49 protein-coding genes and 1 tRNA gene are annotated in these 49,999 nt (G+C 44.8%); 30 read left to right on the forward strand and 20 right to left on the reverse strand.

Going from position 1 to position 49,999, the window contains the following annotated elements:
- Positions 1-55 precede the first annotated feature (55 nt).
- A tRNA-Ser gene (locus MD535_RS20755) sits at positions 56-146 on the forward strand.
- Positions 147-322: 176 nt separating this feature from the next.
- Complete coding sequence (locus MD535_RS20760) at positions 323-1,318, forward strand: phosphotransferase (RefSeq protein ID WP_265676933.1); 996 nt, start codon at positions 323-325, stop codon at positions 1,316-1,318.
- A 58-nt stretch (positions 1,319-1,376) separates the two neighbouring features.
- Here the strand turns inward: MD535_RS20760 and MD535_RS20765 are convergent, their stop codons facing one another.
- From MD535_RS20765 to hemC, 4 genes are read right to left on the reverse strand one after another with little or no spacing between them, the layout of a single operon-like run.
- Complete coding sequence (locus MD535_RS20765) at positions 1,377-2,555, reverse strand: heme biosynthesis protein HemY (RefSeq protein WP_265676934.1); 1,179 nt, start codon at positions 2,553-2,555, stop codon at positions 1,377-1,379.
- The gene (locus MD535_RS20770; protein WP_265676935.1) at positions 2,555-3,742 is read right to left on the reverse strand and encodes a uroporphyrinogen-III C-methyltransferase; all 1,188 of its coding nucleotides are present in this window, start codon (positions 3,740-3,742) and stop codon (positions 2,555-2,557) included. Before MD535_RS20770 ends, MD535_RS20765 begins: the two co-directional genes overlap by 1 nt.
- Positions 3,726-4,484, reverse strand: a complete 759-nt coding sequence (locus MD535_RS20775) for a uroporphyrinogen-III synthase (RefSeq protein WP_265676936.1) — start codon at positions 4,482-4,484, stop codon at positions 3,726-3,728. The genes MD535_RS20770 and MD535_RS20775 overlap by 17 nt, the downstream gene beginning before the upstream one ends.
- A gap of 6 nt (positions 4,485-4,490) precedes the next feature.
- Positions 4,491-5,429, reverse strand: a complete 939-nt coding sequence (gene hemC / locus MD535_RS20780; protein ID WP_265676937.1) for a hydroxymethylbilane synthase — start codon at positions 5,427-5,429, stop codon at positions 4,491-4,493.
- Between the two features lie 343 nt (positions 5,430-5,772).
- Between hemC and MD535_RS20785 the strand changes: the two genes are divergently transcribed.
- Positions 5,773-8,304 carry a class I adenylate cyclase gene (locus tag MD535_RS20785; RefSeq protein WP_265676938.1) on the forward strand — a complete coding sequence of 844 codons (2,532 nt, stop codon included), beginning with the start codon at positions 5,773-5,775 and terminating at the stop codon, positions 8,302-8,304.
- Here MD535_RS20785 and cyaY read toward each other — a convergent pair.
- On the reverse strand, positions 8,301-8,615 hold the full coding sequence (gene cyaY / locus MD535_RS20790; RefSeq protein WP_265676939.1) for an iron donor protein CyaY: 315 nt from the start codon (positions 8,613-8,615) through the stop codon (positions 8,301-8,303). The two genes, MD535_RS20785 and cyaY, sit on opposite strands and share 4 nt — an antisense overlap.
- A gap of 74 nt (positions 8,616-8,689) precedes the next feature.
- Between cyaY and lptM the strand changes: the two genes are divergently transcribed.
- The 6 genes from lptM (at position 8,690) to yigB (ending at position 13,380) form a co-directional block, all read left to right on the forward strand.
- On the forward strand, positions 8,690-8,809 hold the full coding sequence (lptM, locus tag MD535_RS26435) for an LPS translocon maturation chaperone LptM (protein WP_455433340.1): 120 nt from the start codon (positions 8,690-8,692) through the stop codon (positions 8,807-8,809).
- 30 nt (positions 8,810-8,839) lie between these two features.
- Positions 8,840-10,093 carry a diaminopimelate decarboxylase gene (gene lysA, locus MD535_RS20800; RefSeq protein WP_265676940.1) on the forward strand — a complete coding sequence of 418 codons (1,254 nt, stop codon included), beginning with the start codon at positions 8,840-8,842 and terminating at the stop codon, positions 10,091-10,093.
- A 10-nt stretch (positions 10,094-10,103) separates the two neighbouring features.
- Complete coding sequence (dapF, locus tag MD535_RS20805) at positions 10,104-10,934, forward strand: diaminopimelate epimerase (RefSeq protein ID WP_265676941.1); 831 nt, start codon at positions 10,104-10,106, stop codon at positions 10,932-10,934.
- 122 nt (positions 10,935-11,056) lie between these two features.
- Positions 11,057-11,758, forward strand: coding sequence for a DUF484 family protein (locus MD535_RS20810; RefSeq protein WP_265676942.1), 702 nt, complete (start codon positions 11,057-11,059; stop codon positions 11,756-11,758).
- Positions 11,736-12,653, forward strand: coding sequence for a tyrosine recombinase XerC (gene xerC / locus MD535_RS20815; RefSeq protein ID WP_265676943.1), 918 nt, complete (start codon positions 11,736-11,738; stop codon positions 12,651-12,653). The genes MD535_RS20810 and xerC overlap by 23 nt, the downstream gene beginning before the upstream one ends.
- A gap of 10 nt (positions 12,654-12,663) precedes the next feature.
- Entirely contained in the window at positions 12,664-13,380 is a 717-nt protein-coding gene (gene yigB, locus MD535_RS20820; RefSeq protein ID WP_265676985.1) for a 5-amino-6-(5-phospho-D-ribitylamino)uracil phosphatase YigB, read from the forward strand.
- Between the two features lie 109 nt (positions 13,381-13,489).
- Here the strand turns inward: yigB and MD535_RS20825 are convergent, their stop codons facing one another.
- Both MD535_RS20825 and MD535_RS20830 read right to left on the reverse strand, forming a co-directional pair.
- Positions 13,490-14,119, reverse strand: a complete 630-nt coding sequence (locus MD535_RS20825) for a tRNA-uridine aminocarboxypropyltransferase (RefSeq protein WP_265676944.1) — start codon at positions 14,117-14,119, stop codon at positions 13,490-13,492.
- Between the two features lie 2 nt (positions 14,120-14,121).
- Complete coding sequence (locus MD535_RS20830) at positions 14,122-15,150, reverse strand: COG3650 family protein (protein ID WP_265676945.1); 1,029 nt, start codon at positions 15,148-15,150, stop codon at positions 14,122-14,124.
- A 41-nt stretch (positions 15,151-15,191) separates the two neighbouring features.
- Here MD535_RS20830 and MD535_RS20835 point away from each other — a divergent pair, with 41 nt between their 5' ends.
- Positions 15,192-15,650 carry an EVE domain-containing protein gene (locus tag MD535_RS20835; protein ID WP_265676946.1) on the forward strand — a complete coding sequence of 153 codons (459 nt, stop codon included), beginning with the start codon at positions 15,192-15,194 and terminating at the stop codon, positions 15,648-15,650.
- 178 nt (positions 15,651-15,828) lie between these two features.
- Here the strand turns inward: MD535_RS20835 and MD535_RS20840 are convergent, their stop codons facing one another.
- Together MD535_RS20840 and MD535_RS20845 are read right to left on the reverse strand one after the other, a co-directional pair.
- Positions 15,829-16,659: a Cof-type HAD-IIB family hydrolase gene (locus MD535_RS20840; RefSeq protein WP_265676947.1), complete on the reverse strand. Its 831-nt coding sequence runs from the start codon at positions 16,657-16,659 to the stop codon at positions 15,829-15,831.
- A 151-nt stretch (positions 16,660-16,810) separates the two neighbouring features.
- The gene (locus MD535_RS20845) at positions 16,811-17,812 is read right to left on the reverse strand and encodes an alpha/beta fold hydrolase (protein ID WP_265676948.1); all 1,002 of its coding nucleotides are present in this window, start codon (positions 17,810-17,812) and stop codon (positions 16,811-16,813) included.
- Positions 17,813-17,925: 113 nt separating this feature from the next.
- On the opposite strand from MD535_RS20845, the gene rhtB reads away from it, so the two are divergent.
- Both rhtB and MD535_RS20855 read left to right on the forward strand, forming a co-directional pair.
- Positions 17,926-18,543, forward strand: coding sequence for a homoserine/homoserine lactone efflux protein (gene rhtB / locus MD535_RS20850; protein WP_265676949.1), 618 nt, complete (start codon positions 17,926-17,928; stop codon positions 18,541-18,543).
- 18 nt (positions 18,544-18,561) lie between these two features.
- The gene (locus MD535_RS20855; RefSeq protein ID WP_265676986.1) at positions 18,562-19,788 is read left to right on the forward strand and encodes an EAL and HDOD domain-containing protein; all 1,227 of its coding nucleotides are present in this window, start codon (positions 18,562-18,564) and stop codon (positions 19,786-19,788) included.
- 28 nt (positions 19,789-19,816) lie between these two features.
- Here the strand turns inward: MD535_RS20855 and MD535_RS20860 are convergent, their stop codons facing one another.
- Positions 19,817-20,842, reverse strand: coding sequence for an amidohydrolase family protein (locus tag MD535_RS20860; RefSeq protein WP_265676950.1), 1,026 nt, complete (start codon positions 20,840-20,842; stop codon positions 19,817-19,819).
- Positions 20,843-20,911: 69 nt separating this feature from the next.
- Positions 20,912-21,232, reverse strand: coding sequence for a DUF2500 domain-containing protein (locus tag MD535_RS20865; RefSeq protein ID WP_265676951.1), 321 nt, complete (start codon positions 21,230-21,232; stop codon positions 20,912-20,914).
- Positions 21,233-21,492: 260 nt separating this feature from the next.
- Here MD535_RS20865 and MD535_RS20870 point away from each other — a divergent pair, with 260 nt between their 5' ends.
- The 4 genes from MD535_RS20870 to MD535_RS20885 all read left to right on the forward strand — a co-directional run bounded on the left by MD535_RS20870 (position 21,493) and on the right by MD535_RS20885 (position 24,360).
- Complete coding sequence (locus MD535_RS20870; protein ID WP_250619609.1) at positions 21,493-21,864, forward strand: DUF4145 domain-containing protein; 372 nt, start codon at positions 21,493-21,495, stop codon at positions 21,862-21,864.
- Between the two features lie 897 nt (positions 21,865-22,761).
- Positions 22,762-23,391 (forward strand): lysoplasmalogenase, encoded by a 630-nt coding sequence (locus tag MD535_RS20875; RefSeq protein WP_265676952.1) that lies wholly within the window; start codon positions 22,762-22,764, stop codon positions 23,389-23,391.
- A gap of 88 nt (positions 23,392-23,479) precedes the next feature.
- A complete protein-coding gene (locus MD535_RS20880) occupies positions 23,480-23,716 on the forward strand; it encodes a YecH family metal-binding protein (RefSeq protein ID WP_265676954.1) in 237 nt (78 codons plus the stop codon).
- Between the two features lie 59 nt (positions 23,717-23,775).
- Entirely contained in the window at positions 23,776-24,360 is a 585-nt protein-coding gene (locus MD535_RS20885) for a YhgN family NAAT transporter (RefSeq protein ID WP_265676956.1), read from the forward strand.
- 99 nt (positions 24,361-24,459) lie between these two features.
- Here MD535_RS20885 and MD535_RS20890 read toward each other — a convergent pair whose 3' ends face one another.
- Both MD535_RS20890 and rsmD read right to left on the reverse strand, forming a co-directional pair.
- Positions 24,460-24,738 carry a DUF1145 domain-containing protein gene (locus tag MD535_RS20890; protein ID WP_102470760.1) on the reverse strand — a complete coding sequence of 93 codons (279 nt, stop codon included), beginning with the start codon at positions 24,736-24,738 and terminating at the stop codon, positions 24,460-24,462.
- A complete protein-coding gene (gene rsmD, locus MD535_RS20895) occupies positions 24,735-25,334 on the reverse strand; it encodes a 16S rRNA (guanine(966)-N(2))-methyltransferase RsmD (protein WP_265676957.1) in 600 nt (199 codons plus the stop codon). Before rsmD ends, MD535_RS20890 begins: the two co-directional genes overlap by 4 nt.
- Before the next feature lie 211 nt (positions 25,335-25,545).
- On the opposite strand from rsmD, the gene ftsY reads away from it, so the two are divergent.
- The 6 genes from ftsY to glpG all read left to right on the forward strand — a co-directional run bounded on the left by ftsY (position 25,546) and on the right by glpG (position 31,248).
- Entirely contained in the window at positions 25,546-26,802 is a 1,257-nt protein-coding gene (ftsY, locus tag MD535_RS20900) for a signal recognition particle-docking protein FtsY (RefSeq protein WP_265676959.1), read from the forward strand.
- Positions 26,803-26,907: 105 nt separating this feature from the next.
- The gene (gene ftsE / locus MD535_RS20905) at positions 26,908-27,579 is read left to right on the forward strand and encodes a cell division ATP-binding protein FtsE (RefSeq protein WP_265676960.1); all 672 of its coding nucleotides are present in this window, start codon (positions 26,908-26,910) and stop codon (positions 27,577-27,579) included.
- A complete protein-coding gene (gene ftsX, locus MD535_RS20910) occupies positions 27,569-28,528 on the forward strand; it encodes a permease-like cell division protein FtsX (protein ID WP_265676963.1) in 960 nt (319 codons plus the stop codon). The genes ftsE and ftsX overlap by 11 nt, the downstream gene beginning before the upstream one ends.
- 264 nt (positions 28,529-28,792) lie before the next feature.
- Positions 28,793-29,650: an RNA polymerase sigma factor RpoH gene (gene rpoH / locus MD535_RS20915; RefSeq protein ID WP_265676965.1), complete on the forward strand. Its 858-nt coding sequence runs from the start codon at positions 28,793-28,795 to the stop codon at positions 29,648-29,650.
- 441 nt (positions 29,651-30,091) lie between these two features.
- Positions 30,092-30,418 carry a thiosulfate sulfurtransferase GlpE gene (gene glpE, locus MD535_RS20920; protein WP_265676967.1) on the forward strand — a complete coding sequence of 109 codons (327 nt, stop codon included), beginning with the start codon at positions 30,092-30,094 and terminating at the stop codon, positions 30,416-30,418.
- The gene (gene glpG / locus MD535_RS20925) at positions 30,415-31,248 is read left to right on the forward strand and encodes a rhomboid family intramembrane serine protease GlpG (RefSeq protein WP_265676969.1); all 834 of its coding nucleotides are present in this window, start codon (positions 30,415-30,417) and stop codon (positions 31,246-31,248) included. Before glpE ends, glpG begins: the two co-directional genes overlap by 4 nt.
- A gap of 45 nt (positions 31,249-31,293) precedes the next feature.
- Here the strand turns inward: glpG and MD535_RS20930 are convergent, their stop codons facing one another.
- The gene (locus MD535_RS20930; protein WP_265676970.1) at positions 31,294-31,701 is read right to left on the reverse strand and encodes a flagellar basal body-associated protein FliL; all 408 of its coding nucleotides are present in this window, start codon (positions 31,699-31,701) and stop codon (positions 31,294-31,296) included.
- Between the two features lie 160 nt (positions 31,702-31,861).
- Between MD535_RS20930 and MD535_RS20935 the strand changes: the two genes are divergently transcribed.
- Together MD535_RS20935 and ubiA are read left to right on the forward strand one after the other, a co-directional pair.
- Positions 31,862-32,401 (forward strand): chorismate lyase, encoded by a 540-nt coding sequence (locus tag MD535_RS20935; RefSeq protein ID WP_265676971.1) that lies wholly within the window; start codon positions 31,862-31,864, stop codon positions 32,399-32,401.
- Positions 32,401-33,255, forward strand: a complete 855-nt coding sequence (gene ubiA, locus MD535_RS20940) for a 4-hydroxybenzoate octaprenyltransferase (protein ID WP_265676972.1) — start codon at positions 32,401-32,403, stop codon at positions 33,253-33,255. Before MD535_RS20935 ends, ubiA begins: the two co-directional genes overlap by 1 nt.
- A 112-nt stretch (positions 33,256-33,367) precedes the next feature.
- Here ubiA and plsB read toward each other — a convergent pair whose 3' ends face one another.
- On the reverse strand, positions 33,368-35,833 hold the full coding sequence (gene plsB, locus MD535_RS20945) for a glycerol-3-phosphate 1-O-acyltransferase PlsB (protein WP_265676973.1): 2,466 nt from the start codon (positions 35,831-35,833) through the stop codon (positions 33,368-33,370).
- A gap of 283 nt (positions 35,834-36,116) precedes the next feature.
- On the opposite strand from plsB, the gene lexA reads away from it, so the two are divergent.
- From lexA to hemN, 5 genes are all read left to right on the forward strand, one after another.
- A complete protein-coding gene (gene lexA / locus MD535_RS20950; RefSeq protein ID WP_265676974.1) occupies positions 36,117-36,740 on the forward strand; it encodes a transcriptional repressor LexA in 624 nt (207 codons plus the stop codon).
- A gap of 146 nt (positions 36,741-36,886) precedes the next feature.
- A complete protein-coding gene (locus MD535_RS20955; RefSeq protein ID WP_265676975.1) occupies positions 36,887-37,525 on the forward strand; it encodes a class I SAM-dependent methyltransferase in 639 nt (212 codons plus the stop codon).
- A complete protein-coding gene (gene yihI, locus MD535_RS20960; protein ID WP_265676976.1) occupies positions 37,525-38,085 on the forward strand; it encodes a Der GTPase-activating protein YihI in 561 nt (186 codons plus the stop codon). Before MD535_RS20955 ends, yihI begins: the two co-directional genes overlap by 1 nt.
- A gap of 15 nt (positions 38,086-38,100) precedes the next feature.
- Positions 38,101-38,595, forward strand: a complete 495-nt coding sequence (locus tag MD535_RS20965; protein WP_265676977.1) for a DUF2489 domain-containing protein — start codon at positions 38,101-38,103, stop codon at positions 38,593-38,595.
- Between the two features lie 168 nt (positions 38,596-38,763).
- A complete protein-coding gene (gene hemN / locus MD535_RS20970) occupies positions 38,764-40,155 on the forward strand; it encodes an oxygen-independent coproporphyrinogen III oxidase (protein WP_265676978.1) in 1,392 nt (463 codons plus the stop codon).
- 52 nt (positions 40,156-40,207) lie between these two features.
- Here hemN and MD535_RS20975 read toward each other — a convergent pair whose 3' ends face one another.
- The 5 genes from MD535_RS20975 to glnA form a co-directional block, all read right to left on the reverse strand.
- Positions 40,208-42,742, reverse strand: coding sequence for a bifunctional diguanylate cyclase/phosphodiesterase (locus tag MD535_RS20975; protein WP_265676979.1), 2,535 nt, complete (start codon positions 42,740-42,742; stop codon positions 40,208-40,210).
- Positions 42,743-42,915: 173 nt separating this feature from the next.
- The gene (gene glnG, locus MD535_RS20980; RefSeq protein ID WP_265676980.1) at positions 42,916-44,319 is read right to left on the reverse strand and encodes a nitrogen regulation protein NR(I); all 1,404 of its coding nucleotides are present in this window, start codon (positions 44,317-44,319) and stop codon (positions 42,916-42,918) included.
- Positions 44,320-44,354: 35 nt separating this feature from the next.
- Complete coding sequence (glnL, locus tag MD535_RS20985; RefSeq protein WP_265676981.1) at positions 44,355-45,404, reverse strand: nitrogen regulation protein NR(II); 1,050 nt, start codon at positions 45,402-45,404, stop codon at positions 44,355-44,357.
- A gap of 134 nt (positions 45,405-45,538) precedes the next feature.
- The gene (locus MD535_RS20990) at positions 45,539-46,075 is read right to left on the reverse strand and encodes a DUF4124 domain-containing protein (protein ID WP_265676982.1); all 537 of its coding nucleotides are present in this window, start codon (positions 46,073-46,075) and stop codon (positions 45,539-45,541) included.
- A 147-nt stretch (positions 46,076-46,222) separates the two neighbouring features.
- Positions 46,223-47,632 (reverse strand): glutamate--ammonia ligase, encoded by a 1,410-nt coding sequence (gene glnA / locus MD535_RS20995; protein ID WP_265676983.1) that lies wholly within the window; start codon positions 47,630-47,632, stop codon positions 46,223-46,225.
- Positions 47,633-48,128: 496 nt separating this feature from the next.
- Between glnA and typA the strand changes: the two genes are divergently transcribed.
- Positions 48,129-49,961: a translational GTPase TypA gene (typA, locus tag MD535_RS21000; RefSeq protein ID WP_265676984.1), complete on the forward strand. Its 1,833-nt coding sequence runs from the start codon at positions 48,129-48,131 to the stop codon at positions 49,959-49,961.
- The last annotated feature ends 38 nt before the right edge of the window (positions 49,962-49,999 follow it).

The following is a 49,999-nucleotide window of genomic DNA, read 5'->3' on the forward strand; positions in this document are numbered from 1 at the left end:
GAACAAATATCTACTAAAGCATACAAATTAAGACTTTATTTAGATAACAATTTGCGGAGGGATGGCTGAGTGGTCGAAAGCACCGGTCTTGAAAACCGGCAAGGGTTAATAGCCCTTCTAGGGTTCAAATCCCTATCCCTCCGCCACTATTAAAAAAGCCCGCTGATTTTCAGCGGGCTTTTTGCTATCTAAAATATACCTCGCAAGCATTATCTATCTTCACTCGAGACCTCGTACAAAAAGACTTCTTCGATATCGGATCTACTGCCATTACAATAAGCACTTAATAGTAATCTTGTAATTGAGGCTAGGTGATAAATGTATGGATGTTGACGTTGTATGGTTAAACCAAAAAATTTCTTCTCTTTTGGAGCCTGGCTACGCTATTGATTCAGTGCAACAAATCCATCAGCTATGGGGAGATTATGGTGGGTTGTTGCGAGTGGAGACCAAGAATACTCACCACTCTAACCACCTTATTGTTAAGCATATTCAACTACCAGAGCTCGCACCGCTTACGCACCCTAGAGGATGGAGTACGTTACTATCGCATCAGCGTAAACGACAGTCCTACCAAGTTGAGTTTCATTGGTATGCTCATTACGGTGAAAGAATGCCGATTGGCTGGATTCCTAAATGTTTAGGGAACTCAGAAGCCGAGAGTCATTATTTTTTGCTGTTACAAGATCTTCATCAGATTGGACGAGGCCGTGTGGTTACCAAACCGACTCAGGTAGAGGTGTTTTCGGTATTACATTGGCTTGCAGAGTTTCATGCATTTTGGTTAGGGGAAAATCCTCAGGGGTTGTGGGAGCAAGGTTCGTATTGGCATTTAGAGACTAGACCGGATGAACTTGCTGCAATGGCGGATAAACGCTATCAGCGGGCAGCGGCTACTTTAGATAAACTGATGGAAGCGTGTCCTTATCAAACTTTTATTCACGGTGACGCTAAACTTGCCAACTTCTGTTTTGATGACTCTGGAGAACTGGTGTCTGCTGTAGATTTTCAGTATGTTGGTGCTAGCGTGGGTGTTAAAGACGTTGTTCTATTTTTAACAAGCGTTGTTGATTTTGAAGACGAAAATCTGTCACTTGTGCCTTACTTATCTTGTTATTTCCATGCTTTAAAAGCTGCCTTGAAACGTCATCAGCCAGAAATTGATGGTGCCGTGGTATGTGATGCTTGGAGTGAACTTTTTGACGTGGCTTGGGCTGATTTTCAGCGCTTTTTACTAGGTTGGTGTCCGACTCATTGGAAGGTGAATGATTTTACCATGAGATTGACAAATCGAGCGCTAGAGCGGCATGGCTTGTGATCTATGTTAGAGACGAAAATGCCTCCACTTTTAGGAGGCATTGTATTGGTCATTAATTTTATCTTTCTATGAGCGTTAAGGCTTTGCGAGAAACTTCTCCAGCCGCTTTTGTCATGTTTTGTTTTTCTAGTGTGTCTGCTAGATACGCATAATCAGAGACATCTGGGCGTAGTGAAAGCGCTTGTTCTAAGTGGCGTTGAGAGTCAGCCCATTTTTCTTCACGGAAATAGAACTGAGCAAGCGCACTATGTGCGTTGGCACTATTTGGGTTCTTTTTCAGTGTATCCTCTAGCAACACAACAGCCGGGTATGAGTCCGGCAGGTTAAGTTCTGGTAAAAGGGTATAAAGCTCATCATGAGATTGTTTCTTTAATGCTTCTTTGATGACAGTAAACGCTTCGGTATCTGATTTTCTCGCAATGAGTTGCTTGGTAAAGCAGCCTACAAGATGGGCACTTTGCCGTGTCTTTCTTGGTAGCTTATCCCAATGAGAAATCAACCCTTCACTCCCTTGTTGGGAGGCAATATCTTCCAAAAGGCCGCACTGAGAGCGTTCTTCTAGTGCACTGAACTCAGACTCGTCGATCATTTTTGCTTTTTTAAGTTTAGGCAATAAATCAAGCAGAGCTTGCCATTCTTCTAAGGCGCGGTACGTTGTTTTAAGTAGGCCTAGCACGATGGTATTGTGCGGGTAATTCTGTTGTAAAGACTCCAATATTGGCAATGCGAGTTCATGTTCTTCTTCACGAACAGCCTGCTTTGCTTTGGTAAGGTCAACGGCAAGCTGAGAGTCTTGTTGCTTGGCTGCTAAGGCTAAATAGTAGTCTCGCTTAGCCTTGTCGCCTTGACCAAGTGCTGCCTCTGAAGCGACGAGGTAGCACAAAAGTGGCATATCATGATGATTTGCCCAGCGAGTCACTTTTTTCTCTGCTGCCTTCCAGTCCCCTTCAAGTAGTTTAATGATGCCTTCGTTAGTGTAACGGCGAGATCGGCGCATTTTTCTTACACTGAAGTAATTGAAGGTAGAAACACTGGTGTAGAAAATTTTCTTTACGATGTATTCCAGTAGAAAAAGAGCAGCTAGCGTTGCCATGACAAAAATGACCAGTGTGGTAACGCTCATCTCAATGGTCTGATTCGCTATAGATATTAAGACATAGCCCTGTTGACCGGAAAACTGCGTACCAGCAAATAGTCCCGCGCCTAAAACGGCGAAAAGAAATAGAATTCGAATCATTATTTCTCCTCCGTGATGATTGTGGTGACCTCACGACGTAGGCGATCTGTGATGACGTCAGAAAGTTGAGCTTGGGTTTCTAGCTTAACTGGGTAGTCGACTTGAATGTTTTGGGTGCTTAGCTTGCTAAGGGTGGCATCAAATTCTTTTACGGCATTATTATCTTGGTCAAAGAAAGATGTCGACCACTGTTCAGCCGCTTGTAATGATACTTTATAGATTTCACCTTGCTCTTGATAAATGGCGCGAATCGCCGTTTCAATTTTAGATTTAATATTCTCTCTCAGATAAAAGTGCTGAGATGGAGAGAGCAAAGGAATGACGTTGCCGTCACGAGAACGGAAGGTGATGAAGTTCTCAGAAAAGTCTTTTAGTGAGGTCATCAAGTTATCTTGCCAGTCGTAAATATCGCCCGAAACTTGCTGTTTCTGTACCTCTGGAGCTTCAGGCAGTATTGCATTGGCAAGAGGAAGGCTATCAACCTGTTGCTGTAAGGAAGTCAGTCGGAGTACTAGCCCATCACGATCGATGAGAGGGACCATCCTAAGTTTGGTAATATCGTTGGCCATAGATTGTCTTAAGGCGACTAGACTTGGGTCATTAAGCGCAGCAATACGTTGATCGGCAGACTCCATAAGACGAGTTGCGCTCACCACATCGTGTTCTAAAAACAGTTTACGTCCAGCGAGCTTAACCAAATAGTCAGCTTCAGCGAGTAGCCAATCATTAGGACGGCGTCCTTTTACGTCCGCAACGGCTAACTGCAGGCTTTGAATACTTTTCTGTTGCTGAGCTAAGATGACTTCGGCTTTATGGGCGACTGTTTTGGCTTGTTCTAGTGTTTGTGTTTTGATTTGTTCCATATCGCTAGAAACGTTGGTTTGAGTTGCCTTAAGTTGTGATTCTAGTTCGGCGATGCGGGTTTCATAGTTACTTGTTTGTTGTTGTATTTGATAACTGAGCCCACCACCAAAAATGACAGCAAGTACGATAGCGACAGTACCCAGTTTGACCCCGCGCTTACCTTGTTTTTCTTCAAACTCAGGCTCTTTCGATGACGGTGGTGTCTGAGGTGTTGTTATGGCGGGTTCGACTTGAGATTCTTTAGTTGAATTCTCAGGGGCTAGTGCCTTGACGTCTTGTTGATCGTTTGACGGAGATTGCTCGTCTTTATTCTTGTTCGTCATGCTTAAGTCCTGTATCTAAGCGCTGGAGAGCAGCAAGTATTGTTGAGTGTGATGCACCTTTTGTCGTTATTACGTTGCGAAATTCGTGCATCGTTGCAAACTTGGCGATTCGTTCACTCGGAACCAATAGCGTTAATTGGGTCAGCCAAGCGTAGGCTGGCTCTGGTGTTTGCGCGATCAAATAATCGAGTTGTTCACCACTTGTTACGATGATAGTTTCAAGTGATAGTGATTGCCATTTATCCAAGTTATTAGAAGAGATAGGGATAAATTGGCGTTGATAGACTTCAAGGTAGAGTACCTTAGCGCCTCTTTGAGTCAGTTGTTGATGAATCAACTCACGTCCGCCATTACCTCGAAGAATGACGATGGTTTTTCCCGAAACATCCTTTAATTCAGGTAGATTCAGCAGGTGCTCGCTATCACTTGTTGTCGGGTAGTGTACGTTTTGTTTACAAGTATTGCTTAATTCATGTGCGGTTTTTTGACCAACCCCAAGATAAATTCGGTTTGCAGGCCATGTCGAGCCAGATTCCAATAGGATGTGATGGGCATTGATGACAGCATGTTGGCTGACGGCAATAATGATGTCTGCATCTTGGATCTGACGGCTAACGTTGCCATTAGGTTTACAAGGTATGATGTCAATAAGAGGATGATGGAGGGCGAAGCCCCCCATATTTTCAATGAGTTGGCATAGTTCAAGCCCTTGCGCGCCAGGGCGTGTTACTAGCACTTTCACCAGTGATTACTCGTGGTCTTGGTAGAGTTTTTCTAAAATGTCTTTGGCTCCTTGGGCTAGTAGCTGGTTAGCTAGTTGGATACCAAGTGCTTCTGCATCTGAGCGTTTACCGTGAATCTCCCCACGCACAATTAAAGAACCGTCAGGTTCACCCACTAAGGCTCGTAGCCAGATGTTATCACCATCCAGTAGTGAGTAGCTGCCGATAGGAACTTGGCACCCACCTTCTAGTGTCAGATTCATTGCTCGCTCACACAGGACGCGATCGGCGGTATCTTTGTGGTTAAGAGGTTGCAGGAGATCGATTAACCTTTGATCATCAAGGCGACATTCAATACCAACGGCTCCTTGACCCACGGCCGGTAATGATGCCTCTGGCTCAATGAAACTACGAATTCTGGATTCTAGTTTTAGGCGCTTTAATCCTGCTGCTGCAAGGATAATCGCGTCATAGTCACCGTTGTCTAGCTTTCCTAGGCGAGTCCCTACATTGCCGCGTAGTTCTTTGATTTCGATATCAGGACGACGTTCTTTAATTTGGCACTGGCGGCGGAGGCTACAAGTACCGACAACCGCACCTTTTGGCAGTGCATCGAGATCTTGATGCGTATTGGATACAAATGCGTCGCGAGGGTCTTCTCGTTCACAAATAGTGACTAAACCAAGCCCTTCAGGAAAGTCGACAGGGACGTCTTTCATAGAATGGACCGCGAGATCTGCACGGCCCTCAAGCATGGCCACTTCAAGTTCTTTTACGAATAAGCCTTTACCGCCGACTTTCGCCAGTGGGGTATCAAGAATAATATCGCCTTTAGTGACCATAGTGACTAGCTCCACCTCAAGACCTGGGTGAGCGGCGATGAGAGCATCTTTTACATAGTGAGCTTGCCATAAGGCTAGAGGGCTTTTTCGGGTAGCAATTCGAATAGGTGTCGCTTGAGTCATGTCGTTCTCGTTTGCATTTCATCTTGGTAATGGGATTAATCCTATCACTGTCTCTATTAAATGATTAGTGATTTCCCCGCTCGCAAATTAGGGTCTTGTGTCTAATATCACAAAGATTACTAATAGTGTGAGATTAATCGCATTTGATGCGGCGACTACTGTTAGAATTGTAGGTGGTCGGCCCAGTCTCAGCACTCGTTGTAATCTGGGCTTAATGCTGGTGCTATCTAGCGGAGTATTGCTTTACCAGTCATGAGAAAAGTGTTACATTGATCACGTTTTGAGGCGGTAATTGTTTAAGATCCACGCGAATTAGCAGTTGGGTCCAACCTAGGAATAACCTTTGCAGGCTTACACTGATACTCTTATCCAAAGGCTAGATAACCTTAATCAGCAGCGTATTGAGCGCGCGCTGGCGCTTATGGATCTGCAAGGGCAGCGTGTATTCCAGCTCATCCCGGCTTTATTCCATTTTAACCATCCAATTATTCCTGGCTATTTCGAAGGCTCTACTCCTAGTGGACTTTATGGCTTTGAATCTAATTCTCTTCAGCAGCAATTTATTGACGATATTCAGCTAGCGCTGGGTCAGCCTCTTCCCCCACCAAAGCAGACGGACATCCTTGGTCTTTATACCATGGGTAGTACATCATCTATTGGTCAAAGTACATCAAGCGATCTTGATATTTGGGTGTGTATTTCCCCTGACATGTCGACGGATGCACGAGAAAAACTCAGTAATAAGTGCTTATTGATCACGGATTGGGCGCAAGGTCTAGGCGTTGAAGCGAACTTCTTTTTGATGGATGAAGAGCGTTTTCGTAGTAATGTTTCAGAAGAGATGACCGGAGATAATTGTGGTTCGTCTCAGCACCTTCTTTTATTAGATGAATTTTACCGTTCTGCTGTTCGACTGGGCGGACAACGTTTGTTGTGGCAAATCGTCCCACCAGAAATGGAAGAGTGCTACGATGAGTATGTCACACAGCTTTGTGACGGCGGCTACATCAACTGCGATGAGTGGATTGATTTTGGTAGATTGAATCGAATTCCTGCGGAAGAGTACTTTGGTTCCAGCTTATGGCAGCTTTATAAGAGTATCGACTCTCCATATAAATCCGTTTTAAAAGCGATTCTTCTTGAAGCATATTCATGGGAATACCCGCATACTCAGTTATTGAGTATTGATACTAAACGTCGATTTTTTGCCCATGAGCCTGACCTTTATGGGATGGATGCGTATTATTTAATGCTGGAAAAAGTCACGCGTTATTTAGTTCGAATTGGTGACCATACTCGCCTTGATCTCGTTCGCCGTTGTTTCTATTTGAAAACCCATGAAAAGCTTTCTAGGGAGCCGGGTGTGGGCTCTGTTCCTTGGCGTCGTGAAGCGTTGGGCTTAATGACGGCTGAATGGCAATGGCCGCAATCGGTATTAGAAGAGCTTGATAACCGACGTAATTGGAAAGTAGAGCAAGTCATGGTCGTGCATAACGCTTTGCTTGATGCGTTGATGCTGAGCTACCGAAACTTAATCCAGTTTGCTCGTCGCAACGATATTACTTCAGCGATTAGCCCCCAAGATATCAGTATTTTGGCGCGTAAGCTGTATGCCGCGTTTGAAGTGCTTCCTGGTAAAGTTACTTTATTGAATCCTCAGATCTCGCCAGATTTGCACGAGCCAGATCTCAGCTTCATTGAAGTGAAAGAAGGAAAGAATTATCAATCGGGATGGTATTTATATAAACAGCCTTTAATTGCTCATCGCTTATTAGGGCAACCTGCACTGCAGCACAATGAATATTTGAGTAAATTGGTATCGTGGGCCTTCTTTAATGGCCTTATTACGGAATCAACACACCTGAATTCAGTGGTTCGTGATGCGCACATCGATATTGATAAGTTTTATCAAATGGTGAGTGATCTGCGAAACACCTTCTCGCTTCGTAAACGTCGTCCAAGTATGCAAGCTTTGGCGAGCCCATGTGAAGTGAGTCAGCTAGCGATGTTCATCAATTTTGAAAGCGATCCAACAAGTACGTTATCGGGGAAATCATCGAAAGTTGACTTAAAAAGTGTCGATATTTTTAGTTTTGGTGAAGAGGGACAAAGCCTCGTGGGATCGGTCGATCTCGTGTACCGAAATTCATGGCATGAAGTTCGAACGCTACACTTTAAGGGCGATACAGCGATGTTGGATGCGCTAAAAACGATTTTGGGAAAAATGCACCAAGATGCGCTACCTCCAGAGTCTGTGGATGTCTTTTGTTATAGTAAGAACTTACGTGGTGTATTGCGAAATACTATTTATCAGCTGTTAGCTGAGTGTATTGAAATGCGCTTAAAGCCCGTTGACCAAGAGAAGCGTCGTCGCTTTAAAGCCATTAAATTGGCAAACCAAATGTATGGGTTGTTTTTTGAACGTCGCGGTGTCTCGGTTCAAAAACTTGAAAACTCTGTCGACTTTTACCGTAGTATTTCAACGAACAAGCTACAAGGCTCACCGTTGTTAATGCTCGACCGAGAAGATGAATTCCAATTGCCGCAAGCAGTAGATGGCTTTGCGAGTGAAGGGTTGATTCAGTTCTTTTTTGAAAATACTGATAATGGTTTCAATATCTTTGTTTTGGATGAAGCGAATCAGGTTGAGGTTTATCATCAAATGCGTGGTAGCAAAGATGAGATGATCGCCAGTGTGAATAGTTTTTATACCTCTAACGTCAATCAAAACGACGGAATGGCGAATAAGTTAATTAACTTCAACTTGCCGCAGTATTACCAGATTATTCATCCAGAAGAAGGGGAAGCATATGTCATCCCTTATCGAAATGACGCTTCACCCAACTCAAGAACATCGAAGGCTGTAAACCTTTAAACCCATTCGATCTCTTCATCTGCATGCTTTTCGCATTCAGATTTAACCATTTTCATGAGTTCTTCACCTGAGCGAGAGCAGATCCAGTTGCTCTCCACCCATTTAAAGTGAAAGCCACCCGATTTAGACGCAAGCCAGATTTCATGCATTGGCTCTTGGCGATTGATGATGATCTGGCTGCGGTTTTCAAATTCCAACGTCATTACGTTGCCTGAGACCTCATAATCAATGTCTGCACCAGAATCATCGATAGCTTCTTCAATGATTTGCATTTGAGCATCGACGAGTTGATGAAATTCCGTGTCGTTCATTTTGTTATCCTATTGCTTTTCTATTTCGTGGTGCGATTATAGGGGGCATTGAATTAATAATCACGATATGCAAAATGAAAAAGACGATCACGGCAATATTTATGCTCGTGGCAGTAATGTTAGCTGGTTGTGGGCAAACGGGTCCACTTTACATACCAGCTGATGAAGCCCCGGCAACAGAGCAGACGCAATAGTCATCGCCATATTTTAAAGGAATACTCGATTTGGATTACTTCAACTATCAGGACGATGGCCAGCTATGGGCTGAAAATACGTCACTAACACAACTTGCGCAGCAATATGGCACACCTTTGTATGTTTATTCTCGAGCGACGCTTGAACGCCACTGGAATGCGTTTGACAAATCGGTTGGTGAGCACCCACATTTGGTTTGTTATGCGGTAAAGGCTAACTCTAATTTAGGCGTGCTTAATACACTGGCCCGCCTTGGCTCTGGATTTGACATCGTTTCCGGTGGAGAGCTAGAACGTGTTGTTGCTGCTGGAGGGGATCCGGCTAAAGTGGTTTTTTCTGGTGTCGGTAAAACGGCTCAAGAAATGCGTCGTGCTTTAGAGCTGGGAATTAAGTGTTTCAATGTAGAATCAGAGCCAGAACTGGAGCGTTTAAATCAGGTGGCAAGTGAGCTGGATGTTATCGCGCCTATTTCTCTTCGAATTAACCCTGATGTTGATGCGCATACCCACCCTTACATTTCCACGGGTTTACGTGATAACAAGTTTGGTATTGCTTTTGATCGTGCTGCAGACGTGTATAAGTTTGCCCAGAGTTTAACGCACCTTTCGGTACAAGGCATTGATTGCCACATAGGCTCTCAGCTCACCGACATTGAACCTTTTATCGATGCGACGGATAGACTTTTAGCGCTCATTGACCAGCTGCGCGAAGATGGTGTCAACATTCGTCATTTAGATGTTGGTGGTGGGTTAGGGGTTGTGTATCGTGATGAACTTCCGCCACAGCCATCGGACTACGCAAAAGCCCTATTAGCCAGATTAGGAAACCATCCTGAATTGGAGCTCATCTTCGAGCCTGGACGTGCAATTGCAGCCAATGCTGGAGTGTTATTGACAAAAGTTGAATTCCTAAAGCATACCGAGCACAAGAATTTTGCTATTGTCGATGCGGCGATGAATGACTTGATGCGTCCAGCGTTGTATCAAGCGTGGCAAGATATTATCCCTGTCATCCCTCGTCAGGGTGACGCAGTAAGTTATGATTTAGTTGGTCCAATTTGTGAAACCGGTGACTTTATTGGTAAAGATCGAGCATTGGTATTGGAGCAAAATGATTTGTTAGCGGTGCGTTCTGCCGGCGCTTACGGTTTTGTGATGTCATCGAATTATAATACACGGCCTCGAGTCGCTGAAGTGATGGTGGATGGCAACCAGTCTCATCTCGTGCGTCAGCGTGAAACATTAGCGAGTCTGTGGGAACTTGAGAGCATCTTACCGGAGTAAATAAACAACTATGCATTTCCATTTTTCTAAAATGCACGGATTGGGTAATGATTTTATGGTCGTTGACTGTATTACTCAGAATGTGTTTTTCTCGCCAGATCTCATTCGCCGCTTAGCGAATAGGCATACGGGTGTGGGGTTTGATCAGCTATTAATTGTTGAAGCGCCTTATGATCCGGAAACAGATTTTCATTACCGTATTTTTAATGCCGATGGCAGTGAAGTGGAACAATGTGGTAATGGTGCGCGTTGCTTCGCTCGTTTTGTACAAATGAAAGGGCTAACCAATAAGTACAGTATCAGTGTTAGCACTAAGAAAGGGAAAATGGTACTCAAGTTAGAAGAGAATGACTTAGTCACCGTTAACATGGGTCAACCAGAGTTTGAGCCGAGTAAAATCCCATTCAAAGCGAAGCAAAGAGAGAAAACTTACATTATGCGTGCCGAGGAGCAGACTTTGTTTTGTGGTGCGGTGAGTATGGGTAACCCACATGTTGTAACGGTGGTGGATGATACCGATACCGCTAATGTTGAGAAACTGGGTCCATTACTTGAATCACATGAACGTTTTCCAGAGAAAGTGAACGCTGGCTTTATGCAAGTAGTGAACCGCAATGAGATTAAGCTTCGTGTCTACGAGCGTGGTGCGGGGGAAACCCAAGCATGTGGAAGTGGTGCGTGTGGCGCGGTTGCCGTTGGTATAGCACAAGGCTTACTAGACGAAAAAGTCACGGTTCGACTCCCTGGTGGGGATTTGAGTATTGCGTGGCAAGGTGAGGGGCATCCGTTATTTATGACCGGGAGCGCAACACACGTTTTTGATGGACAGATTTCCTGCTAAGCAAATTTCCAGTTAACCAATAACCCATTATACTAATGGCGGACCCCGTTTTCGGGTCCGCCATTTTTTCGTGTCTTCATTAATGAATGACAAGTAGAGACAAAGAATCAAAGGGAAGCATTTTGTCTGAGTTTGAAGCTGATCACCTGACTGCAGAAGTGGTAGCGCAGTACCTATCCGATCATCCGGATTTTTTCAAAGGTCGAGAAACCTTAGTAGAGAAGTTAGCGCTTCCACACCAACAACAAGGCGCCGTCTCATTGGTTGGAATTCAACTGCAGCGACACCGTGAGCGGATTGAGGCATTAGAGGAAGAAATTACCACCCTAATGTCGCTCGCAGCACGCAATGATAAGACGTTTTATGAATTTATGTCGCTGCAAGAAAGTCTGTTGAAATGCCGTGACTTGCAGAGTGTACTGAGAGCCATTACGCAAACCGCGCTTGACTTAAACCTCAAGGGTTACGTCAAGCTACTCAATACTGAAAAAGGTGGTGACTCGTTATCAATGGAAAGTTGGCAGCGTTTTACGACCAATCACCTGAACGGTAAAGATGCTTACCTTGGTCGGTTAAGAAAGGCAGATAGAGAGTTACTTTTCGGTGATGCTAGCGTTCCTGAGCTTGGTTCGTACGTAGTATTACCCCTTAAACGCCAATTTGCTCAAGGTTTTTTAATCTTTTCTAGTGAAGATGGTGGCCACTTCCAACCTGATATGGATACGTTATTCCTAAGGCATCTTGCCTTGGTGTTGTCGTATTTGTGTGAGAGTTTAGAGTGGCGTCAACTTGAGGAAGACAATGTCAGACCAAGTACTGCCTAATTGTTTACAGAAACCGTTAGAGCGCTTTTACGAATATTTGCGCAGTGAGAAAGGGCTCAGCCTTCATACCCAACGAAACTACCGTCAACAGCTGGAGACGATGGGTGGGCACCTTTATGAGATGGGGGTGAGTGATTGGACTCAGGTCGATGCTGGTTGGGTTCGGCAATTAGCGGGCAAGGGTATGCGTGAAGGGATGAAAGCGAGCAGCATTGCCACTCGCCTGTCATCACTGCGCAGCTTTTTTGATTTTCTAATTCTTCGTGGGGAGCTGAACGCTAATCCTGCCAAGGGAGTCAGCGCGCCAAGAAAGCAGCGGCCATTGCCGAAAAATCTCGATGTTGATGAAATGGCTCAATTGCTCGAAGTGAACGAAGAGGATCCGTTAGCCGTTCGTGACCGAGCGATCATGGAGATGATGTATGGTGCGGGGTTACGTTTAGCTGAACTCGTCGGCATTGACGTGAAACACCTGAATATGTCCAGTGGTGAAATTCGAGTGATTGGTAAAGGCGATAAAGAGCGCAAGGTCCCTTTCTCCGGTCAAGCCGTTGAGTGGGCAAAGAAATGGCTCAAGCTACGCGGCAGTATTGCTAAGTCAGGGGAACCCGCGTTATTTGTCTCAAAATTAGGGACGAGAATTTCCCATCGAAGTGTACAAAAAAGAATGGCGGAATGGGGACAGAAACAGTCTCTTGCTAGCCATGTTAGTCCACATAAGTTGCGCCACTCTTTTGCAACCCACATGCTAGAGTCGAGCAATAACTTGCGGGCCGTACAAGAGTTATTAGGTCATGAAAATATCTCGACGACGCAGATATATACCCACTTAGACTTTCAGCATTTGGCGCAAGCTTATGATCAGGCTCACCCTCGTGCAAAAAAGACAAACTAAGGACTGAATGATGTACTTTTACCGTAATGTGCCGACGATTAAGGCGATGACATTCGACCTTGATGATACCTTATATGACAACCACCCGGTGATCCGTAAGGTTGAGGAGCAAGCATCGCAGTGGCTGTATTCTCATCACCCTATTAGTCAGCGTTGGGATAAAACACAGTGGCAAGCCTTTAAGTTTCAGTTGCTTAAGCAAAATCCTGAGTTAAAGCATGACGTGACGCAGTGGCGTCAGCAGCAGGTTTTACAGGGATTAATGCAATTGGGTTACGATAGGCCCAATGCTCAGCACGCAGCTGATGAATTAATTCAACGGGTACTTGTTTGGCGCAGCGACTTTGATGTTCCACATGAAACACATCAAGTTTTGCAACGTTTGAGTCAAGTTATACCATTGGTGGCTATCACCAATGGTAACGTTAATGTGGAGGCCATCGGGCTAACGACATACTTTTCACAGGTGCTCAAAGCTGGTCCCGATGGACGAGCAAAGCCGTATGAAGATATGTTTGCTCAAGCCGCGGCGTACCTTAATGTCGACCGCCAACATATTTTGCATGTCGGTGATCATGTTATTACAGATGTATTGGGCGCCAAACGTCATGGCTTCAGTGCATGTTGGTTCAATGACAAAGAAAAAAGTGCGAGAGCAACGCCTCGATTGAAGAACTTACCGGATATCGAAATTAACCAGTTAGCGTCGTTGCTGTCTTTAATATAACCCCAAGCGCGTTGTATTCTTATTTGTTGCTTAGTACACGGGTTAGGCAACGAATAAGACGTTCTACTTCTTATTTCAGCCTTTTTCTTGAATGCTGCAGCTTGTTTATTTATGGCCTGTCTAAACGATGACCACAGCGTTCGGCTTGATACCTTGCTAGGTAGTCTTTAAAAAAAGCGAGCATTGTTCGCGCTGTTTTGTCGCTTTCCAATTCGTTGATCATTTGAGCGACGACCTCAAAGGTGCACAGATTGCCGCTTTGTTGGTTTCGTCTGAGTTGGTATTGCGAAGACGCCGGCGGGGTAATGCTGACTTGAGGGAGCGCTTGTAGCCACTCACTTCTGTTCAACATCTTCCTCGCTTCTTGCCAAGTGGCATCTAGCAAAATGAAGTGACTCCCGCGCGGATGCTGTGATTGCCATTGAGTCAACGGAACACTACTTTCTGAAGGAAACACCAAGACGGGCGTCGCGTTCCCTTTATGTTCGCAGATAGAGGGACGCTCTTTAGAGGCGATATATGACGGGATTGGCCCTTTTCGTTGCCATATATCAACATGAGTATTGGCCAATAACTGTTTGACGATTTGCCCTGTGTTGGTGGCTCGTGAGGTCTCATTGGGATGAGTTAATAGCGTGATGCTAAGATCACTGGTGATCGTAGGGATCGCGTCGCAGTAACAGTTGTGTTGAAAGCCACAACGTACACACGTTGTGGCGAGATGTGGGGATTGATTCATCTTCATTGGCTCTTATAGAGTCTTAGGCCACCATTACTTATTGGATAGAGGATGTTCCCTACCTTTTCTTCCGTTGCGACCAGTGAGCCTTCTTCTTGGGTAAAGATGCGCTGAGACACTAAGTACTGCTGCTGGTGGCGAGTCATCACAACTTGCACTTGTTGGTCATTGAGTTGCTGCCAAAATCCGCGCTCTTCTGTAGCAGGAGATTGGTCGGCGTAATCGTAGCGAGTAATGGCAGTGTGATCGGCATTAAGAGTCATTGAGACGGTAAAGCCAGTGTTCTCTGTTGATTGTGCCGTATAGGTGTTGACCCAGCTTAGTGTGCGATCGCGGTTGGATACGGTCGCGCATCCCTGACGAGGTTGGTCATCCATCACTAAGGCGGCGCTCCATCCATACACACTGTCACTCATGGTGTCGTTACAGAGTTTATTGCTCATCGTGAGATTGGCATCATCAAACTCATAACGACGAGTGTTTTGGGTGATCTGCTTGGATTCAAGCTCCAGTGTTTGAGGGTCATTACCCATTTGGCTAAATTGAGCCATTTTTGATGTATTGAATTTTAAATGCCAAAATGGTTCATTGCCTAACACTTGCGTTGGTCGCAATGGTTGGTCACAGCGGTTGGGATTTTCTGCCGTGATAAGGTTGACTTGTTTAACAACAAATCGACCGGTGTAATCAGAATCAAACCCGCGGTGGCTTGGTGCTTCTAAGTGGCCAATTACTTCCGCATAGAGGGCTTGATAAGGCGTGCGAGACAACTTCTCTGCCGCTTCTCGTGCCTCTTTAGGCAGTTCAAGCCAATACTGTTGGGTACTGCCACAGGGTTGAATGGTTCGAGATTCATGACCAACGATCGCTTGTCCTCTTAGGACGTAGCTTTGTGGGGTAATAGTTTCTGGACGAGAAAGTTCCGCTCTAAGTGGCGTGGTGGTCGCTTCGTTTGATGTTGTATTGAAAGATGAGCACGCTTGCAGTATTAATACCAGTGGAACGGCTAATGACAGTCGTGACATTTTCATTGGATACTTTCCTTCGTCAGTAGATTTAAGTAAGGACTATTATGGCATATTGGTTATTTAAAACAGAGCCAGATGAATTTTCTATTGATACATTGCGTGTCCAAGGCACTTCATGTTGGGAAGGCGTACGCAATTATCAGGCTCGCAACATGATACGAGACGAAATGAAGGTCGGTGATCATGTTCTTATTTACCACTCGTCTTGTAAAACGATTGGTGTCGCGGGTGTTGCCATTATTAGTAAGGCCGCTTACGTTGACCATTTTCAGTTTGATCCCGAAAGTGATTACTACGATCCTAAGTCGACTCGAGACAATCCACGCTGGTTAATGGTAGATATTGAATTTGTCGAAAAGTTCAATCGAGTGCTCACATTGAGCACTCTCAAAGCGATGGCAGAGCTAAATGATATGCCATTGGTGAAGCGGGGGAACCGATTATCAGTGATGCCAGTGTTACCGGCACAGTGGCAGGCGATTCAGCATCGAGTCTCTCGTTAACGGAAAAAATAGTGCATTACAAAACGCGGCATAAACGACGGTTTACTCGGTAAACACTTGGAAGTCGGGTTGGCGTGGTCTTGAAACACATCCATTAGCTAAAAATTGCGAGAGGAAAATACTCCTATGCTCTAAACAGGTGACCAAACCTATAGGGGGGAGCACAGGAGTAGTATTGCTAAGCGCGTGTGAGAAGGTGCTTTTTCAGGTATTCAGCGACCGCATCGTCGGCATTCGTGCCAATGATTTCATTATTTGGCAGGGCTTTTTTGACTTTTTCGTGAGCGTTTTCCATCACAAGGCCTTTACCTGCCATGGTCAGCATTTCAGCATCATTCATGCCATCACCAAAGGCGATGCAGTGTTCAAGCCCTAACCCCAGAGTTTCAGCGACCGCTTTTAGTGCTTCACCCTTGGACACTTCCTTTGCCATCACTTCTAAACACCATGGTGTAGAGAAAGCGATGTTGAGTGCATCACCAAACTTGGCGCGCAACGTATCTTCAAACTGTACTAAGTGCTCGTGATTGTTATCAGGGTGAGTCACAAAAATTTTAGCGATACCTTGTGTTGGTGCACGGTTAGCATCAAACAACTGGTAGTTAAACCCTGTTTCACTATGGAATTTAGCGAAGTACTCATCTTCTTGGCTGAGCAGCCACTGCTCATCTTGATACATATGAATAAACAGCTCACTGTCTACCTTAAACTCGTCGACAATACGTTGAACCAGCGACTCAGCAATATCTTGGCTATAGAGCAGGTTATCTTGCTTATCATGCACTCGCGCGCCGTTAGAGGTAATCATATAGGCCGGAATACCAACTGATTCACGAATACCTGCGACATCTACATGGTGACGACCTGTTGCGAAAATGAATGTGTAGCCTTTGTCGTGTAATTCTTTAAGTGTTTGCTTAGTGTTACTGCTGAGCAGGTGGTTGGGAGCAAGTAGTGTTCCATCTAGGTCAGAAGCAACAATACTGATTGAATCGTGATTAAGCGTCATAGGTCTCTCTAATAGGTTATGGTCATAGGCTAAGAAGTGAGCCTTATGGGTATTGTAGGGTAAATCATCGAATAAAAAGAGGGTAAACAGGAAGTGTAAATATTTCCTCATTTGCTAGGCAGAGAGGAAATATTATGAACACTAATTGCGCCTAGCCTGTGACGGATGGCGAGCAATCGAAAAATTGCAGAAGGGCATTCATCGCTTGATTTCGGTACTCATCTTTTTCAAATAATACTTCATGCTTAGCATGGTTTACGACGAGCATTTCCGCTTGATTGTTGGTTTTATGTAATCGGTCCATAAAACGTTGTTGCGCCTGATTACTTACAATCACATCGCTTCCTGCTTGCAATAACAGTAGGGGGATTTGTATTTGTCTTGTCTGTTGAATGCACTGTTTCGCTGCCATGAGACCTTGCCAAACCCAGCGAGTACTTGGGCCGCCAATTTTTAGCTCTGGTTTCAGTTCATACAGTTCTCTAAACCAGTGATAACGTACTTTGCTCTGTGACAAAGGGTTAATATCAAAAGGTTTTGCGACATAACCCTGATAGCCAGGTGCGTACGTTGGTGTTGGGTGTATTGCCGTCATGATTTGAGCCGCAGAGATGGCAAATGGCTTTAGGTAGGGAGGAACATTCACGCCATACATGGGCGCGCTAAGGGCGATTTTATCAAAGTTATGATTCGCTCTCGTTTGTATATATCGAGTGGCGATCGCCCCACCCATGGAGTGCGCGAGTAAATGCCGCTTCTCGTAGTGCTTGAGGTCGAATTGTTCGAGTATGAGCTGCATATCATCAAGATAATCGGAGAATTCGCCAATATGACCCATTTCAGGATTCGGAGCTAAGTGTGTCGATAGTCCCTGCCCACGGTGATCAAAAGAATAAATGTCATAGCCAAGCTGGAAAAAATCATAGAACAATTCTTGATACTTCCACGCGGACTCAATTCTGCCGTTGACAACAACCAAGGCTTTTTTATGTTCAGGTCGGGTGAGTTTACACCAGTACAGTGTCGTACCATCTTTGGCTTTCTTATGACCTTCGTGTCGGCTCGCCCAAAACGTGGCAATTTGTGAGTGAATAACTTGCTCAAAATCTTGCTCTTGAGTATAAGGAACGTTAATTAATTTGGTATCGGTCATGAATTAACCTACAAGATAGTGTTGATGCCTCTGTTGACGACCAGTTAGATTTTGCCGAAAACAGAATAAAGACTCTTTTGCTGATAAGAGTAAATCAGTCGTAAGGAAATGCAATGGATTATCATGTTTGGCTTGCTTATGTTGTCACGGCGATTGTGTTCAGTCTCGCACCTGGCTCAGGTATGGTGAACTCAATCAGTAATGGCATTAATTATGGTACTAGGAAATCGCTTACTGCGATTTTAGGTCTACAGATTGGTTTGGCTGTTCATATTATATTGGTCGGTGCGGGTATCGGAGCGCTCATTGCCAAGTCAGCAATAGCATTTACCATTATTAAATGGGTAGGCGTGGTGTATTTGATTTGGTTGGGGATCCAGAAGTGGCGGGATACCTCAAGTTTGGTGGCCGATACGAGTCATGATGCACGTAGTGCGGGAACCTTGCTACGTAGCGCGGTGTTGATTAACTTAACAAATCCTAAATCAGTTGTATTTTTGGTGGCGTTATTTCCTCAGTTTATTGACCCTGCTGGTAATCAAGTCACGCAACTTATGATTTTGGGAGCGACAACGGTTGCGATCGATGCCACCGTGATGCTTGGTTACACGTCGCTGGCTTCTCAGATGGGGCGATATATTCGCTCTGGGCGCATTATGGAAAAAATCAATAAGCTGTTTGGTTCCATGTTTATTGGGTGCGGTGCATTACTCGCCGCCGCGAAGTCGTAAGGGTTACGCATCGTGAACATGAACCCCACGTATGTCGCTCGCCAGCCGATTTTTAATGCTCGTCGTCATACATTGGGGTATGAATTGCTTTTTCGCGATGGAGAAAATAATGCATTTCCAGGGCATATTGAAGCCAATAGAGCCACGTACCGACTGATCACTGAAAACTACCTTTCTCTCGGGGTAAATCCTGAAATCGCCTCGTCACGATGTTTTATTAACTTTCCTCATCAAAGCTTAGTTCGCCGTCTTCCATTAATGCTTCCCAAAGAGAAAGTGGTGGTGGAAATATTGGAAACCTGCACACCTGATCAGGAGCTGTACGAAGCGATTCGTGAATTGTATCGTGCCGGTTATACCATTGCGCTTGATGACTTTGTATATACGTCAGCGTGGGAACCTTTTTTACCATTTGTGCAAATTGTTAAACTCGACATTATGGCGATGGGCGTGGAAAAAGCCTGTGCTTTTGTCAGACAGCAGAAAGGCAAAGGGAGTACCCGTCATTACCTAGCAGAACGGGTAGAAACTGAGCAGGAATTTAGGCTCACTAAGCAGGCAGGGTTTAAGTTCTTCCAAGGGTTTTTCTTTAGCAAACCTATTATGCAAAAACAGGTTTATATCAGCGCAGAGCAGCTGGTGGCGATGGAGTTGTTTCAGCAAGTTTGTTTGCCAGAAATCGATGTGGATAAGGTGGAACGAATTGTCGCGAAAGACGTTGTGCTGTCTTATAAACTACTGCAGTTCGTGAATACGATGAACCCTAGATTAGAAGCAGAAATCGCCTCTTTTCGTCAAGCGTTGATTTACCTTGGACAAGACAAGCTAAAGCTGTTTGTTTCCTTAACGGTAGCCTCGTTTATTTCCCACACTAAACCGAAAGCCTTGTACGGACTATCTCTCCAGCGTGCTCAATTCTGTCGTTTAATGACGGAGCATGCACCGTTTACTCAGTATCGAGATCAAGCGTTTATGATAGGGCTATTTTCCATCCTCGATGCCTTAATGGATCTTTCTTTAGAAAAACTGATTCAGCAATTACCGCTATGTTGTGAAATTAAAGGGGCTTTATTACAAAGGCAAGGGCCTTATGGTCAGTTGTTAGCGCTGGAAGAGTGCTTTGAAGCAGCAGATTGGAGCGGCATGGAAAAATACAGACAGCAGCTGGGGCTGACCCAGCAGGCTGTGTACTCGGCTTTAGCGGATGCACAGCGCTGGAGTCAAAACGTGCAGGCGGTGCACTAGCGTTATTTTGTCAGTGAAGATGATAGGCTTAATGGCTAACGTTTTTACCGGCTTGCGGTAATACCGCCAACATATTGCTATAGGCAACTTTTTGCGCGATATGTTTTGGTAACGCCGATAGCACTGGATCCCATGTTTTGAGCGCCGTTTTTTGATATCCAAATGTACCGACCACATCACTGCCTACCATAAACCGTTCTGGGTATGCTTCTATAAGGGATACCCAGCGTCTATCTAATGTCCCCTGTGGCATGACCACATCAATCAATGACCATGACGCCAAAATATAGAGGTTATCGTGCTCACTAAGTAACGAAGTGACGGTCTGATAAAGAAAGTTCATATCCAAATGGCGTGTGAGTGTGCTGGTGGTTCCAGCATGAGCCCATAAAAAACGAGTATCAGGGTGTTGCTGTAACGCTTCTTTAAGTTCATTGAGATAGAGTGGCTCGTTTTCTCGCTGCGATGTGATGTTGGCGTGCAGCAACACGGGAAGGTCATGTTTGGCGGCTAATTGATAAACTTTGTTTAAGGCAGGGTGGTTCGCCCTTGGTTTCTCACCCGAGGTTAGTGCCGTAAGGTGATCGTGACGAGTGATGATTTCACCAATGCCTTGCCAAAAGTTAGGTCGAAAGGTGAGCTCACGCTCTAGGTACTCTGCCGCATTGAGGTCAGTGGTGTTAAAGCCACTTAAAAATGGATGAAGGCGGCTCTGTTGAGTTTTCGGTAATGATTCGACTTCCCGTGCGATGAGTTCGTCAGTGTGAGAGTAATAGTAAACAGGGGCGTCATCACCATATACAAAGCGCGGGGCTTTGGGCTGAGAGAGATCCCACTTTTTGATAACTGGTAACCCCATAACATAGGCGTGGTCAATGCCTAACGCATCCATATTCTCAATGAGAGCAGGCGCGCCAGCAGAACGCTGGAAATAGTCGACAAGATGAACTTCAGCATCGTTGACCTTACCTTGATAGGCTGCAGTGCAGCCCGCTGATGCGTAGGCAAACAGAGCCAGTAGCCACCATGGCTGACAGCGCTTCTTTAGCTGCATGAGATTACGTCCTTGTGGGGTGAGAACTCTAAGCTAACATGACTTGTTTATAGGGTAAATTTTTTAAAATCAGCGAGTAAGTGAGAAATGCAAAAACTTAGTGCCTTGATAGGTAAGGATACCTTTATCCCCTGGTGAAAGATGGTGGTAGTAGTGCACACCGATTTGAAACTCTCGTTTAGGTCCAAACCTGCCTTTTTGAACATAAATCCAGTATTCATCTTCTTCTGAGGGATCCGACGCAACAACAACCTGTTTATCTAAAATGGTGATAAGCGTTTTTTGTTCAGGAGCGTTGATACCATGAGTGTGCTGGCGCTGAGTTTGCAGGAATAGAAACACAGTGATAACAATTAGCACCGCCACGGCAATAACTAAAGAAAGGGGCATGTTTATCTCCAAACTCAAAACCTGATGGAATAAAGATCGCATAAAATACGCGGAAAATAAGGACAAATTTAACTTACGGTATGAAATTTGGGGTCATATCACACAAAATCTCTGCGACTTAGGCTTAAATCTTTACTTGAATTTACCGAACCGTTGTCGAAATTCTGATACAAATAGATAACAATAACAGAATGAGTACACAGGGTACTGACCAGCGATAGTTCAGTTCCACATATTAGGCTGGTTGTGGAGGGAAACATATGTCAGATATTGAAAGCGTGGTAATCAAAACGCGGCGCATTGAAAAACTATTAAGACAACAATATCGAGCGGATGGCAAAGGGTTACACCAACTGATCACGAGCTGTGAAGAGCGGTTACCTCATGATGTGGTTGGAAAGCTGCGGTATATCGCGACTATTCGCAATAAAATCGTTCATGAAGAAGATTATAAGCTTGATGATAAACAAGGCTTTATGCGTGCATGCGCTGAGTGTGAGCAAGAGTTGACACCAAGAAGCAGTCGATTTATTTGGCGGACGGCAGTGTGGCTAATGGCACTGATTACCTTACTGGCAATGGGCTTCTATTACGTTCATTGGGAAAAAGTACTGCACATTTTGTCGAAATAAATGCTATTAGATACAAAAAGGGCCGCTTGATAGCGGCCCTTTTTGTATCTAATGCAATGGCAATTAGTAAAGTATCGGCAGTGTCATTAGACCTACTACGACGGCGATCATCACTAATCCTTGCTTTTGAGAAGATGAAATCATAACACTGCTCCTTTATTTATTCTTCAGTATGTAAATTAGAATAGCATTGTTTTTGGTGGTTTTGCAACCGTTACTTTAGCTAGCTTTTGTTTTTGACAGTTTACTATCTTAATTGTGGCTATTTTTACAAAAGAAACAGTGTTTTTATCTTGCTGTTAATTTGTTCTTTATTGTCCTTGGCTTTAAATTGTGTTTTAACTTGTTGTTTTGTATTGATTTAATTGTTGTCTTTTATTGTTTGAATATTGTCCTTGTTGTTTTGGGGTTTTGGTCTACGTAGCGTTTGGGTTGCTGTTTTATAGCTTTTGTTTATTGAGTTTTTGGCAGATTCTCACGGTTTGAGAGTTTGTAATCGATAGAGATAGAAATTAAGAAGAGAAAAGTATAGCTTTATGGAGGTGTTTGCTCTCTTGGCTTTAGTTTTGGGCTATTTCAAATAATTGCCATTAAAGATACATTAAAACAGATATTTACACTCTCTCTTAGGCTTGTGTCTTTACCTGAGTCTGCCGCTTAACGCCCCAAAATAGCCGGGGCTACATTTCCCGTATGGCACTTTATTTTAAACGCGCAAGGCAAACGTTTGCTATTTATTTGTGGTGAAAACCGCTTACTCACACTCCTTTGCAAAAAACGACGGCTGTCAATTTGGAACTTATTTAATTTAAGACAAGTCCAACTTTTCGGTCTAATGACTGGACATGAAAGTCGAGCTTCTTACACTGGTTTCGATAATAAGAAACAGGTGTGATTATGTGGAGTTGGCTTACGATAGGTTTATCGTCTTTGCTGTTTATTTATGCTGCTGAAAAGGGCGATACGAAGCGAACGATCACGTTCAGTGTGATGACGCATGGTTTGTTGTTGGCAATATTGCTAGGTTCAGAAGGCATCAGTGACTACCAGTTATGGCTATCATTCGGCCTAGTGCTATTTTTAATCAGTGATGTAGGCCATTTGTCGGGTCGTTTTGGACGAGCCAGTTTTGTGGGTTACGTGATTGCGCAACTGGTGTACAGCTTAGGATTATGGGGACAGGTTCAAAGCCATTTTGTTCTTTGGTTACCCGCGCTACTACTATGTGTCGCCATCGTAACTTTTTTCCTTTTGTTGCCTCGTTTGGATTCCTTTCTGCTTCCTGTTGCTATTATGGGGTTATCATTAGTCAATGTAGTGTGCGCCGCAGGTGAAGCGTGGCTGTATCATTCTGACGGGCCTTCTTTGCAAGCGTTTATTGGTACCTTATGTCTTAGCGTATCAGCGATGATGTGGGGGTTGGATAAGTATCATTTTAAAAAGGTTCGCGCGCGATATGGTATTTCCGGAAGCTACTATTTATCACATGCTCTTATTGTGGCGTCGGCCATTGCACCAAACCTATAAGTTTTATGAGCGTGTTTTGCGATAGATCATTTCAAACCATTCACTGTCGGGTGATACTCCGCACTAAGATTAAAATGGGGATACGATAATGACAACAGCAATCCATGCACACAAAGTACTTAACCTTCTGCGTGAGAAGCCAATGTCACGAGATGAGCTAGTGAGCTTGGTCGAAGAACAGTTTGGTAAGAATGCAGAGTTTCGAACTTGCAGCCGAGAAGGCTTTGATTTGGAAGCGTTGCTCAGTTTCTTCATCGCAAAGCAGAAAGTGATTGAACAACAGGGTTTGTGGCAGCTCAATATTGAGCGTGTTTGTTCTCACTAAACGAGAAAGCATAAGCCTGCTATACTCACGCGAATTTCTCTCGCGAGCAGGCTTTACTCATGGACATACTATCTGCAGCAACCATGCTATTTCTTATCATGGACCCGCTTGGCAACCTTCCCATCATACTTTCTATATTGAAGCATCTCGATCCTAAACGTCGACGTATGGTGCTTGTACGAGAATTGTGTATCGCGCTCGCTATTCTAATGTTGTTCCTCTTTGCAGGAAAAAGCATTATGAGTTTTTTACACGTTGAACCAGAAACATTGAGTATTTCAGGCGGTATCATCTTGTTTATCATTGCGATCAAGATGATTTTTCCACAAGCAGGGAGTGTGACTGGCTTAGCGGCAGGTGAAGAGCCGTTTATTGTGCCGATGGCCGTTCCCATGTTGGCAGGACCTTCGGTCATTGCTTCTATTCTACTCCTCTCGACACAGCACCCTGATAAATTAAGTGAATTATCCATGGCGGTATTGCTTGCTTGGGGAGCGACTTTCTTTATTTTGATGTTCTATAATTTTTTCCACAAGCTTCTGGGCGAGCGTGGTCTAAAAGCGGTGGAGCGTCTGATGGGGTTATTACTGGTTATGATTTCAACGCAGATGTTCTTAAATGGGGTAAAAGGCTATATTGGATAGGCGGTGGATAATTTGTTCAGTGGGGTGACTGACTAAATAGGCCTGCTGTCTATGAATAGCCTTACCAATCATAAGAAAAAGCCGCATCAGCGGCTTTTTTTACATCATATGTTTACGGCGTATATCGAGTAAGGCAAAGATACCGAAGGCCAAAATGGAGTATTTTTCCCACGTACTGAGCTTGAGATGCTCGCCGAATGCGCCCAAAAATATCGCCATTTGCACACCATGCATGATGAACAAAAAGGCGGTCATGATGTAAAGTCCGATCGCACCCTGGCGATCAACGAAACCGTCAAAGGCGCCAAAAATATTGAGGATTAAAATTAACCAGATAAAACCAAAGGCTATCTTGGCCAGTTTAATGAGTATGTTCATTCGTGGTTCCTTTTAAAAAGTCGATAACAGACCTGTCCTGCCGTTTTTTCTTTGAGTAGATCCCAATTTTCAGGAATAGCATCTAGAGTCAGTTCTTTTTCAGTCTCAATATAAACTAACGCATTTTCACTCAGCCAGCCATTCTGTTCCAGTAATGCGACAGTTTCTGGTAGTAAGCCTTGACGAAAAGGAGGGTCGATAAAAACCAAATCGTGTGGACTACCAGGTTGCGTAAGAAAAGTAAGGGCACTGGTATTGTGGAGACGAATATTGTCCGCTTTGAGTAGAGCAGTGTTACTGACCAATTGCTGATAAGCCTTATTATTCAGCTCAATCATTTGAACTTGACTGGCTTGTCTTGATGCGGATTCAAAGCCTAGGCTTCCAGAGCCAGCAAAGACATCTAACACATGTGAGTGTGGGACATCTTGCGCGAGCCAGTTAAAAACGGTTTCCTTTACTCGGTCGGTGGTTGGGCGTAGACCCTCGGCATCATGGACGGGTAGTTTTCTACCGCGCCATAGTCCGCTAATAATACGCACACTCCCCATTGGGGCAGATTTTTGTGATGGAGTTTGCTTGCGACGTTTAACCATAGATTTTTTGACCGACAATAAAGTGATACTATACGTAGCCCTACGAAGAGCTTAAGTTAATAGTGACGAAGTGTACCAATCTCTGACGAAATTTTTCACTGCTTTGTCATATTTATTTTAGAGAGATTTTTCGCATTTAGCGATGCGTTGACTGACTTTGGCTCAGAGCCGATTTAAAACATTTGAAAGACAGCATTCAGGATAGTTTCAGATGACAGAAAAGAAAAAACGCGGATTACTTTCTTGGCTTGGTTTTGGTGACGAAGAGTCTCCCCAGCAGAAACCGCAACAGCAAGATGAGCAACTGGAGGACGAACAACGTCTTGAACAAGCGCCTCAAGAGCTTGTGGAAAAAGAAGAAGTTGTTGTCGATAAGGCGTCGGTAAAACAGCCTGAAGAAGCAGAAGCAGAAGCAGAAGCAGAAGCAGAAGCAGAAGCAGAAGCAGAGCATGTTGACGAAAGCGCTCAGATAACGGCTCAGGTGAGTGTTCAAGAAAGTGAAGAAGAAAGCGTTCAAGAGCGTATTCATGAACAAGAAAAACCAACAGAGAGCTTCTTTGCTCGTCTTAAACGCAGTTTAAGTCGCACGAAAGCAAATATTGGTGCCGGCTTCTTTGGTTTATTTAAAGATAAGCAAATTGATGACGACTTGTTTGAAGAGTTGGAAGAGCAGCTACTGATTGCCGATGTTGGCATGGATACCACTTCAAAGATCATCGGTAATTTAACAGAGAAGGCATCGCGTCGTGACTTAAAAGACGGTGAAGCCTTGTATGGTTTACTAAAGGAAGAGATGGCTGAAATTCTTAGTCATGTTGAAAAGCCACTGGAAATCGATACGACTAAAACCCCGTATGTCATCTTGATGGTTGGTGTGAATGGCGTAGGTAAAACCACGACCATTGGTAAATTAGCAAAACAATTCCAAGGACAAGGCAAGAAGGTCATGTTAGCAGCGGGAGATACCTTCCGTGCCGCCGCGGTAGAACAACTGCAAGTATGGGGTGAGCGTAATAACGTTCCCGTTATCGCTCAGCATACCGGCGCAGATAGTGCTTCGGTCATTTATGATGCGATTGAAGCGGCGAAAGCGCGTGGGGTGGACGTTGTCATTGCTGATACCGCAGGTCGATTGCAAAATAAAGCGAACTTAATGGAAGAGCTGCGTAAGATCGTTCGCGTTATGAAAAAAATTGATGACTCAGCGCCGCATGAAATTATGTTAACGCTCGATGCTGGCACTGGACAAAACGCGATAAGCCAAGCCAAGCTATTTAGTGACGTTGCGCCATTAACCGGTATTACATTGACCAAGCTAGATGGTACCGCGAAGGGCGGCGTGATTTTTGCTATTGCTGATCAGTTCCAAATCCCTATTCGTTACATCGGGGTCGGGGAAGGGATTGATGATCTTCGTCCGTTTGAGACTCAAGACTTTATTGACGCGTTGTTTAGTCGTGATGAATAAGCGAATACGAGCAAGGTGACAGTTGTCAGCGACAAAGACAACGGATAATAGGGATGCATAGCATCCCTTTTCAACACAGAATACCCAGATCAGAGGAATGATTCGGTGATCAAATTTGAGCAAGTGAGCAAGGCTTACCGAGGGGGACGACAAGCCCTTCAAAAGGTCGACTTTCACCTGAAACGAGGTGAAATGGCATTTCTAGGTGGTCATTCTGGTGCCGGAAAAAGTACTCTCCTGAAGTTGATTTGCGCATTGGAGCGCCCAACAGATGGTCGTATTTTGTTTAATGATCATGATATTAGCCGTATTCCTCCAAAGGATATTCCCTTCCTGCGTCGTAATATTGGCATCGTTTTCCAAGATCATCGCTTACTTATGGATAGAACCGTATTTGATAATGTGGCATTACCCATGCGTATAGAAGCGATCGCTGAAAATGAAATTAAACGTCGTGTTTCTGCGGCGTTGGATAAAACAGGCTTGCTAGATAAAGCGAAATGCTTGCCAAGCCAATTATCTGGTGGCGAACAACAACGAGTGGGCATCGCAAGAGCGGTGGTAAACCGACCTACGATGCTGCTGGCAGATGAACCTACAGGTAACTTAGACCCAGAGTTGTCAAATAAAGTCTTACAGTTATTTGAGGAGTTTAATCGAGCGGGTGTGTCCATTTTATTGGCAACGCATGATATTCATCTTGTGCGCTCTCGTCCTCAGTATCGCTACCTAGAGCTGAATCAGGGTTTCTTAAGTGAGGTGAGTGATGGTGTTTAAACGTAAAAATAAACAGCGTCCTAAGAAGCAGCGGTTAGCGTCGGATGGTTTTTTTGCCGTGCACTGGAAACAAGCAAAGTCGTCGTTACAAGAGCTTTGGCAGCGTCCTCTTGGCAATTTATTAACGTTGGCTGTCATTTCAATGGCTCTCACGATGCCTGCTTGTCTGTATTTGCTAGGTAAAAACGTGGCGGTTGCAGCCGGTGATGTGACCAGCCACTCGCAAGTGACAGCTTACATCACAACGGGCGTACCCGATGCACGAGTATTGGTGTTAAAGGATGCAATTGAAGGTTGGGAAGAGGTTAAAGAGGTAGAATACATTACTCCTCAACAAGGTCTTGCTGAGCTTAGTGAGCATTCTGGACTCGATCAGGCGATAAGCTTGCTCGATGGTTATGCATTGCCTGGCGTTTTGGTGATTGAACCTGCCAATACCAGTGTCGAAACTGACCGTAGTCTGGTGTCAAAGTTACGAACGCAACCGGATGTGACGGATATTCGGCGAGATGAAGATTGGCTAAGCCGCTTTGATGCGATCAAGACACTATCGTCAACACTGGTTATTACCTTATCGGTTTTAATGCTGGCATCGGTCTTCCTTATTGTTGGTAACACGCTACGCTTTAATGTATTGGCAAATAAAGAAGCCATTCAGACCATGAAACTTATCGGCGCGACAGACAGCTACATCTTGAGGCCCTATTTATATTCAGGTATGTGGTTTGGCTTCCTTGGCGCTGCGATTGCTTGGTTATTGACGGCGTTAATTACCGTTGTCCTAAATCGAGCAGTAACGGATTTAGCGATGCTTTACGATAGCGACTTTAGACTGATAGGACTGAATTGGGATGAAACCTTGCTAATACTCATGGTTGGCGTATTTCTTGGTATTTGCGCGGCAAGAATTTCTGCCAAGCGTCATTTAAAAGAAATTGAACCGGTTTAATGTAAGCAGGTCTTAATGAAAGTGGCATGGCGGCATTTATAGAGCAACGAGTAATCGGTGGAGTATTCAACCACATAGCAAGATGAACGTCGCAAATATGTCAGTAATACCTATTAATGAGTGAAAATTAATCGTCTTTTGCTCTTGTTTAGTGCAACTGATTATGCATAATTACAACCCCCTTCTTGAATCTCTATTGGATTAGGTTCAGTATTGTTGGGTTAAGAAGGTGTTGTATCCCACTCAAAGTGAATGAGGAAGTGAATGACTAACCAAGCGTATTCAATGGCTTTAGTTACACAGGATAGCCTTGATGGCTATATCCGATCAGTGAACAGTTACCCTATGTTGACACCTGATGAGGAACGTGGGCTAGCTGAGCGATTACACTATAAAGGTGAAATTGATGCTGCGAAAGGGCTTATCCTTTCTCATCTTCGATTCGTTGTTCATGTTGCTCGTGGATATTCTGGCTATGGATTGCCAATGGCAGACTTAGTTCAGGAAGGCAACATTGGCCTAATGAAAGCGGTGAAGCGATTCAATCCTGAAGTCGGTGTTCGTCTTGTTTCTTTTGCTGTGCACTGGATTAAAGCTGAAATTCACGAATATGTGCTGAGAAACTGGCGCATTGTGAAAGTTGCGACGACTAAAGCGCAACGTAAGCTTTTCTTTAACCTGCGTAAATCTAAGAAGCGTTTAGGTTGGTTCAATAACGGTGAAGTTGAAACAGTTGCAAAAGAGCTCGGCGTAGAACCCTCAGAGGTTCGTGAAATGGAATCTCGACTGGCGGCGCAAGATCCGACGTTTGAGATGCCAACCGATGATGATGATACAGGCGTTTCTTACACCGCCCCGTCACTGTACCTCGAAGACCGTAGCTCTGATCTTGCTGACAATGTGGAAGCTGAGAATTGGGAAAATCACACCAATAATCGTTTAGGTCATGCATTATCAACGCTTGATGAACGCAGCCAGCATATTGTCCGCTCTCGTTGGTTAAATGATAACAAGTCGACGCTACAAGATCTTGCTGACAACTACGGTGTTTCTGCTGAGCGAATTCGACAGCTTGAAAAGAATGCCATGAAGAAATTAAAGGCGGCGGTTGGCGAGTTCTAACCGAGTCTTAACTCTTTTCGAAGGCCGCGATCTTATGATCGCGGCCTTTTTTATTGGGATCGAAAAAGGGATCGAAAAATCGATCGCAAACGTTCTCTTCTCTTGTGGATAACTCTGTGAGGAAATTATTCGCCAGCTGTCAGAAAGCGGCGAGTAATGGTACTTTCAACGGCTTTATGCCTTGGGGATACCTTTTACTTTACTCACAGCAAAATCAAGATCATCACTATATATAGTGGATCAAAAGATCAAAAAACACTTTATTCACGCAATCCACAGATTTACACACAGCTGGTGATTTATTAAACGTTAGTGGATAACCTTATTGATTGTCAGTACTTTATTAGCACTGAATAGTGATAATATGGACACAGAGAAATTACGAATGAAAATCGTCATAATTTGTGTGATGAAATGCCAAAAAGGTGAGGAATTAGCGTTATGGACCAGCTTCAACATATCGATGTACAGCGTGCTCAGCAGGCACTAATAGAAAATCCAGAAGCACGCTTGGTCGACATACGAGACCCTCAAACATTTGCGACAGCTCATGCACCGGGAGCGTTTCATTTGACCAATGATTCCCTGGTCGAATTCATGCGTGAGGTTGACTTTGATGCGCCAGTATTCGTGATGTGTTATCACGGCATTAGCAGCCAAGGTGCTGGCCAGTATTTACTTAATCAAGGTTTTGATGACGTGTATAACGTTGATGGCGGCTTTGAAGCATGGCATAGAGCTGGCTTTCCTGTTGAGAGCTTTTTATGATTCGATTGATTACTCTTCAAAGCCCTAGAATGGGCCAAGCCTTTATCGACTATATGGCGACAAGGCAGATCGATATTCAAATGATGCCTGAGGGGAGTGGTCAATTTGCCCTGTGGCTGATGAAAGACGAAGACAAGATAGAGACAGAAGCGGAACTTAAATTGTTTCTCGAGGATCCAGGTAATAGCAAGTATCAAGCCTCTTCTTGGGATATGGCAGAAACTCGTCGTAATCCATTTAAATATTCTACGCCAAGTTTTCTCGCTATGCTCAAAGCAAAAGCGGGTGTCGTGACGTTAGGGATTATGCTGATATGCTCGGTTATTTTTGTGCTGCAGCAGGTTGGTCTCGCTCAAGCAATCTTTTCTGCGCTGCATTTTCCCGCCGAAGACGGTCAGCAATGGCAAATATGGCGTTGGTTTACTCATGGTCTACTGCATTTCTCTGCTATGCATATCATTTTCAACTTATTGTGGTGGTGGCAGTTCGGTGGAGATATAGAACAGAAACTGGGGAGTCGGAAGTTACTTGAAATCTTTTTAGTCTCCGCGGCGGTTTCTGGTACCGGACAATACTGGGTCGATGGTGCCAACTTTGGCGGCTTGTCTGGCGTGGTATATGCGCTTGTGGGCTATCTATGGGTGATCACTTGGAAGCGACCAGATATTGGTTTAGAAATGCCTAGACCGCTCATTGGCTTTATGTTGGTTTGGTTAGTCTTAGGCTTTGTTCAGCCGTTTATGGCGATAGCCAATACCGCGCACCTAGCCGGATTAATCAGTGGTGCGGCGCTCGGTATGATCGATAGCTCGCGTCTTACGCGTCGCTGAGATTGACGTAGGCTATGAACGTATTGGTATTGGAACCTATCACGCTTACTGATAAAGGTATTTCGTGAAAAGCAGATCAGCAATGACGGCTTTTCCTGTTTCAGCCAGTAGTAGGTTGTTCAGTTTGTCGACTAATGCATGGCGTATCTCTTCTCGCCCAGACAGCGATTTGATCACGTCGGCATTTTGTCGGCCAAGATGCTCAATAACCGCATCTCTAATGAGTGGCTGGTGGTGCTCAATAATGCCCAGGTCACCAGAGTCTGCCACCATGACATCAATGCGCACTTGAACGTAACCTAAGCGATTACCTTTGGTAAAAAAGTTCGTTGTCAGCTCTGGCTCCAATGTGAAGTACGCCAGTGATGGCACAGGCTCTTCAGAGGCAAGGCTGGACATTGAAACAGTCAAGCCTAGCATTAGGAAAAACTGGGTTAGGTAACGTTTACGCATATTTCCCTCTTGGAAATCCCATTAAGCCGATATTACAAGCGATTAACTTTGTTACAATGGCGCAATACAGCCTGAGTTAATTCACTCATAGAGTGATACAATACGGCCACTCAATATAATTATGATTGTACGCGCTAAGCGCGTGTTATTGAATAGTAAAATGAATGATTCAGTTTCCGATTATTTAAAAGCCTTAAGCCAAGCTCGCTGGCAATCTCCAGAACAATTCCAGTCGATGAGTACGAATGTACTGCAATGGCTGACTGAACAGGGTTCATTATCACATCGGCTTAATGCTGAATGTGACCATTTGTCTGTCGAAGTGGTCAGTAATACGAAAAGTTGCGCTGATAGAATCACTGAAGAAGAAATCGAACGGTTGGCGCATGAAGACTGTTGGTTGCGTGAAGTGGTCCTATTAGGGGATGAGCAACCATGGGTCATTGGTCGTACGCTCATGTCATTATCTGCCATGGGACAAGGGGATTATGACATATCCCAACAAGGGGATACGCCATTAGGAGTCACCGTGTTTTCAAATGCCGATACGAAGCGAGACGCATTAGAAATCGCTCAAATTACCACTTCGGAGGGGGTTTTATTTGCTCGCCGCTCTCGATTGTGGGTCGCAGGGCATCCTATTCTAGTCGCAGAACTCTTTTTGCCACATTCGCCAGTATATAAGAGAGAGAGCGCTTGATGACCTCAACGAAAGCCAAAGCGTACTGGCAATTAACTCGAATGGATAAGCCCATTGGCACCTTACTGCTGCTGTGGCCAACATTATGGGCTTTGATTTTGGCTGCGGAAGGCATGCCAAGTATTCATGTACTTATTGTATTTTGCCTCGGTGTCGTGATGATGCGCAGCGCAGGGTGTGTCATTAATGATTTCGCCGACAGAAATGTCGACGGGCTAGTGAAGCGAACTCAGCACAGACCGTTGCCGTCAGGGCTTGTATCGTCTAAAGAAGCCATCGGTTTGTTTCTGGTGTTATCTATTGCTTCATTTCTATTGGTCCTAACCATGAACACGCTAACGATTAAATTATCGTTAATGGGTTTAGTTCTGGCGTTTATTTACCCGTTTATGAAGCGTTTTACCCATTTACCACAGCTCTTTTTAGGATTAGCATTTAGTTGGGCGATCCCAATGGCGTGGGCGGCTGAGGCCAATGAATTGCCCGTGGTGTTATGGTTTGTTTTTGCTTTGAATGCGCTGTGGACCATCGCTTACGACACCTTGTATGCCATGGTGGATCGTGATGATGACTTAAACGTTGGTATTAAATCGACAGCCATACTATTTGGTCGCAGAGATAAACTGGCAGTAGGTGTGCTGCAAATGACCGTGTTGGCGATGCTAATGGGATTAGGGCATTGGTATCAATTGAGCACGAGCTACTACTGGAGCCTGCTTGTGGTTGGTGTATTGTTTGTGTACCAACAATGGCTGATTCGACACAGGGAGCGTAGCCTTTGCTTTCAAGCATTTCTGAACAATAACTATGTAGGCATGGCGATTACGATTGGGTTGCTGGTTGCTATGTGGTAAAGCGAAAAGCGATCTATTGCTCTCCGTTAATATGTGTAAAAAAAGCGCCTAATTAGGCGCTTTTTTCGTTTTCACGGCTTATTGCTGTGAATTGGAGCGAGTCTGTGAAGAATTACGATGCGGCTGGGCTGTCATCGTGAGATTCAACAGCTGGCTCATCTGATTGGTGGACGCTTTCTTGAATGGTGAGTTTTACTTCTGGGTAAAGCAGGGTATAAAGCAAGCGAGCCAATGTATCGGTTTTAGTTGTGTCACAGTTGCCATCTACATCAATGTATTGCTGCTCTTTTAAGGTACTGAACAGCGAGGCAAAGACACCTTTATCAAAAAATTCAGGGGCATTGATGCCGTGCAAGCGACCCAAACGCTGGGCGATATCTTGGGTTTTCTGTTCCAATTCTTGCTTATCGAGTTCTGGGTAAGTCGCCAATAAATTGAGTGCAATGGTATAGCGCTGTAGGGTTTCTGAAATCGTACGGCCCAATAGCATTAGCATTTGGGTATTGGACTGATTCATGGACACCACACCGTCTTCAATAAACAGCAATCTCTGACGGACCAATTCACCCACAATGCGATCGGTTAACTCAGCCAGTTCTGTAGGCTCAACACTCAAAAATAGCTCTTTTTGTAAGAATGGGTAGAGCTTCGCTACGTTGCACTTAATCGTTTCAAGCGGCATGGAGTGCTCACTGACTAGCATCTGTGCAATCAATGAAGGCAAGGCGAATAAGTGAATAATATTGTTGCGATAGTAGGTCATTAGAATCGATTGATGACGATCGAGAGAGATAATGTCACCCAGCGTATCGGACTCCACGACAAACTTATCTAAAGATTCCGCATGCGCGACCAAGTCTTCCGCTGAGCCGGCTGGTACCGTGGAGGTATCAGAGTAGGGAATGTTCTTAAGTAGTGCTAAGTAACAATCGATCTGATTGACGAGGCTATCACGAGTCAATGCACGTTGACGTGAAGCAAGCAACGCGGTGGCACATAACGTTAATGCGTTTGTCGCCGCAGCATCGTTAATATGTGTCATCATTTTGGTCGCTAGGTTATTCACAACAGGGTTCAGCCATTGTGGTTTGTTCACACCCATAGGGTCAATATCTTGCGACCAATTTGGCGCATTATCATTGAGGTACTGATTGAGTGGGATCGGCTCGCCGAAGTTGACATAGCCTTGACCGAAGTTACGCAACTTACGAATGGTCTTGAGGATTTGTCCAGCGTTCTCTTTTTCTTTACGCTTGCCTCTAAGCTCCTTAGCATAGGTGCTGACTTCCATGACATGCTCATAACCAATATAAACAGGAACCAGCGTCACCGGGCGATTAAGACCTCTTAGCATCGCTTGGATGGTCATCGCGAGCATCCCAGTCTTCGCTTGCAGCAATCGGCCAGTACGTGAGCGGCCGCCTTCACTGAAAAACTCCACCGAATAGCCTTTGGCAAACAGCTCAGCCAGATACTCTCTAAAAATGGTTGAGTACAGTTTGTTGCCTTTAAAGCTACGTCGAATGAAGAAGCCACCGCCACGTCTAAAAATAGGACCTGCGGGGAAAAAGTTTAAATTAACGCCAGCGGCAATGTGCGGTGGCACCATGCCTTCACGATACAAGATATAAGATAGTAATAAGTAGTCCATGTGGCTGCGATGGCAGGGAACATAAACTATTTCGTGCCCGTCTTGCGCTAAGCGTCGAACTTTAGCGGCATTGTTAACGTTAATGCCTTGGTACAACTTGCTCCAAAGCCAAGTCATGACCACATCGCCAATTTTGACCAGTCGATAGGAAAAGTCAGCGGCAATTTCGTCCATGATCTGCTGCGCTTCCTTACGAACTTTTTCGATAGGAATATCATTGCTTTGAGCATGATCTTGAATCGCTTGTTCAATAACCTGGGAATTCAATAGGCGTTGAAATAGCACTTGTCGATTAGGCAAGTTAGGTCCAGATGCCGCCAGCTTTTGTCGAGAAAAGTGAATTCTTGCGACACGAGCGAGTTTATGAGCGATCGACTCATCCGTGCCGTGCACATCTGCCATATAGCGCAATGAAACCACTGGGCTAAATCTCACCATGCAATCGCGACCAGACATGAATAACGCCTTGGCTTTTTGTGGGCCGTTCATTGCCTGTAAGTAAGGTTTAGTATCGGACTCTTTACCCGGTTTACGACCCCAAAGAACCGTGGTAGGGATAATCTGCACATCAAGTTTTGCGTCTTTTTCATGTTCTTTTAGTAAGTCAGAAAATAACGCAATGGAATCACTCGGTACGTCATCGTCACGAGTAAATAAAGTGGGTCTTGAGGCAATGAATACAAAACGATTTCGTTCTTCACCATTGAGCACGATAGGCTCGAGTGGATCGGGTAACCCAAGTGCGATCGCTTGCTTTTGCAAGGTGAGAAGATCGACGTTCGAATTAAACGGCAACGCATAGACCACGGGTTTCGTGATATCAATGTGCAGATCTTCGATAGGGTTAGATGGAATCGCCGTTCCTTTTACCAATACTGACATTGGTAACTTTAGAAAAGAACGGAAAAGTGAGTGTCCTGAAGACATAGGGTTCACAGCCTCAATTTGTTCGGAAAAAACGATGCCGAGGTGGAGCGTCGCAACAGCGCGTATGCATACCTTAATCCTAGACATCAATTTTGGAGCCGTGCAAGGATAACAGAAACTGGTCTTACCTTTTAATGAAAATAAAGCGAAACAGAGAATCGTTATGCTTGATGTGGCTGTAGAGGAATTCAGCGACTATTTGCTAAAAAACAACCGATTATCTTTGCAATTACCAACGTACTGGATATACTCACAGTTAACTGTATAAACAGACAGGTGATGCATGAAGCCGCTAACAGCACGACAACAGCAAGTATTTGATCTAATAAAAAAGAAAATAGACGATGTAGGTATGCCGCCCACTCGTGCCGAAATCGCGAAAGAACTGGGGTTTCGTTCAGCGAATGCAGCAGAAGAGCACCTGAAAGCCCTCGCACGCAAAAAGGCCATTGAAATTATTCCTGGTGCGTCTCGCGGGATTCGTATTCTTCTTGAACAGGCTGCGGCTAATGAAGATGAAGGACTACCTTTAATTGGTCAAGTGGCAGCAGGTGAGCCTATTTTGGCGCAAGAGCACGTTGAAGCTCATTACCAAGTTGATCCAAGCATGTTTAAGCCAGCGGCGGATTTTTTATTGCGCGTTAATGGCGAAAGTATGAAAGACATCGGCATTATGGATGGCGATTTGTTGGCTGTTCATAAAACGCAGGATGTTCGAGATGGACAAGTGGTCGTTGCTCGCGTTGATGATGACGTGACGGTAAAGCGTTTAGAGCGCAAAGGCTCGACAGTATTATTACATGCGGAAAATGAATCATTCTCGCCAATAGAAGTGGACTTAACCGCTCAGCACCTTGCTATTGAAGGTATTGCCGTTGGTATTATTCGCAATACCGATTGGATGTAATCGAAGCAATTAGGGGACTGAGTCCCCTTTTACCTGCTTCTCAGGGCTTTTTTCAACAAAATTGTAGAAAAAACACTCGATCACTCTCCCCTCTACGCTCACTTTCTGGTATGTTTCGCACCCTTGAATCGTTCAGGAGATAATGAGTGCAAACTTGCCCACTTTGTGCTGCTGAAAATGCATCACATTATCACAGCGATAAAAAACGAGACTACTTGCAGTGTCCTCGTTGTCAGTTGGTCTTTGTGCCTGCTGAGCAGCGACTTGATGCTCGAGCAGAAAAAGCCGTTTATGATCTGCATAATAATGATCCGAGTGATGCAGGTTATCGACGTTTTCTGTCTCGCTTAGCGTCACCGTTATCAGAACGATTACCACAAGGCTCAATGGGTTTAGATTTCGGTTGTGGACCGGGTCCAACACTTTCTGTGATGTTTGAAGAGAAAGGGTTCCCAATGTCACTGTATGACCTGTATTACTATCCAGAGTCAAAAGCGCTAGAATCAAAGTATGACTTTGTCACAGCGACCGAAGTGATTGAGCACTTGTATCAGCCAAACAAGATTTGGCAACAATGGTTAGCGCTCATTAAGCCAGGAGGATACCTGGGGTTAATGACAAAGATGGTTATTGATGTAGATGCGTTTTCAACGTGGCACTACAAAAGTGATCAGACACATGTCGTATTTTTTAGTCGCGCTACTTTCTTGTTTTTAGCCAAGAGAGACGGACTGGAAATCGAATTTATTGGTAATGATGTAATTTTATTGAGGAAGCTTACGTAATGAGTCGTAAGAAGAAATCGAGAAAGCCTGGAGCGGCGCCTGAGCCCGTTGCAGTCACACGTAATCGCACGCAAGCGGATGTGGATGGTCGCCTACAAAAGCGCCTGAAAAAACGTAAAGGTCAGAAAGCGGGTAGCCGTCATTCAGATGGCGGCGAAAGCCAACGTTCTGGAACGTCGGTTAATCGTGACCCTCGCTTAGGAAGCAAAAAGAAGATTCCTTTAATTGTCGCGGATGCGAAGAAGCCATCGAAGCAAGAGCGTAAGCTATCGGCTGAGAAAGAGTTAGAGCTACTGGAAAATGATGCACAACTGAACGTGTTGTTGGATCGCATTGAAAGTGGTGAAAATCTTGGTGCAGGACTACAAAAATACGTCGATGAAAAACTAGACCGTATGGAAGTCTTAATGAATCAACTCGGTCTTGTTCTACCTGAAGAAGACGACGATGATTTTGATGCACCTGTAGATGCACCTGTATCAAAGAAAAAAACGCCGGCAAGTGATGATGAATTATTGTCACAGTTTGAAGGCATCAACATGGATCAGTTCAAGGACTAAGGAAGGGAAGCGTAGATGAATACCGTTACTGTGTTAGCAATTGTTGGTGTGCTTATTGTCACTGGTTTAGCTGGCTATGCGGGCTATTTGTTACTGCAACTCAAAAAGCAAAAGGAGTTGCTCAAGCAACACCAAGAACTGGCCATTAAAAAGCGTAACGCGAATATTTTTGAAAGTGTTGAGACGATTTGTCTTGCGACCATTCAGGGTCAATGCGAACTTTCAGAAGCCGCGATTAGGCTTTATAACATCATGGACTATGTGCAGGGTGACAAGCGAGTTGATTTTGACGCGCTATACCCTGCGACGTCAGAGCTTTTTCATATCGTGAAAGCAATGCCACGCGGCGAAGCAAGACAGACAATGAAAAAGCAAGATCGCATGCGCGATAACCTTGCTCGGCAGAAAGCCGAAGCTCGACTCAATGATGTTATTATTGAAGAGTTAAAAGCACTGCAAAGCAGTGTTCGCCCCCTTAATGATCAAATCAACATTAAGCTTGTCAGTTAGAGGTCTATCCTCTTTTTGGCGAACAAGTGATCGCGCTAGCATTTTTGCGTACTGCTTGTGTAAAAGTCACTGTCCGAGCGTTATCCGTTACAATCCTATGGCAAAATAGCGCTCATCTGACTCCTCATAGAGGAGCTTAAAGTAACACTGTTTATTGGAAGTATTACCATGTCTCAAAGTCACTCAGAAACGAAGCAGCAGATTGTATGGGATCAAACGATTCTCGATAAATACAATTATTCTGGGCCACGCTACACCTCATACCCTACAGCGGTAGAGTTTCACGAAGCGTACACTATTTCTGACTACGACATGGCGTGCACCCAGTACCCAGAACGCCCACTTTCTTTGTATGTGCACATCCCATTTTGTCATAAGCTTTGTTATTACTGCGGTTGTAATAAAGTGATTACTCGACACGCGCACAAGGCGGACGAGTATTTGGATGTTATCGAACATGAAATTCGTCAGCGTGCCACGTTATTACAAGGTCGAAAAGTCACACAGTTGCACTTCGGTGGTGGCACACCAACGTTTTTAACCAAAAGCCAGATCAGTCGACTTATGACGATTCTGCGAAGCGAGTTTGTGTTTGAAGACGGTGCAGAAATCAGTATTGAAGTCGACCCTCGTGAAATCGAACTGGACATGTTAGATCACCTGCGCCAAGAAGGCTTTAACCGGCTGAGTATCGGTGTACAAGATTTCAATAAAGAAGTGCAAGTCCTCGTTAACCGAGAGCAAGACGAAGCGTTCATTTTTGCCATGGTCAAGCGAGCAAAAGAGCTGGGTTTCCGTTCAACTAACCTAGATTTAATCTATGGTTTACCAAAGCAAACCAAGGCTTCGTTTGCAGACACTCTAGAGCAAGTGCTGTCGCTTCGCCCTGGACGCTTGTCGGTCTTTAACTATGCGCATATGCCTAATTTATTTGCTGCGCAACGAAAAATCAAAGATGAAGACTTACCTATCGCCGAAGAGAAAATGGCGATTTTACAAGATACGATTGGCACCTTAACCGATGCTGGTTATCAGTTTATCGGCATGGATCACTTTGCGTTGCCAGAAGATGAACTTGCTGTCGCGCAGCGTAATGGAGAGTTGCACCGCAATTTCCAAGGCTATACCACGCAAGGTGAATGCGATCTTGTTGGTTTTGGTGTGTCGGCTATCTCAATGATTGGTAACAGTTACGCGCAAAATCAAAAAGAGCTGAAAAAATACTATGCACAAGTCAATGAACTTCGTCATGCACTCTGGAAAGGCGTAGTGTTGGATAACGATGACTTAATTCGCCGTGAAGTCATTAAGCAGCTTATCTGTAACTTTAAGTTGGATGTCACCTCGATTGAGCAAGGTTTCGGGGTCAAATTTACCCAGTACTTTGCTGAAGATATGACATTGCTACAGACGTTTATTGATGATGAACTGGTTACGGTCGGTGAGTCGTCGATAGAAGTGACGCTGAGAGGTCGCTTGTTGATTCGTAATATTTGTATGTGCTTCGACAAATACCTACGCCAACGCGCTCGTCAACAACAGTTTTCACGTGTGATTTAACGCCCCACTTATTTGACGACCTTGTGTGAGAATCAGCGCAAGGTCGACCTTTCTATGCGCTGGCTTTTAATTGCGGCCACTCTTCAAGTGGTTTCGGGGTACTAAATAGATAACCTTGCGCATAGTGACAACCCAATCGCTTGGCCAAGTCGGCTTGGAGCGGAGTTTCTACCCCTTCTGCAACAATACTGAATCCAAAACTCCTCGATAGCTTAGTGATGGCGGAAACCACGCTCTCATGCGCATTTTCTTTAGTTAGTTGGTCGATAAAGGCTTTGTCAATCTTAAGGCTATCAAAGGGTAGCTTATGCAAGTAGGCAAGAGATGAGTAGCCGGTACCAAAGTCATCGATTGCAATGCGAATACCCAGGAATTTTAAACGCGTCATGTTCTCGATGATAATCGGGTCGTTGTCGGCAATTCTCGATTCAGTTAATTCCACAACGATTTGACTTGCCGGAAGTGCGGTTTCTATGAGTGCCGCTTGGAGAAAATCCACATAGTGGCCTGAGCGTAGTTCGCAAACAGAAACATTCAGGTGCAGTTGAAAGTCGGCGGCGAGTTGCTGAGCCTTTATCGCCTGTGAGACCGCTTGTATGCTTTGGGTCATCATCTGCTGACCAATGGCTTCAATAAGCCCGGAAGATTCCGCGAGTGGAATGAAGTCTAGCGGTGAAATAGGTTCGCCGTGCTCATCTTTAAGCCTTAACAATGCTTCCGCACCGATGGTTTTTCCGGTTTTTAAGTCGATAATCGGTTGAAAGTAGACGCGAAAAGTTTGGTTTTCAACCGCGTAGTACAGAGCCGCTAATAGGCGAGTTTTCTTTTTAGAGCTTTCGGCCATATCCGGGGTATAGACACAGGTTCGGTTGTTTTCTTCTTTTGCTTGGCTCAAAGCAATACTTGCATTTCGTAAGTTTAAATCGGCATCACGATTGTGGTCCGTGAGCGTAGCACCTACCGATATATGCAGTGATAACGATTCACCGGAGATAATAAACGGCGCAGTAAAGATCTGTCTGATTCTGTACAGGTAATCGAGCAGCTCGCGTTCATTGAGGTAGGGGAGATAAATGGCGAATTCATTCCCAACCGTGCGAGCCAGTACCCCACTTTCCACCACAACCCATGCTCTTAATCTTTCAGCAACGATGGTGAGTAAAATGTCGGCCTCTTGGTGTCCTAAGCAGTCATTGATGTCTCTAAACTGGTTAATATTGATGAGCAGCATCGCGCCTGAGCGTTCATTCAGTTGCTTGTCACACACTTCGATAAACCCAGAACGGCTATACAGCTTCGTTAATGGATCTCGGGTAAGTTGCTCACGCAATGCTCGAAATGAGGACTCCAAATGCGTTCGCATTGAGGAGAAGTTCTTGATGAGTTGGTCCACCTCTCTGATTCGCGTAGAGTTTGGGAGTGGGTAGTCCCAGCGGCCATTTGCAATCTGTTGAGAAGCTCGTGCGGTTTCGGTAATCGGTATTGTGAGCTGGTTTAGGGTAAAGACACCAATGACGAGACCCAAAGCGCCCAGCAGAAGGCCAACGGCTAAGGTTTTCTGGCTCAGGAGGGGAATATCACCCATTAGATCGGATGCTGAGATTGTCACTACGACATACCAACTTAGGTTGGTCTCGGTTTGATAGTGGCTGACCATGACAAATTGAGTGCTGTTATTATGCTCAAAAGACAGCAGCGTCGGCGTGGCAAGGTCAGTATTAAGTGTGGTACTACTCAGGAATTGTAAAGTAGGATGAAGGCTGTTGTCTGCGGAAACTCGATGGCCTTGACTGTTTAAAATGGTTTGATCGATAGAGTGGGCAATGAGATCTCGGCTGGCATCGATGACAAAGACGTGTGCTTTATGGGTGCGTGTAATGCCTTCTAAAAAGTGATTAAAAGTGTTGATTTGGATATCAACCGCGGCAACGCCGACAAACTCGCGCTGGTTTTCATGGGCGTAGTAGACGGGAGATAAGGCGGAGATGGTAATGTCCTTTTGCTCATCAGCATTGGTATAAACTTGTGACCATTGTGGAGCGCGACTGTTTTTCATTGGCGTGTACCAAGGACGCGTTCTGGGGTCATAAGGACTGATGCTGTCTTCGATGGCATGCTGGCGCGAAGAGCCTGAGTAGACATTCAGCCTGTTTTCCGTAACGGCATCCTTTGCCATGAGGGTAAAGTGCTCACCTTCATGGTGTTGTTTAGAGGCTCTAACGCCAACAAACTCACCTTGTTCACCTCCAAAGCCGATTAGGTCAACCTGAGGGACATCTTGATATAATAATTGGAAGGTTGATAATAGATAGTTTTCAATGGCCGCTGTATCGTTAGGGTTATATAAATCATGATACTCAATGGCGTGAGCGATAGCGCTAACCGCATCCATTGGGCGGTCTAAATAGATATCTAAACGGCTGACGACATTATTGGTTAAACTAGACAGTTGTTTACGGCTGACTTCATTCGCAATATCCTCATAGCGCCCACTCTGCAACCACAGTATTGCACTAATTGACCCTATAAAAACCACAATAAAGGGCAAAATTAAGGCTTGTTTTAGAGACAGGTTAGCAAAAATCATAAACAATACATCATTCTATATAATGGTGAGGTTACCTATCGCAACGTGGTAATAGGGTGTCTTTTACTGAGAAAGTGATACTTGATATATCGGCACCTCGTTGCGGATATTTAGGCGATTTTCTTACAAATTACCTAAATATCGTACGAGGTGTATTTTATGCAGGGAAGGGACTAATAGAGCTCTTTTAGTTTTCGGGTGAGTGTATTCCTACCCCAACCTAATACCTTAGCCGCATCTTGTTTATGACCGTTTGTATGGTTAAGCGCGGCTTCCAGTAGAATTCGTTCAAACTGTGGCAGTGATTTATTGAGAATTTCAGACTCGCCGGATTCTAACGCCCCTTTTGCCCAATTTGACAGCAGGTGTTGCCAGTCACCGTGTTCTGTCTCGGCGAATTTTTTTGGTTCATCAAGCAGCTCCGGGGGCAGATCGCTTGGCAGAATTTCACTGCCACTCGCCATTACCGTCAGCCAACGGCAGGTGTTCTCAAGCTGCCTGACATTCCCCGGCCATTCGAGCTTGTTGAGAATATCGACCGTGTCTGAGCTTAATGACTTACATTCGACAGCCAGTTCTTCAGCGGCGAGTGACAAAAAGTGGTAGGTGAGTTTTTCTATGTCTTGTTTACGCTCACGCAATGCGGGTATGTGTATTCGTATGACGTTAAGACGGTGATATAAGTCTTCACGAAATTCACCGTTAGTCACAAGCTTTTCAAGATGCTGATGGGTGGCGGCGACAATACGAACATCTACTTTTACCGCCGAGTGACCGCCTACTCGATAAAATTGCCCATCGGCGAGCACACGAAGTAAACGAGTTTGAATATCAAGCGGCATATCGCCAATTTCATCTAAAAATAGGGTGCCACCATTCGCTTGTTCAAAGCGCCCTTGGCGTACGCTATTTGCCCCAGTAAACGCGCCTTTCTCATGGCCAAATAATTCGGACTCAATGAGGTCTTTGGGTATCGCCGCCATGTTGAGAGCAATGAAAGGTTTGCTCGCGCGTGGACTGTGACGGTGTAGGGCGTGAGCAACCAGTTCTTTACCCGTGCCCGATTCACCATTAATCAGTACAGAGATGGAGGAGCGCGATAGTCGACCAATAGCACGAAATACTTCTTGCATTGCCGGCGCTTCACCGATGATCTCAGGCGCTTCAGTCGCAATGACTTCATCAGCCGTTAACGAACTTTTCTGTTCTTGACTATGCGCAATCGCTCGCTCGACGAGAGTCAGTGTTTCATCAATATCAAATGGTTTTGGTAAATACTCGAATGCGCCTTTTTGGTAGGCATTGACCGCGGCGTCTAAGTCTGAGTGCGCGGTCATGATAATGACGGGAAGATCAGGCGCTCTTTTTTGGACTTGATTTAACAGTTCGATGCCATCCATCCCCGGCATGCGAATGTCTGACACTAAAACATCAGGTACTTCTCTTTCGAGCGCCATTAACACACTTTCTGCGTCTGCGAAGGTTTCGCATTTTATATTTGCTGACGATAGGGTTTTGTCGATCACCCATCGTATTGAGCTGTCGTCATCGACGACCCATACATATCCTTTACTCATAGCCAAACGTCCTTACAGCAAGCCTAATCATCACGCTAGATAGGCAAATAAATAGTAAAAATGGTACGACCGGGCCAACTTTCTACGTCTATTTTTCCATTGTGTTGGTCGATCAAGTTTTGTGAAATTGAGAGCCCGAGCCCGGTGCCACCTTCGCGTCCGCTGACCATGGGATAAAATAAGGTATCTTGTAAATCGGCAGGAATACCGGGGCCGTTATCGATGATTTCAATACGAGCCGCCAGCTTGTGCCTTTGACCATGGATATTGGCCTGATGAACCGTGCGGGTGCGCAATGTGATTTTTGCATTATCTTGTTGCGCGAGGATCTGCGCGGCATTACTGGTAATGTTTAATAGCGCCTGTTCAATTTGGTCAGTATCCATGAGGATCGGTGGCAGGCTTGGATCATAGTCACGCTCAATACAGAGTTGAGTGCCTGCTTCTAATTCGACCAGTTGGCGCACCTTCTCTAAAATCAGGTGTAAGTTTTCTTCTTTTTTTGTTCCTGGCTTTTGTGGACCTAGTAGGCGATCCACTAAAGCTCTGAGTCTATCGGCTTGCTCAATAATAATGCTGGTGTATTCATTGAGGTTCGGGTCGGGCAACATTTTAGATAAGAGTTGTGCGGCTCCGCGTAACCCGCCAAGAGGGTTCTTTATTTCGTGTGCCAAACCTCGCACTAATAGTTTGGCAGCTTGTTGCTGAGCATGCTGATTCAGTTCCTGAGTGAGACGTTTTTGTTGACCAATCTTGCGCATTTCAATCAACAGCATTAGTTCTTTATTCCAAGACATCGGACTCACGGTCACCTCTAGAAGCAAGGGTTTGCCATCAACAACAAAGGTGACATCACTGTCGGTAATACTTTGTCCACTTTGCAGCGGTTGAGTGAGAAGGGCTAAATCTAAAGATGCGTGTTGTATAAATTGAGAAAGGTGCGAATCCACCAAGCGTTTAGAGCTTTGAGCAAAAAGTTGCTCCGCTGCGGGATTAGCGTAGCGAACCGTTAGAGACTCATCCAACATGAGTGTTGCTGTCACGACATTATTTAATATGGCGTTAGTCAGTTCGTTATTTGGCACTCGCTTCCCTTACTCTGCTCGTTATTGGTGCACTGCACATGTTTGAATGTTACCAAGCACCAAAATGGTGCAACTGGTCATTCAAGTATGGCGCAATTTGTCAGCGAGTAAAAGCGAGAACGCCGTCGGTATTGCTATTGCACCGTCGTACGATGTAAATGCACAGTGATAGTATCGGATGATGCAATAACCTTGCCGTTTTTTTGAACTTGAATCATTAGCGTATGTGTACCACGGTCGACATACTTTAATGACCAGTAAGGGTTGGTCTTTGGCGCGCCGTAAGGCTTGCCGTCGAGTAATAATTGCAGTTTGTCGTCGATCGCCAGTGGACGGCTAATATCACCCGTGACTTCAATAAACCCTGGATTACTGCGAACGGTTGAGTCATGTGCAGGAGAAGTGATGCGGATGCTGAGAGCTTGAGGTTTAGCCTTTTGATGGTTGTCTCCAGCAAAAGGGAGATATTCACGGTCTTTAGTGCCTTCGACGTGAGTGATCTCAGGAGACGGTGGCGTCATATTGGGCATGTTGACTCGTTGGGCATTGGGGTGATCGGGTGTATCGCTAAAGTGCAGGACGCCTTGTTTATCGGTCCAGACAAACACATCAATACTGCTGCTGGCGTGTGAGAAAAGACTGAACAGTAATACTAACCAAAGGCCCTTCATATGATGATCTCCTACATGGTTTATGGGGATAGCGGAATTCATTCATAGGGTAGCGTGACTGGGTCTTTGACTGGATAAAAAAAAGCTCGCCTGCGAGGCGAGCTTTATTAATGATTGCAAGACTGCAACTTACAGCCTGAATTCGAATTATACAGAGTAGTAAAGTTCGAACTCTAGTGGGTGCGTTGTCATGTTGATCAGTTCAACATCTTTTGATTTCAGGTCGATGTAAGAATCGATGAAGTCATCAGAGAATACGCCGCCAGCTGTTAAGAACTCACGGTCTGCATCTAGAGCTTTAAGCGCCACTTCTAGAGATTCAGCAACGGTTGGGATTTCTGCTGCTTCTTCTGCTGGAAGGTCGTAAAGATCTTTATCCATTGCTTCGCCTGGGTGAATCTTGTTCTTGATTCCGTCAAGGCCAGCCATCAGCATTGCTGAGTAGCATAGGTACGGGTTCGCTGCTGGGTCACCAAAACGTAGCTCAATACGACGTGCTTTAGGGCTTGGTACCACAGGGATACGGATAGAAGCAGAACGGTTACGTGCAGAGTATGCAAGCATTACTGGAGCTTCGAATCCAGGTACAAGACGCTTGTACGAGTTTGTTGATGGGTTAGCAAACGCGTTGATTGCACGAGCGTGTTTGATGATACCGCCAATGTAGTAGATAGCCATCTCAGATAGGCCGCCGTACTTGTCACCAGCAAATAAGTTAACACCGTCTTTAGCAAGAGATTGGTGAACGTGCATACCAGAGCCGTTATCGCCAACCAGTGGTTTCGGCATGAAGGTTGCTGTTTTACCAAATGCATGAGCAACGTTATGAACCACGTACTTATAGATTTGAGTTTCATCCGCTTTCGCTGTTAGCGTGTTGAAGCGAGTTGCGATTTCGTTTTGACCCGCTGTTGCTACTTCATGGTGGTGAGCTTCAACAACAAGCCCCATCTCTTCCATGACTAGACACATTGCTGAACGGATATCTTGAGACGAATCAACAGGAGCAACTGGGAAGTAACCACCTTTAACGCCTGGACGGTGACCTTTGTTACCACCTTCGAAATCAGAACCTGTGTTCCAAGCTGCTTCGATGTCATCAATCTTGAAGAAAGAACCTGACATGTCAGTATTGAATTTCACGTCATCGAAAAGGAAGAATTCTGGCTCAGGACCAACAAGAACAGTATCTGCAATACCCGTTGCGCGTAGGTATTCTTCAGAACGTTTTGCGATAGAGCGTGGATCACGATCGTAGCCTTGCATTGTTGCAGGCTCAAGGATGTCACAACGGATGTTCAACGTTGAATCTTCTGTGAATGGGTCAAGAACTGCGCTTGCTGCGTCAGGCATCATGACCATGTCTGATTCGTTGATACCCTTCCAACCAGCAACAGATGAACCATCGAACATTTTACCTTCTTCAAAGAAGTCAGCGTCGATTTGGTGTGCAGGAATAGAGATGTGTTGCTCTTTACCTTTAGTATCAGTAAAGCGTAGGTCAACGAATTTCACTTCGTTTTCTTGGATCAGCGATAGAACATTTTCTACGGACATCTTGGATAACCTCCAGTGTTATTAATACGGTTTAATAGCTTCGATTTGAGTAATCGGCATTGATTAACGTCTGCTTAATGAAGTGCGTTAATCGATGCTGATTTCTATAAAGCTAAAACCGTGCCAAAAAATAAATCCTTTATTTTTCATTGGCTTGATTCTTTTGTGAACCAAATTGGTCCTTTCTGTGCACCAAAATGATCATTGTAAGCACTATTTTGGTGCAAAATTATTTTTTTGCACCAAGTTGAATCAAGCGCCCCTACATTCAGCATGGCTTTTGAATTGATGTCAACCTTAATCAAACGCTTAGCGCTGACAATACGAAGGAAGAGGGGCACAATTTTGCCAAGAAAAATGCTGAATTAGAAAAATTTCAACGAAGTTGATCACATATTTTTTGGGTCTAGCCTATTATCTGGTATATTATTGAGCGTTTTTGAAATCCAGCTAGCAGCAATCAAGCGGCAGCCTCTAATGAGTGAAAGAAAAACCCATGTCTACTCCACAGATTGATAAGTTAAGAAACATCGCGATCATCGCGCACGTTGACCACGGTAAAACTACCCTAGTTGATAAATTGCTACAGCAATCCGGTACTCTGGAATCTCGTGGTGAAGCAGAAGAACGCGTGATGGATTCGAACGATATCGAAAAAGAACGTGGTATTACCATTCTTGCTAAAAATACAGCGATCAACTGGAACGATTACCGTATTAATATCGTTGATACTCCTGGACACGCGGACTTCGGTGGTGAAGTTGAGCGTATTATGTCTATGGTTGACTCTGTATTGTTGATCGTTGACGCTGTTGACGGCCCAATGCCTCAAACGCGTTTCGTGACGCAAAAAGCTTTCGCTCACGGCCTTAAGCCAATTGTTGTTATCAACAAAATTGACCGCCCTGGCGCACGCCCTGATTGGGTTATGGACCAAATCTTTGATTTGTTCGACAACCTAGGTGCGACAGATGAGCAACTGGACTTCACTACGGTATACGCATCAGCACTTAACGGCTGGGCGACGATGGAAGAAGGCGTCACTGGCGAAAACATGGAACCATTGTTCCAAGCGGTTGTTGACACAGTAGATGCACCAGCTGTTGACCTAGATGGCCCACTTCAAATGCAAGTGTCTCAACTAGACTACAGTTCATATGTTGGTGTTATCGGTGTATGTCGTGTGACTCGTGGTAGCGTTAAGCCAAACCAACAAGTGTCTATCATCAATGCTGAAGGCAAGAAACGTAACGGTAAAGTCGGTACAGTTCTTGGTTACCTAGGTCTTGACCGCCATGAAGTTGATCAAGCAAACGCGGGTGATATCATTGCTATCACAGGTCTAGGCGAGCTAAAAATCTCAGACACTATCTGTGATGTGAACAATGTTGAAGCGATGACGCCACTGTCTGTTGATGAACCAACAGTAACAATGACATTCCAAGTAAACACTTCTCCGTTCGCGGGTAAAGAAGGTAAGTTCGTAACGTCACGTAACATTCTTGAGCGTCTAGAGAAAGAATTGGTACACAACGTTGCACTACGCGTTGAAGAAACAGATAACCCAGATCGTTTCCGTGTTTCAGGTCGTGGTGAGCTTCACCTTTCTATCCTGATCGAAAACATGCGTCGTGAAGGCTTCGAGCTAGCAGTATCTCGTCCAGAAGTTATCATCAAGAAAGATGAAGACGGCAACCTAACAGAACCATTTGAAACGGTAACGATTGATGTTCTAGAAGAGCACCAAGGCGGTATCATGGAAAATATCGGTCTACGTAAAGGTGAGCTGACAGATATGGCTCCAGATGGAAAAGGCCGTGTACGTATGGACTTTATGATGCCTTCTCGTGGTCTTATCGGTTTCCAAACGGAATTCCTAACACTGACATCAGGTTCAGGTCTTCTTTATCACTCATTTGATCACTACGGTCCACACAAAGGTGGCGTAATCGGTCAACGTAACAACGGCGTACTTATCTCTAACGCAACAGGTAAAGCACTGACTTATGCATTGTTTAACCTACAAGAGCGTGGCCGTTTGTTTGCTGAGCACGCAGATGAAGTATACGAAGGTCAGATCATCGGTATTCACAACCGTTCAAACGACCTAACAGTAAACTGTCTGAAAGGTAAGCAACTAACTAACGTTCGTGCTTCTGGTACGGATGAAGCACAGGTTCTTTCGCCACCGATCAAGCACACACTAGAGCAAGCTCTAGAGTTTATTGATGAAGATGAACTAGTAGAAGTAACACCAGTTAGCATTCGTATTCGTAAGAAGCTTCTTACTGAAAACGAACGTAAACGTGCGGCTCGTCCAGCTAAGTAATTAGCCTCGACATCGCGAAAAAAAGCCCTGCTAATGCA

It is taken from the genome of Vibrio qingdaonensis, assembly GCF_026191675.1.
Taxonomy (GTDB): domain Bacteria; phylum Pseudomonadota; class Gammaproteobacteria; order Enterobacterales; family Vibrionaceae; genus Vibrio; species Vibrio qingdaonensis.

Coding starts and splice junctions, on each gene's coding strand:
- dapF (WP_265676941.1), top strand. CDS start 10,104: ATGCATTTCCATTTTTCTAAAATGCACGGATTGGGTAATGATTTTATG.
- MD535_RS20930 (WP_265676970.1), bottom strand. CDS start 31,701: ATGCGTAAACGTTACCTAACCCAGTTTTTCCTAATGCTAGGCTTGACT.
- rsmD (WP_265676957.1), bottom strand. CDS start 25,334: ATGGTTAAACGTCGCAAGCAAACTCCATCACAAAAATCTGCCCCAATG.
- ftsY (WP_265676959.1), top strand. CDS start 25,546: ATGACAGAAAAGAAAAAACGCGGATTACTTTCTTGGCTTGGTTTTGGT.
- MD535_RS20935 (WP_265676971.1), top strand. CDS start 31,862: ATGAATGATTCAGTTTCCGATTATTTAAAAGCCTTAAGCCAAGCTCGC.
- MD535_RS20870 (WP_250619609.1), top strand. CDS start 21,493: ATGTCAGATATTGAAAGCGTGGTAATCAAAACGCGGCGCATTGAAAAA.
- rhtB (WP_265676949.1), top strand. CDS start 17,926: ATGGATTATCATGTTTGGCTTGCTTATGTTGTCACGGCGATTGTGTTC.
- ftsX (WP_265676963.1), top strand. CDS start 27,569: ATGGTGTTTAAACGTAAAAATAAACAGCGTCCTAAGAAGCAGCGGTTA.
- MD535_RS20865 (WP_265676951.1), bottom strand. CDS start 21,232: ATGCCCCTTTCTTTAGTTATTGCCGTGGCGGTGCTAATTGTTATCACT.
- cyaY (WP_265676939.1), bottom strand. CDS start 8,615: ATGAACGACACGGAATTTCATCAACTCGTCGATGCTCAAATGCAAATC.
- plsB (WP_265676973.1), bottom strand. CDS start 35,833: ATGTCTTCAGGACACTCACTTTTCCGTTCTTTTCTAAAGTTACCAATG.
- MD535_RS20770 (WP_265676935.1), bottom strand. CDS start 3,742: ATGACGAACAAGAATAAAGACGAGCAATCTCCGTCAAACGATCAACAA.
- glpG (WP_265676969.1), top strand. CDS start 30,415: ATGATTCGATTGATTACTCTTCAAAGCCCTAGAATGGGCCAAGCCTTT.
- MD535_RS20990 (WP_265676982.1), bottom strand. CDS start 46,075: ATGAAGGGCCTTTGGTTAGTATTACTGTTCAGTCTTTTCTCACACGCC.
- MD535_RS20835 (WP_265676946.1), top strand. CDS start 15,192: ATGGCATATTGGTTATTTAAAACAGAGCCAGATGAATTTTCTATTGAT.
- ubiA (WP_265676972.1), top strand. CDS start 32,401: ATGACCTCAACGAAAGCCAAAGCGTACTGGCAATTAACTCGAATGGAT.
- MD535_RS20885 (WP_265676956.1), top strand. CDS start 23,776: ATGGACATACTATCTGCAGCAACCATGCTATTTCTTATCATGGACCCG.
- MD535_RS20880 (WP_265676954.1), top strand. CDS start 23,480: ATGACAACAGCAATCCATGCACACAAAGTACTTAACCTTCTGCGTGAG.
- lptM (WP_455433340.1), top strand. CDS start 8,690: ATGAAAAAGACGATCACGGCAATATTTATGCTCGTGGCAGTAATGTTA.
- typA (WP_265676984.1), top strand. CDS start 48,129: ATGTCTACTCCACAGATTGATAAGTTAAGAAACATCGCGATCATCGCG.
- MD535_RS20965 (WP_265676977.1), top strand. CDS start 38,101: ATGAATACCGTTACTGTGTTAGCAATTGTTGGTGTGCTTATTGTCACT.
- xerC (WP_265676943.1), top strand. CDS start 11,736: ATGTCAGACCAAGTACTGCCTAATTGTTTACAGAAACCGTTAGAGCGC.
- MD535_RS20760 (WP_265676933.1), top strand. CDS start 323: ATGGATGTTGACGTTGTATGGTTAAACCAAAAAATTTCTTCTCTTTTG.
- rpoH (WP_265676965.1), top strand. CDS start 28,793: ATGACTAACCAAGCGTATTCAATGGCTTTAGTTACACAGGATAGCCTT.
- MD535_RS20765 (WP_265676934.1), bottom strand. CDS start 2,555: ATGATTCGAATTCTATTTCTTTTCGCCGTTTTAGGCGCGGGACTATTT.
- MD535_RS20860 (WP_265676950.1), bottom strand. CDS start 20,842: ATGCAGCTAAAGAAGCGCTGTCAGCCATGGTGGCTACTGGCTCTGTTT.
- glpE (WP_265676967.1), top strand. CDS start 30,092: ATGGACCAGCTTCAACATATCGATGTACAGCGTGCTCAGCAGGCACTA.
- MD535_RS20890 (WP_102470760.1), bottom strand. CDS start 24,738: ATGAACATACTCATTAAACTGGCCAAGATAGCCTTTGGTTTTATCTGG.
- MD535_RS20825 (WP_265676944.1), bottom strand. CDS start 14,119: ATGAATCAATCCCCACATCTCGCCACAACGTGTGTACGTTGTGGCTTT.
- MD535_RS20845 (WP_265676948.1), bottom strand. CDS start 17,812: ATGACCGATACCAAATTAATTAACGTTCCTTATACTCAAGAGCAAGAT.
- MD535_RS20855 (WP_265676986.1), top strand. CDS start 18,562: ATGAACCCCACGTATGTCGCTCGCCAGCCGATTTTTAATGCTCGTCGT.
- MD535_RS20875 (WP_265676952.1), top strand. CDS start 22,762: ATGTGGAGTTGGCTTACGATAGGTTTATCGTCTTTGCTGTTTATTTAT.
- glnG (WP_265676980.1), bottom strand. CDS start 44,319: ATGAGTAAAGGATATGTATGGGTCGTCGATGACGACAGCTCAATACGA.
- yihI (WP_265676976.1), top strand. CDS start 37,525: ATGAGTCGTAAGAAGAAATCGAGAAAGCCTGGAGCGGCGCCTGAGCCC.
- MD535_RS20975 (WP_265676979.1), bottom strand. CDS start 42,742: ATGATTTTTGCTAACCTGTCTCTAAAACAAGCCTTAATTTTGCCCTTT.
- MD535_RS20840 (WP_265676947.1), bottom strand. CDS start 16,659: ATGACGCTTAATCACGATTCAATCAGTATTGTTGCTTCTGACCTAGAT.
- glnA (WP_265676983.1), bottom strand. CDS start 47,632: ATGTCCGTAGAAAATGTTCTATCGCTGATCCAAGAAAACGAAGTGAAA.
- hemN (WP_265676978.1), top strand. CDS start 38,764: ATGTCTCAAAGTCACTCAGAAACGAAGCAGCAGATTGTATGGGATCAA.
- yigB (WP_265676985.1), top strand. CDS start 12,664: ATGTACTTTTACCGTAATGTGCCGACGATTAAGGCGATGACATTCGAC.
- lexA (WP_265676974.1), top strand. CDS start 36,117: ATGAAGCCGCTAACAGCACGACAACAGCAAGTATTTGATCTAATAAAA.
- MD535_RS20830 (WP_265676945.1), bottom strand. CDS start 15,150: ATGAAAATGTCACGACTGTCATTAGCCGTTCCACTGGTATTAATACTG.
- hemC (WP_265676937.1), bottom strand. CDS start 5,429: ATGACTCAAGCGACACCTATTCGAATTGCTACCCGAAAAAGCCCTCTA.